The sequence below is a fragment of the Mesorhizobium sp. M8A.F.Ca.ET.218.01.1.1 genome, from assembly GCF_004791165.1.
Classification (GTDB): Bacteria; Pseudomonadota; Alphaproteobacteria; order Rhizobiales; family Rhizobiaceae; genus Mesorhizobium.
In genome coordinates this window covers 1,237,886-1,291,797 of the sequence record NZ_SRUZ01000001.1, presented here as the reverse complement: position 1 = coordinate 1,291,797, position 53,912 = coordinate 1,237,886, and the positions used below count along the sequence as shown (strand labels likewise).

Annotated in this window: 58 protein-coding genes, 1 tRNA gene and 2 pseudogenes (1 of these 61 cut by a window edge); 34 read left to right on the top strand and 27 right to left on the bottom strand. The window is 65.1% G+C overall.

From position 1 onward, the window contains the following. A protein-coding gene (locus EN861_RS06260) for a nuclear transport factor 2 family protein (protein WP_127278296.1) crosses the window boundary here: on the bottom strand, positions 1-21 show its 5' end (the start). It extends 360 nt beyond the left edge of the window; only the first 21 of its 381 coding nucleotides appear in the window; its start codon is at positions 19-21; the stop codon falls past the left edge of the window. Positions 22-156: 135 nt separating this feature from the next. Then, positions 157-546: pseudogene (locus EN861_RS36070) on the bottom strand (LysR substrate-binding domain-containing protein); the annotation flags it as partial. Between EN861_RS36070 and EN861_RS36065 the strand changes: the two are divergent. Next, a pseudogene (locus EN861_RS36065) lies at positions 544-870 on the top strand (zinc-binding dehydrogenase); the annotation flags it as partial. The pseudogenes EN861_RS36070 and EN861_RS36065 sit on opposite strands and share 3 nt — an antisense overlap. A 33-nt stretch (positions 871-903) precedes the next feature. On the opposite strand, the gene EN861_RS06245 reads toward EN861_RS36065, so the two are convergent. Beyond that, complete coding sequence (locus EN861_RS06245; RefSeq protein ID WP_135862927.1) at positions 904-1,764, bottom strand: ATP/GTP-binding protein; 861 nt, start codon at positions 1,762-1,764, stop codon at positions 904-906. A 113-nt stretch (positions 1,765-1,877) separates the two neighbouring features. On the opposite strand from EN861_RS06245, the gene EN861_RS06240 reads away from it, so the two are divergent. Together EN861_RS06240 and EN861_RS06235 are read left to right on the top strand one after the other, a co-directional pair. Continuing rightward, complete coding sequence (locus EN861_RS06240; protein WP_135862925.1) at positions 1,878-2,678, top strand: helix-turn-helix transcriptional regulator; 801 nt, start codon at positions 1,878-1,880, stop codon at positions 2,676-2,678. Positions 2,679-2,788: 110 nt separating this feature from the next. Beyond that, positions 2,789-4,165, top strand: coding sequence for an adenylate/guanylate cyclase domain-containing protein (locus tag EN861_RS06235; RefSeq protein WP_127871069.1), 1,377 nt, complete (start codon positions 2,789-2,791; stop codon positions 4,163-4,165). Between the two features lie 83 nt (positions 4,166-4,248). Here EN861_RS06235 and EN861_RS06230 read toward each other — a convergent pair whose 3' ends face one another. From EN861_RS06230 to EN861_RS06220, 3 genes are read right to left on the bottom strand one after another with little or no spacing between them, the layout of a single operon-like run. Beyond that, positions 4,249-5,076, bottom strand: coding sequence for a lipo-like protein (locus tag EN861_RS06230; RefSeq protein ID WP_135862922.1), 828 nt, complete (start codon positions 5,074-5,076; stop codon positions 4,249-4,251). Between the two features lie 56 nt (positions 5,077-5,132). Beyond that, positions 5,133-6,077: a CHAD domain-containing protein gene (locus EN861_RS06225; RefSeq protein WP_135862920.1), complete on the bottom strand. Its 945-nt coding sequence runs from the start codon at positions 6,075-6,077 to the stop codon at positions 5,133-5,135. Beyond that, on the bottom strand, positions 6,074-6,547 hold the full coding sequence (locus tag EN861_RS06220) for a CYTH domain-containing protein (protein ID WP_135862918.1): 474 nt from the start codon (positions 6,545-6,547) through the stop codon (positions 6,074-6,076). Before EN861_RS06220 ends, EN861_RS06225 begins: the two co-directional genes overlap by 4 nt. 91 nt (positions 6,548-6,638) lie before the next feature. Here EN861_RS06220 and EN861_RS06215 point away from each other — a divergent pair, with 91 nt between their 5' ends. From EN861_RS06215 to EN861_RS06200, 4 genes are read left to right on the top strand one after another with little or no spacing between them, the layout of a single operon-like run. Next, a complete protein-coding gene (locus EN861_RS06215) occupies positions 6,639-7,340 on the top strand; it encodes a CerR family C-terminal domain-containing protein (RefSeq protein ID WP_135862916.1) in 702 nt (233 codons plus the stop codon). Further along, positions 7,337-8,290, top strand: coding sequence for an HlyD family efflux transporter periplasmic adaptor subunit (locus EN861_RS06210; RefSeq protein ID WP_135862914.1), 954 nt, complete (start codon positions 7,337-7,339; stop codon positions 8,288-8,290). The genes EN861_RS06215 and EN861_RS06210 overlap by 4 nt, the downstream gene beginning before the upstream one ends. Further along, positions 8,287-9,207, top strand: a complete 921-nt coding sequence (locus EN861_RS06205; protein ID WP_135862912.1) for an ABC transporter ATP-binding protein — start codon at positions 8,287-8,289, stop codon at positions 9,205-9,207. Before EN861_RS06210 ends, EN861_RS06205 begins: the two co-directional genes overlap by 4 nt. 8 nt (positions 9,208-9,215) lie before the next feature. Next, positions 9,216-10,352: an ABC transporter permease gene (locus tag EN861_RS06200; RefSeq protein WP_135863014.1), complete on the top strand. Its 1,137-nt coding sequence runs from the start codon at positions 9,216-9,218 to the stop codon at positions 10,350-10,352. Between the two features lie 30 nt (positions 10,353-10,382). Here EN861_RS06200 and EN861_RS06195 read toward each other — a convergent pair whose 3' ends face one another. Continuing rightward, entirely contained in the window at positions 10,383-11,360 is a 978-nt protein-coding gene (locus EN861_RS06195) for a threonine/serine dehydratase (protein ID WP_135862910.1), read from the bottom strand. A 291-nt stretch (positions 11,361-11,651) separates the two neighbouring features. Further along, positions 11,652-11,975, bottom strand: a complete 324-nt coding sequence (locus EN861_RS06190; RefSeq protein WP_127280438.1) for a hypothetical protein — start codon at positions 11,973-11,975, stop codon at positions 11,652-11,654. Positions 11,976-12,149: 174 nt separating this feature from the next. Here EN861_RS06190 and mbfA point away from each other — a divergent pair, with 174 nt between their 5' ends. Beyond that, positions 12,150-13,133 carry an iron exporter MbfA gene (mbfA, locus tag EN861_RS06185; protein WP_127280439.1) on the top strand — a complete coding sequence of 328 codons (984 nt, stop codon included), beginning with the start codon at positions 12,150-12,152 and terminating at the stop codon, positions 13,131-13,133. 168 nt (positions 13,134-13,301) lie between these two features. Here mbfA and EN861_RS06180 read toward each other — a convergent pair whose 3' ends face one another. Further along, positions 13,302-13,646: an antibiotic biosynthesis monooxygenase gene (locus EN861_RS06180; protein WP_135862906.1), complete on the bottom strand. Its 345-nt coding sequence runs from the start codon at positions 13,644-13,646 to the stop codon at positions 13,302-13,304. Then, positions 13,643-13,975 carry an NIPSNAP family protein gene (locus tag EN861_RS06175; protein WP_127279421.1) on the bottom strand — a complete coding sequence of 111 codons (333 nt, stop codon included), beginning with the start codon at positions 13,973-13,975 and terminating at the stop codon, positions 13,643-13,645. The genes EN861_RS06180 and EN861_RS06175 overlap by 4 nt, the downstream gene beginning before the upstream one ends. A 161-nt stretch (positions 13,976-14,136) precedes the next feature. Here EN861_RS06175 and EN861_RS06170 point away from each other — a divergent pair, with 161 nt between their 5' ends. Continuing rightward, complete coding sequence (locus tag EN861_RS06170; RefSeq protein WP_135862904.1) at positions 14,137-14,811, top strand: winged helix-turn-helix domain-containing protein; 675 nt, start codon at positions 14,137-14,139, stop codon at positions 14,809-14,811. 66 nt (positions 14,812-14,877) lie between these two features. Here the strand turns inward: EN861_RS06170 and ligD are convergent, their stop codons facing one another. The 4 genes from ligD to EN861_RS06150 all read right to left on the bottom strand — a co-directional run bounded on the left by ligD (position 14,878) and on the right by EN861_RS06150 (position 19,142). Then, complete coding sequence (ligD, locus tag EN861_RS06165; RefSeq protein ID WP_135862902.1) at positions 14,878-17,400, bottom strand: DNA ligase D; 2,523 nt, start codon at positions 17,398-17,400, stop codon at positions 14,878-14,880. 9 nt (positions 17,401-17,409) lie between these two features. Further along, positions 17,410-18,282: a Ku protein gene (locus EN861_RS06160; protein WP_135862900.1), complete on the bottom strand. Its 873-nt coding sequence runs from the start codon at positions 18,280-18,282 to the stop codon at positions 17,410-17,412. A 109-nt stretch (positions 18,283-18,391) separates the two neighbouring features. Further along, a complete protein-coding gene (locus EN861_RS06155) occupies positions 18,392-18,898 on the bottom strand; it encodes a ferritin-like domain-containing protein (protein WP_135862898.1) in 507 nt (168 codons plus the stop codon). 4 nt (positions 18,899-18,902) lie between these two features. After that, positions 18,903-19,142 (bottom strand): hypothetical protein, encoded by a 240-nt coding sequence (locus EN861_RS06150; protein ID WP_135862896.1) that lies wholly within the window; start codon positions 19,140-19,142, stop codon positions 18,903-18,905. A gap of 151 nt (positions 19,143-19,293) precedes the next feature. Here EN861_RS06150 and EN861_RS06145 point away from each other — a divergent pair, with 151 nt between their 5' ends. The 3 genes from EN861_RS06145 (at position 19,294) to EN861_RS06135 (ending at position 21,555) form a co-directional block, all read left to right on the top strand. Further along, positions 19,294-19,434, top strand: a complete 141-nt coding sequence (locus EN861_RS06145) for a hypothetical protein (protein ID WP_013892047.1) — start codon at positions 19,294-19,296, stop codon at positions 19,432-19,434. Between the two features lie 500 nt (positions 19,435-19,934). Then, positions 19,935-20,303, top strand: a complete 369-nt coding sequence (locus EN861_RS06140; protein ID WP_127279426.1) for a YciI family protein — start codon at positions 19,935-19,937, stop codon at positions 20,301-20,303. A 7-nt stretch (positions 20,304-20,310) separates the two neighbouring features. After that, positions 20,311-21,555 carry an RNA polymerase sigma factor gene (locus EN861_RS06135; protein WP_135863011.1) on the top strand — a complete coding sequence of 415 codons (1,245 nt, stop codon included), beginning with the start codon at positions 20,311-20,313 and terminating at the stop codon, positions 21,553-21,555. Between the two features lie 31 nt (positions 21,556-21,586). Here the strand turns inward: EN861_RS06135 and EN861_RS06130 are convergent, their stop codons facing one another. The 6 genes from EN861_RS06130 to hrcA all read right to left on the bottom strand — a co-directional run bounded on the left by EN861_RS06130 (position 21,587) and on the right by hrcA (position 27,147). Continuing rightward, on the bottom strand, positions 21,587-22,213 hold the full coding sequence (locus EN861_RS06130) for a glutathione S-transferase family protein (RefSeq protein ID WP_135862894.1): 627 nt from the start codon (positions 22,211-22,213) through the stop codon (positions 21,587-21,589). A 289-nt stretch (positions 22,214-22,502) separates the two neighbouring features. Further along, positions 22,503-23,483 carry a cysteine synthase A gene (gene cysK, locus EN861_RS06125; protein WP_127871084.1) on the bottom strand — a complete coding sequence of 327 codons (981 nt, stop codon included), beginning with the start codon at positions 23,481-23,483 and terminating at the stop codon, positions 22,503-22,505. Between the two features lie 176 nt (positions 23,484-23,659). Continuing rightward, positions 23,660-24,277: a LysE family translocator gene (locus EN861_RS06120; protein ID WP_127277915.1), complete on the bottom strand. Its 618-nt coding sequence runs from the start codon at positions 24,275-24,277 to the stop codon at positions 23,660-23,662. Between the two features lie 115 nt (positions 24,278-24,392). Further along, positions 24,393-25,742: a sorbosone dehydrogenase family protein gene (locus tag EN861_RS06115; RefSeq protein WP_135862892.1), complete on the bottom strand. Its 1,350-nt coding sequence runs from the start codon at positions 25,740-25,742 to the stop codon at positions 24,393-24,395. Between the two features lie 86 nt (positions 25,743-25,828). Continuing rightward, positions 25,829-26,026 carry a hypothetical protein gene (locus EN861_RS06110; RefSeq protein ID WP_127277913.1) on the bottom strand — a complete coding sequence of 66 codons (198 nt, stop codon included), beginning with the start codon at positions 26,024-26,026 and terminating at the stop codon, positions 25,829-25,831. Positions 26,027-26,064: 38 nt separating this feature from the next. Then, the gene (gene hrcA, locus EN861_RS06105) at positions 26,065-27,147 is read right to left on the bottom strand and encodes a heat-inducible transcriptional repressor HrcA (protein WP_127277912.1); all 1,083 of its coding nucleotides are present in this window, start codon (positions 27,145-27,147) and stop codon (positions 26,065-26,067) included. Positions 27,148-27,341: 194 nt separating this feature from the next. Between hrcA and rph the strand changes: the two genes are divergently transcribed. From rph to EN861_RS06075, 5 genes are all read left to right on the top strand, one after another. Next, on the top strand, positions 27,342-28,058 hold the full coding sequence (gene rph, locus EN861_RS06100; protein ID WP_127277911.1) for a ribonuclease PH: 717 nt from the start codon (positions 27,342-27,344) through the stop codon (positions 28,056-28,058). Between the two features lie 183 nt (positions 28,059-28,241). After that, entirely contained in the window at positions 28,242-28,652 is a 411-nt protein-coding gene (locus EN861_RS06090; RefSeq protein WP_127871087.1) for a VOC family protein, read from the top strand. Continuing rightward, positions 28,652-29,299 carry an RdgB/HAM1 family non-canonical purine NTP pyrophosphatase gene (gene rdgB / locus EN861_RS06085; RefSeq protein WP_127277909.1) on the top strand — a complete coding sequence of 216 codons (648 nt, stop codon included), beginning with the start codon at positions 28,652-28,654 and terminating at the stop codon, positions 29,297-29,299. The genes EN861_RS06090 and rdgB overlap by 1 nt, the downstream gene beginning before the upstream one ends. Next, entirely contained in the window at positions 29,296-30,474 is a 1,179-nt protein-coding gene (gene hemW / locus EN861_RS06080) for a radical SAM family heme chaperone HemW (protein WP_127277908.1), read from the top strand. Before rdgB ends, hemW begins: the two co-directional genes overlap by 4 nt. Positions 30,475-30,541: 67 nt before the next feature. After that, the gene (locus EN861_RS06075) at positions 30,542-30,865 is read left to right on the top strand and encodes a low molecular weight protein tyrosine phosphatase family protein (protein WP_135862887.1); all 324 of its coding nucleotides are present in this window, start codon (positions 30,542-30,544) and stop codon (positions 30,863-30,865) included. 55 nt (positions 30,866-30,920) lie between these two features. On the opposite strand, the gene EN861_RS06070 is transcribed toward EN861_RS06075, so the two are convergent. Further along, complete coding sequence (locus tag EN861_RS06070) at positions 30,921-31,109, bottom strand: hypothetical protein (protein ID WP_127871090.1); 189 nt, start codon at positions 31,107-31,109, stop codon at positions 30,921-30,923. Positions 31,110-31,116: 7 nt separating this feature from the next. Beyond that, positions 31,117-31,302, bottom strand: coding sequence for a hypothetical protein (locus EN861_RS06065; RefSeq protein WP_127871091.1), 186 nt, complete (start codon positions 31,300-31,302; stop codon positions 31,117-31,119). Between the two features lie 208 nt (positions 31,303-31,510). Here EN861_RS06065 and rsmI point away from each other — a divergent pair, with 208 nt between their 5' ends. Continuing rightward, on the top strand, positions 31,511-32,413 hold the full coding sequence (gene rsmI, locus EN861_RS06060) for a 16S rRNA (cytidine(1402)-2'-O)-methyltransferase (protein WP_135862885.1): 903 nt from the start codon (positions 31,511-31,513) through the stop codon (positions 32,411-32,413). Next, positions 32,406-32,783 carry a YraN family protein gene (locus EN861_RS06055; protein WP_135862882.1) on the top strand — a complete coding sequence of 126 codons (378 nt, stop codon included), beginning with the start codon at positions 32,406-32,408 and terminating at the stop codon, positions 32,781-32,783. Before rsmI ends, EN861_RS06055 begins: the two co-directional genes overlap by 8 nt. Positions 32,784-33,036: 253 nt before the next feature. Here EN861_RS06055 and EN861_RS06045 read toward each other — a convergent pair whose 3' ends face one another. Continuing rightward, positions 33,037-33,843 carry an undecaprenyl-diphosphate phosphatase gene (locus EN861_RS06045; protein ID WP_135862880.1) on the bottom strand — a complete coding sequence of 269 codons (807 nt, stop codon included), beginning with the start codon at positions 33,841-33,843 and terminating at the stop codon, positions 33,037-33,039. Between the two features lie 171 nt (positions 33,844-34,014). Here EN861_RS06045 and EN861_RS06040 point away from each other — a divergent pair, with 171 nt between their 5' ends. The 9 genes from EN861_RS06040 (at position 34,015) to EN861_RS06000 (ending at position 42,907) form a co-directional block, all read left to right on the top strand. Next, positions 34,015-34,707: a glutathione S-transferase family protein gene (locus EN861_RS06040; RefSeq protein ID WP_015314714.1), complete on the top strand. Its 693-nt coding sequence runs from the start codon at positions 34,015-34,017 to the stop codon at positions 34,705-34,707. Then, positions 34,688-35,842 carry a tRNA epoxyqueuosine(34) reductase QueG gene (gene queG, locus EN861_RS06035; protein ID WP_135862876.1) on the top strand — a complete coding sequence of 385 codons (1,155 nt, stop codon included), beginning with the start codon at positions 34,688-34,690 and terminating at the stop codon, positions 35,840-35,842. The genes EN861_RS06040 and queG overlap by 20 nt, the downstream gene beginning before the upstream one ends. After that, positions 35,839-36,759, top strand: a complete 921-nt coding sequence (locus EN861_RS06030) for an SDR family NAD(P)-dependent oxidoreductase (RefSeq protein ID WP_135862874.1) — start codon at positions 35,839-35,841, stop codon at positions 36,757-36,759. Before queG ends, EN861_RS06030 begins: the two co-directional genes overlap by 4 nt. A gap of 101 nt (positions 36,760-36,860) precedes the next feature. Next, on the top strand, positions 36,861-37,952 hold the full coding sequence (mepA, locus tag EN861_RS06025; RefSeq protein WP_135862872.1) for a penicillin-insensitive murein endopeptidase: 1,092 nt from the start codon (positions 36,861-36,863) through the stop codon (positions 37,950-37,952). 211 nt (positions 37,953-38,163) lie between these two features. After that, a complete protein-coding gene (locus tag EN861_RS06020) occupies positions 38,164-39,210 on the top strand; it encodes a glucokinase (protein WP_135862870.1) in 1,047 nt (348 codons plus the stop codon). A gap of 78 nt (positions 39,211-39,288) precedes the next feature. Next, complete coding sequence (locus EN861_RS06015) at positions 39,289-41,148, top strand: ABC transporter ATP-binding protein (protein WP_135862868.1); 1,860 nt, start codon at positions 39,289-39,291, stop codon at positions 41,146-41,148. Beyond that, a complete protein-coding gene (gene dapB, locus EN861_RS06010; protein WP_127279289.1) occupies positions 41,145-41,990 on the top strand; it encodes a 4-hydroxy-tetrahydrodipicolinate reductase in 846 nt (281 codons plus the stop codon). The genes EN861_RS06015 and dapB overlap by 4 nt, the downstream gene beginning before the upstream one ends. Positions 41,991-42,082: 92 nt before the next feature. Beyond that, complete coding sequence (locus tag EN861_RS06005; protein ID WP_135862866.1) at positions 42,083-42,703, top strand: 2,3-bisphosphoglycerate-dependent phosphoglycerate mutase; 621 nt, start codon at positions 42,083-42,085, stop codon at positions 42,701-42,703. 119 nt (positions 42,704-42,822) lie between these two features. Further along, positions 42,823-42,907: transfer RNA gene (locus tag EN861_RS06000), tRNA-Leu, on the top strand. Positions 42,908-43,000: 93 nt separating this feature from the next. On the opposite strand, the gene EN861_RS05995 is transcribed toward EN861_RS06000, so the two are convergent. Beyond that, positions 43,001-43,939 carry a hypothetical protein gene (locus EN861_RS05995; protein WP_135862864.1) on the bottom strand — a complete coding sequence of 313 codons (939 nt, stop codon included), beginning with the start codon at positions 43,937-43,939 and terminating at the stop codon, positions 43,001-43,003. Positions 43,940-44,212: 273 nt separating this feature from the next. Here EN861_RS05995 and EN861_RS05990 point away from each other — a divergent pair, with 273 nt between their 5' ends. Continuing rightward, the gene (locus tag EN861_RS05990; RefSeq protein ID WP_135862862.1) at positions 44,213-45,904 is read left to right on the top strand and encodes a cyclic nucleotide-binding domain-containing thioredoxin-disulfide reductase; all 1,692 of its coding nucleotides are present in this window, start codon (positions 44,213-44,215) and stop codon (positions 45,902-45,904) included. Next, on the top strand, positions 45,904-46,212 hold the full coding sequence (locus EN861_RS05985; RefSeq protein WP_127871103.1) for a UBP-type zinc finger domain-containing protein: 309 nt from the start codon (positions 45,904-45,906) through the stop codon (positions 46,210-46,212). Before EN861_RS05990 ends, EN861_RS05985 begins: the two co-directional genes overlap by 1 nt. Before the next feature lie 38 nt (positions 46,213-46,250). Here EN861_RS05985 and EN861_RS05980 read toward each other — a convergent pair whose 3' ends face one another. Together EN861_RS05980 and EN861_RS05975 are read right to left on the bottom strand one after the other, a co-directional pair. Beyond that, on the bottom strand, positions 46,251-46,430 hold the full coding sequence (locus EN861_RS05980; protein ID WP_135862860.1) for a hypothetical protein: 180 nt from the start codon (positions 46,428-46,430) through the stop codon (positions 46,251-46,253). A gap of 91 nt (positions 46,431-46,521) precedes the next feature. Then, positions 46,522-48,507: a BTAD domain-containing putative transcriptional regulator gene (locus EN861_RS05975; protein ID WP_135863009.1), complete on the bottom strand. Its 1,986-nt coding sequence runs from the start codon at positions 48,505-48,507 to the stop codon at positions 46,522-46,524. A 248-nt stretch (positions 48,508-48,755) separates the two neighbouring features. On the opposite strand from EN861_RS05975, the gene EN861_RS05970 reads away from it, so the two are divergent. From EN861_RS05970 to EN861_RS05960, 3 genes are read left to right on the top strand one after another with little or no spacing between them, the layout of a single operon-like run. After that, positions 48,756-49,844, top strand: coding sequence for a pyridoxal-phosphate dependent enzyme (locus EN861_RS05970; protein WP_135862858.1), 1,089 nt, complete (start codon positions 48,756-48,758; stop codon positions 49,842-49,844). A 12-nt stretch (positions 49,845-49,856) separates the two neighbouring features. Continuing rightward, positions 49,857-51,344: an aspartate aminotransferase family protein gene (locus EN861_RS05965; RefSeq protein WP_135862856.1), complete on the top strand. Its 1,488-nt coding sequence runs from the start codon at positions 49,857-49,859 to the stop codon at positions 51,342-51,344. A gap of 50 nt (positions 51,345-51,394) precedes the next feature. Further along, on the top strand, positions 51,395-51,751 hold the full coding sequence (locus tag EN861_RS05960; RefSeq protein WP_135862854.1) for a hypothetical protein: 357 nt from the start codon (positions 51,395-51,397) through the stop codon (positions 51,749-51,751). Between the two features lie 34 nt (positions 51,752-51,785). Here EN861_RS05960 and EN861_RS05955 read toward each other — a convergent pair whose 3' ends face one another. Then, a complete protein-coding gene (locus EN861_RS05955; RefSeq protein ID WP_135862851.1) occupies positions 51,786-53,306 on the bottom strand; it encodes a winged helix-turn-helix domain-containing tetratricopeptide repeat protein in 1,521 nt (506 codons plus the stop codon). A gap of 211 nt (positions 53,307-53,517) precedes the next feature. Here EN861_RS05955 and EN861_RS05950 point away from each other — a divergent pair, with 211 nt between their 5' ends. Beyond that, positions 53,518-53,769 carry a DUF1127 domain-containing protein gene (locus EN861_RS05950; RefSeq protein ID WP_135862849.1) on the top strand — a complete coding sequence of 84 codons (252 nt, stop codon included), beginning with the start codon at positions 53,518-53,520 and terminating at the stop codon, positions 53,767-53,769. Positions 53,770-53,912: the final 143 nt, after the last annotated feature.

Genomic DNA, 53,912 nt, shown 5'->3' with positions numbered 1-53,912 from the left:
TCTGATCTCTCGGTCTTCCATCTCGAACTCCTTGGCCGCCGATGCCGGGCCGTCATACCATATATGCCTGCCTAGAGCGGACCTTCGAGATTGCGCGGAACGGCGTTCGCAAAGCCAGCCGAGGCGCCGCCGGCCGCGCCTATCGATCATTTTTCATTAGACATCCGCATGGCGCAGGGCATTGGCGATCACCGCGAAGGCGGGCGAGTTCTGCCGGCGGGTCGGATAGTAGAGGTAATAGCCCGGGAACAGCGGGCACCATTCGTCGAGCATCAGCACCAACCGGCCCGACCGAAGCTCGTCGGTCACCAAATTCTCCGGCACGTAGGCGATCCCAAGTCCGCTCACGGTGGCGTCGATCATGGGGATCGTCGAATTGAAAGTCAGCTGTCCGTCGACGCGCACCCTCAGCTCTCGCCCGTCCCTGGCGAATTCCCAGGCGTAGAGGCCGCCCGAGCGCGACTGCCGGTGGTTGATGCAATCGTACTGGACGAGGTCCTGAGGCGTGCCGGGCGCCGGATGCCGGGCGAGGTAGTCAGGGGAGGCGCCGACTCCGTGCTCGAATGCGTCGGCACGCAGGAATCGATGAAGCAGGCGATCGGGTCGACCCGCAAAGGCGGCTATGTCTCCTATGTCGGCGTTCCCCACCAGGTGCAACTGGATGGGCAGCAGCTGTTCTTCGCCCATGTGCACCTCCATGGCGGCCCGGCGCCGGTGCGCCGTTACCTGCCCGAACTGATCGCTCTCGTCACCGAGGGCAAGATCAATCCCGGCAAGGTCTTCGACCTGGTTCTTCCGCTCGAACAGGTCGCCGAAGGCTACAAGGCCATGGACGAGCGCCGCGCCATCAAGACGCTGCTGCAGGTGTGAGCGCCAACGCTCCTGGAGCGGCCGGTATGGCTCTCAATCGATCTTTAGCGCCGCCACCTCGCCCTCGTTCATCAGCGGCACATAGAGGATCGACTTGCCGTCGGTGCCGATGTCGGCGCTGCCCGGCTTGAAATGCACCACCGCTTCCGGCGCGCTGCCGGTCCTGTATCGGTACAGCGTGCCGGTCATGTAGGCGGTGGCATAGATGGTGTCGCCCAGCGCGATGACGCCGTCGAGGTCGGCGAATTTCTGCGCGCCCGCCAGCGGCGTCACCGTCTTGCTGGCGAGGTCGACCGCCAGCAGCCCGCCCGGCTCGACCGTGCTGAAGTCGGGCTTGATGCCCTTGCCCCAGGAGGCGACGATCAGCCTGTTGCCATCGGCGAAGACGCCGTTGGGTGCAGCGAGCATGGCGTCCCTGACAAACAGCTCCGGTCTGTCGCCGTCGATACGCCAGATCGTGTCGGCCAGCATGTCGGTGACATAGACCTTGCCTGACTGGTCCGACGTCATGTCGTTCAGGAAGACGGCATTCGGGATCACGATGCTGGCGATGAGCTTGCCGCTGGCGAGGTCGACGACGCGGACCTTGGTGATGTCGGCGACATAGAGCTTGCCGCCCGCTATCGCCATGCCCTTGGGCGCGTCCATGCCGTCGGTCCAGTGCTGGGTGACGATCTTGCCCTCCGTGGACAGCACGCTGAGATAACCAATGCCGTCGGCGTCGCCCGGATTGCCTGATATGTTGGAAACGATGATGCGGTTATTGGCGGCGTCGAACAGCGCCGATTCCGGCTGTTCGAGGCCCGTTGCCCGCCAGAGTTCTCCGGCCTGGGCCGGCGGTGCGGCCGCTATGCCGATGGTGGCGATAAAGGCTGAGGTGACGAAGATATTCATGACTGCTCTCCTTTGATGTCGGCGAAGAGCTAGGCTTTTCGATACTTTTCGGGAAGCCAGATTGCCACTAGTATCGAATACCGATACGAAACCGACGGCAAGAGGTGCATCCCATGAACGGTCTGGTCTTCGAGGCGCTTAAGCGGACGCTGAAGGCGAAGGGCGTCACCTATCGCGAGCTTGCCGAACGCATGGGCGTTTCCGAGCCGACGGTGAAGCGCATCTTCCATGAGAAGAACTGCAAGCTCGACCGGCTGGTGGAGATCTGCGCCGCCGCCGGCGTGGAACTGGAAAACGTGCTCGGCTCGATGAGCAGGGGGCCGGGGCCGGTCAACCACGTCGCGCCGGAGATCGAGCGCCGGCTCGCCGGCCGTCCGGCGCTGCTATTCGTCTTCGTCATGCTGTCGGAAAAGTTCACGCCTGAAGGCATCATGCGCTCGCAGGGCCTGAGCGAAGCCTCGATGTTCCTCTATCTGCGCGACCTCGAGCAGCTCGGCCTGATCGCGCTCGGCCGTGGTCTGTCGGCGAAATTGCTGGTCGAGACGCCGATCCAGTGGAATTTCGAGGGGCCGCTCAGGCCGTTGTTCGAGATGACCAACAAGAATTTCATAGGTTGGGCGATCACCCATATCGAGAAGGAGGCGACCTTCGTCAGCTTCTCCAGGCGGATGCGGCCGGAGACGGCGGAAATGGTGCGGCGCGAGGCCGAGGAACTGGCCGACCGCGCGAAACTGCTCGCCCATCACGACCAGCACACCACGCCCGAGGACGGGTTGGTCGGCTACAAATGGACGTTCGCCTTCGGCGCCACGCCGTTCGAGGCGATCATGCCGATCGGCCCGCATCCGCGCGACGCCGGGGCGTTCGATCGGCCCGCCGCTCCTGCAAAGGGACGCCGCCCGTTACCGGCCTGATACAGAAAACGAAATCACATTCATGATAGAGTTCGCGCACTGATTTGTCAGATTGTAGAAGGCGGGTTTGCCGAATGCGTGACACGTCCCCATGAAATCGAAGTGATCCTATGTCGACCGCGCCAACACTTGAACTTCGCCGCTATTCGCGCCTGAAAAATTTGCGGGCGCGCGCAGAACGCCAGGGTGCTGCATTACAGTTCTGGGCGCGTACGGCATCGCTCGCCGTGATCTCCTGCTTCTTTTCATTGACCAGCCGCTGGGATGCTTCGCTGCTCTTCGTGCTGGCGGGCCTCGTGCTGTTCCAGCTTGTCGGCCTGATCCAGTTTCTCTTTGCTCGCCGTCGTACGGCGCGATGGTGGATCGGTTACCTCACCGGTACGCTGGACATCATTCTGTTGACCGTTCTGCTGATAACGCCCAACCCGTTTTCCCTCGAGGTCGCGCCGGCCGCGATGCAACTGCGCGAGGGCAGCTTTAAATACCTGCTGATTTTCGTATGCCTTGGCGCTCTGACCCTTTCGACACGATTGGCACTCTATCTCGGCGCGCTCGCGGCCCTGACATGGGCGATCGGGGTGGGATGGGTGATTTCCCATCCGGGAACCGTAATTCCGGCGACGAACCTCTATTCGCTGCCAATGACAGAGCGACTGAACCTCTATCTCAACCCCAATTTCGTCGATACATTCGCGCAGGCGACCAACGTGTTGGTCGTGCTGATTATCGGCGCGATCATGGCGCTGGTCGTCTTTCGTTCCCGACATCTGTCGGAAGACTATGTCAAGGCAGAGCGCGCCCGCGCCAATCTCGCCCGGCATTTTTCGCCCAATGTCGTCGACCAGCTCGCCGCCGATGACGAGCCCTTCGGCCCGGTTCGCCGGCAGGATATCGCGGTGCTGTTCGCCGACATCGTCGGCTTCACACACTATTCCGAGGATCATCCGGCCGAAGCAGTGTTCGAACTCCTGCGTCAGTTCCACCGTCGCATGGAACAAGTCGTTTTCGACCACCGTGGCACCGTCGATAACTATATCGGCGATTGCATCATGGCGACATTCGGGGTTCCGCAAGCCAGCCATGACGACGCGACTCGGGCCATCCAGTGCGCTGAAGCGATGGTCGCCGCTCTCGAGGACTGGAATGTACAGCGTGTGTCCAGGGGATACCCGCCGCTGGACGTTCGGATCGGTGTACAATATGGCGCAGTGGTCATCGGCGCGGTCGGCAGCGAGCGCAATCTGTCCTTCGCGGTGGTGGGCGACACCGTCAACGTCGCCAGCCGTTTGCAGTCGCTCTGCCGTGAGCTTCAGGCGAATATTTGCTTTGGGTCACGACTGATTGAGGCAGCGAAGGCGGAATCGCCCACGACACCGTTGAATGCGCGCGATCATGGACCGATGAGCATCCGCGGCCGGGACGAACCGGTCCATGTCTGGGTCGAACGCAGAGCCGAAAACCAGGGTGTTGTTGCGGTTCCGGCGTGACATAGGCCGCCATGTGAAACGCTGCACCTCGGCAGGATAGCGGTAGGCCGCGCCAGGCATGTCCTGACCTAGGCGGAAAGCCATCACGTGTCCTTCGCGGTTGCGCCAGCCTTTGCGGCTGCGGCGTCCGTGCTTGCCTTGTCGTCCCAGGTCACGGCCCTGTAGTCGAAGCCGTATTCCAGCGTCGGCTTGACGATGCGGAAAAACGGCGACAGGTCGAAATCGCGCGGCGTGTAGAGCGAGTGATGGCGGATGTGCAAGATTTCCCTGCGCATATAGGTCGACTGCGCCGAGGCGCGGCCGGGCGCGCGGGATATCTCGGGCAGGATCGGATAGCGGATCTGGCCGTAAGCCTCGGCAATCAGCGTCGAGCAGATCGCCCGCGTCGGGTCGCCGGAGCCGAAGGCCAGCATGCGGCGGCGCCAGCGCACCGGCACCGGCGGCGTCGGCATGAAATAGCGCAGCATGTCGAAGATGTTCTTGAGGTCGTATCTCAGGCCGAGCTTGCTGATCATGAAGGCGACGACCTTGTCGCGGTCTTCGGGTGCCAGGCCGCTCGCCCGGCAGATGCGGGTATTGTAGGTCCGGTACCGCGACAAGGGTACGGCGACACAGCCTTCGCCGAGCGTGACCTCGATCAGCCGCCTGCGTTCCGAGCCGTCATCCGGTTCGGCCAAAGCATCGCCGACATAGAAGGCCGCATGCGACCATGTCGACTGGGTCAGATACTTGATCGCCGCCGAGATCTTCTGGTTGCCTTCGATCAGCAGGACGTCGCCCGGCTCCAGCGTGCGGCGCAGTGTTTCGGCGTCGGAAGGCGTGTAGGGCTCGTATCCCGAGGATTCTTCCTGCAGCCGACCGGCAAGCCAGCGGCCCAATCGATCCAGAAGCATGTCGCCAGGCTCGGTCATCGGCTATGGCGATTACCACAGGCCGGTGCCCGACGGCAAAGCATGTTCGGTCCGGATCAGCCGGTGGCCGCAAGTGCGCCGGCGTCTTCGGCCGAGCCGGCAAGATCGTCGCGGGCCTTGCGGGCAAGCTTTTTCGTCGAGCGCTTGGGGCTGTCGCCAAACAGTTCGGCCGCCTCGGCAAGGCACGTCTTCTTCAGGCTCTTTTCCGAACGCTTGAGCAGCTTGCCGAGAAGTTTCGTATCCTCGGGCGGTCCCAGCGGCTCGTCGTCCGCCTCGAGCAACGCACGCATGACGAACACATCATGCAGTTCGCCGAGACGTTCGCCCAGCGCATCGACGGCCTTGCGCCGCGCCTTGATCGGGGTCGGCCACAGCCTGCCGAGCAGCGACAGGTGCATGCCATGCGTCTTGGCCGCCTTGCGCAGGTCGTGGAAATCGCCGGCCTCGTCGTGCGAGCCGGCCTTGTCGAGCGCCTTCCTTGCACGGCGCAAGGTGGCGCGGGCGCCTTCGGCAAGCACGTCGGCGGCCTGCTCCGGCTGGTCGGGCAGGGTAAGGGTTTCGATGCGCTTCATGCCGTCTTCGCAGGCGGCGGCGGCCGCGCCGATCGCGGCCCGCAGCCCGGCGCCTTCGTGCAAATCATGCTGGCGTGCGATCAGCCGGTCGCGCACGGCATCGAGCCCGCCATCGGCGCTTTCCCTGGCAAAGGCCGCCGCCAGCCGATCGATGGTTTCGATCAGAGCTGTCGCTTCACGCGGGCCGGCAAGCAGCGCCGCCACATTGCGATAGCATTGGTTTTCCGTGGCACAGAACGTTTCGTCTCCGGAACGAACGAGGCGCAACAAGGCGCGCGCGCTCTTTAGCCGCTTGCGGCATTTGTGTAGCCCCTGTTCGGGCCGAGTGCGCGCCACGTCCAGATGTTGCAGGGCCTTGCCGATTTCCTCGGCAAGGATGCGTCTGACCTCGCCGGTCAGCGGCAGGCGCGGGTCTATGCGAAAGCTCATGCGGCGATCTCCGGTATCCCCCCGAGGGCGAGCGACGCGTTGTAGAACATCTGTTCACCGGTGACTTCACGGCCGAGCCAGTCCGGCAGCATTTCATCCGGAACGTCTTCCGGAGTCTCCAGTTCGGCCACCACAAGTCCCGCCAGTGCGCCGCCAAAGACATCGACTTCATAGAGGTAGCCGCGATGCCTAACATGGTGACGTGTCTTCTCGATGACACGTCCGATGGCGAAGTCCAGCATCTCCACCGCCTCCGCCAGCGGGATCGGATATTCGAATTCGTCGCGCTCGCGCGCGCTGCTGCCGAATTTGAGCGTCAGCTTGGCCGAGGCGCCATCACTGATGCGGATGCGGACGGTTCGTCCGGGTGCCGTGGCGAGATAGAACTGGAGAATGCGGATATCCGCTTCCACCAGGTCCCGCCACGCGGGGCTGGAGACCAGGAACTTACGCTCGACTTCCTTGCCCATGGCCGCGCACTAAAGCGTTTGCCGAAGGCGATGGCAAGACGGCACCGCACACAAGTTGACTTTAATCAATCGATTGATTAAAGTGCTTGTCATGATCAAGTTGTCGGACGCCAAGCCGCCCCGCCACGCGACATCCCCGGCTGAGCTAACGCGTGCCGCGCTCGTTCGGGCGGCGCTGAAACTGTTCGGGCGGCAGGGCTTCGACGGCACCTCGACGCGTGAAATCGCCGCCGAGGCGGGGGCCAATATCGGCTCGATCGCCTATCATTTCGGTGGCAAGGAAGGTCTTCGCGCCGCTGCCGCCGACTTCATCGTCGAGACCATTCAGGCCGTCGCCGGTCAGGCGCTCAATGAACAGGCCGCGACGGCTGGCGACCCGGAGGCGGCGCGCGCGCAGCTGTTCGCGGCCCTGGAACGGATGGTCGGCTTTGTCGTGGCCAGCCCGCAGGCCGGGGAGATCGTGCAGTTCGTGCTGCGCGAACTGTCGCATCCGACGGCGGCGCTCGACCGCATCTATGACGGCGTCTTCGAGCCGGCGCATCGCCGCCTGTGCCTGCTCTGGGAGCAAGCCACCGGCGAGCCGGCCGAGAGCGAACGGACCCGGCTCACCGTGTTCACGCTGATCGGCCAGGTCATCTATTTCCGCATCGGCCGCGAGGCGGTGATGCGCCGCATGGGCTGGCAAGACATCGGTGCCGCCGAGGCCGCCAAGGTGGTGGCGGCCACCACGGACAACCTCGGCGCCATGCTGGCCGCCCGAAAAGGGGTAGGGATGAAGGGACCAAGACAATGAGCTTCCTGTGTTCGCTGCCGCTCGCCGCCCAGCTGTTCGGTGCCTGCGCCCCGGCGGCACCGCTCGCCGTCGGTTATGTCGAGGGCGATTATGTGCTGCTGGCGCCGATCGAGGTGGCGCAGGTCGAGACGGTGACGGTGAAGCGCGGCGATCGCGTCACGCCGGGAGCCACCGTGGTGACACTCGAAAATGCCGATGCCAGGATCGCGGTGGCGCAGGCGCAGGCAAGCCTCGCCCAAGCACAGGCGCAGTTGGCCGACCTGCAGGTCGGCAAGCGGCCCGAAGAAATCGCCGCACTCAAGGCTCAAGTCGACATGGCCAAGGCGCAGGCAGACGACGCAAGACGCAAATACGCTCGCGCCGCCGATCTGTTCAAGCGCGGCACCGGCACCCAGGCCGACTATGACACCGCCTCGGCGACGCTGGAAACCGCCAACGCCCAGGTCGGCCAGGCCGAGGCCAATCTCGCCGTCGGCGGCCTGCCGGCGCGCGCCGAGACGATCAAGGCCGCCGACAACCAGGTCAAGCAGGCGCAGGCCGAACTGGAGCAGGCGGTGTGGCGCCTCTCCAAGCGCACGCTCGCGGCCCCTTCGCCCGGCCGCGTCAACGACGTCATCCGCAATCCCGGCGACACGGCGGGCCCGACCGCGCCTGTCATCTCGGTGCTCCCCGACGGCGCGGTGAAGCTCAGCGTCTATATTCCGGAAGCGGCCTTCTCCTCGGTCAAGGTCGGCAGCCTGCTCAGCGTCCATTGCGACGGCTGCGGCCCGGACGTGAGGGCGCGCGTCAGCTATATCTCGCCCGATCCCGAATTCACCCCGCCGGTGATCTACTCCCTGGAAAACCGGCAGAAGCTGGTCTACCTCGTCGAGGCGCGGCCGGAGGGCGATGCGGGGCCGCTGCAGCCCGGCCAGATCGTCGATGTCGATCTCGCGGATATGGGAAAATGAACGCCATCGACGTCCGCGGCCTGGTCAAGCGCTTCGGCGACAAGACCGTCGTCGACCATGTGACCATGTCGGTCGCCGAGGGCGAGATCGTCGGCTTCCTCGGCCCCAACGGCTCGGGCAAGACCACCACCATCCGCATCATGTGCGGCCTGCTGACGCCGGACGAGGGCGAAGGCACGGTGCTGGGTTTCAACATCCGCACGGACTCGCTCAGGATCAAGCGCGAAGTCGGCTACATGACGCAGAAATTCTCGTTCTACGAGGATCTGACGATCGGCGAGAATCTGGAATTCGTGGCGCGGCTTTACCGGCTGAGACCGGTCGAGGAGTATGTCGCCCGGACATTGGAGGAGCTCGGCCTGGCGACGCGCCGCAACCAGCTGGCCGGCACCTTGTCCGGCGGCTGGAAGCAGCGGCTGGCGCTGGCCGCCTGCATCATGCACAAGCCGAAGCTGCTTCTGCTCGACGAGCCGACGGCCGGCGTCGACCCGAAGGCGCGGCGCGAGTTCTGGGACGAGATCCATCGCCTGGCCAGCGGCGGGCTGACCGTGCTGGTCTCCACCCACTATATGGACGAGGCCGAGCGCTGCCACCGCATCAGCTACATCTCCTACGGCAAGATGCTGGCCACCGGCACCGTGGCCGAGGTGGTGAAGAACGCAGGGCTGACCACTTTCGTGGTGCAGGGTCCGCGGCTTGACAAGGTGGCCGAAGCGCTTGAGGGCCGCGCCGGCGTCGACCAGGTGGCGCCGTTCGGCGCCACGCTGCATGTCGTCGGCTCCGACCGCAAGAAGCTTGAAGCAGCGCTTGCCGATGTCGAGAGAGAGCACAAGGGCGTGACCGTGACGCCTGGCGAAACCAGCCTCGAGGACGTCTTCATCCAGTTCATGTCCGGTTCGAAGGACAACATGACATGAAACATGGCATGAACAGCGTCTTTTCCTTTGCCCGGCTCGGCGCGCTGCTGATCAAGGAGTTCATCCAGATGCGGCGCGACCGCATCACCTTCGCCATGATGCTGGGCGTGCCGCTGTTGCAACTGGTGCTGTTTGGCTTCGCCATCAACAACGATCCCAAGAGCCTGCCGACGGCGCTCGTTGCCATCAGCAACGACCAGTATACGCGCGCCATGGCCTCCGCCCTCCAGATGACGGGTTACTACCACTTCGACTTTGTCGCGCAGAGCGCCGCGGAGGCCGAGGAACTGATGGCCAAGGGCGCTGTCTCTTTCGTGGTGACGATCCCCGCCGATTTCGCCCGGCGGGTCGAGCGCGGCGACAACCCGCAGATCCTGATCGAGGCCGACGCAACCGACCCGTCGGCGGCGAGCGGCGCCGTTTCGACATTGAGCAAGGTGGCGAGCCAAGCGCTGCTGCGCGCGCAGGGCATGCAGGCGGCGGCCGCTGAAAGCGCCAGGGGGCAGCTGCAGGTGGTGGTGCACCAGCGCTACAATCCCGAAGGCATCTCGCAATACAACATCGTGCCTGGCCTGCTCGGCGTGATCCTGCAGATGACCATGGTGATGATGACCGCCATGGCGCTGACCCGTGAGACCGAACGCGGCACGATGGAAAACCTTTTGGCGATGCCTTCCAGCCCGGCCGAGATCATGCTCGGCAAGGTGCTGCCCTTCCTCGTCGTCGGCGCGGTGCAGGTGGCGGTGGTGTTGACCGCGGCGAAGCTCCTGTTCAGCATCCCGTTCGTCGGCTCGCTGACGCTGCTTTTGTCTGCGGTGCTTGTCTTTGTGCTGGCGCTGGTGCTGCTCGGCTACACGATCTCGACCATGGCAGGCTCACAGATGCAGGCGATGCAGCTCACCTTCTTCTTCTTCCTGCCGTCGCTGCTGCTGTCGGGCTTCATGTTCCCCTATCGCGGCATGCCCGGTTGGGCGCAGGTGCTGGGCGAGATCTTTCCGCTCACGCATTTCCTGCGCGTCACCCGGGCGGTGATGCTCAAGGGTGCCGACTTCCATGCGATAGGAGCCGAGGTCGGCTGGCTGGTGCTGTTCGTGGGGGTGTTTGCAGGCACGGCTCTGCTCCGGTTCCGCCGCACGCTGGATTAGAGGTTAGGGGCCACCGAATGACCGACGCCTCTAAGCCGCCGCCATGATCTCGGCATAGGTGCCGAAATCGACATTGCCGCCGGAGAGCACCACGGCGACGCATTTGCCGGCAAGGTCTATCTCGCCCGACGACAGCGCCGCCAGCCCGACGCAGCCGCCGGGCTCGACCACCAGTTTGAGATGGGCCATGGCGTCGCGCATCGCCTGCGCGGTCGCTCTATCGGAAACCGCAATGGCGCCGGCGAGGTTGCGGCGGTTGATCTCGAAGGTGATGGCGCCCGGCTCGGCGGTGAGGATGGCGTCGCAGATCGAACTGTAACCCGGCTCGTTCGAGACCCTGGCGCCCGCTGCCAGCGAGCGGCGCGTGTCGTCGAAATGCTCGGGCTCGACCGCCCAGATCGCGGTGCCGGGCGAGGCATCCTTGACCGCAACGGAAATGCCGCTGGTCAGGCCGCCACCGCCGCAGGGAATGACGACCGCGTCGAGCCTGACGCCGAGCGCCCGCGCCTGCTTCACCAGCTCCAGTCCGATCGTGCCCTGGCCGGCAATGATGGCCGGGTCGTCGAAGGGCGGCACCAACGCCATGCCCTTGTCCAGATAGGGACGGACCACCGTCATGCGGTCGTCCTTGAAACGGTCGAAGGGCACCACCTCCGCTCCCATCTTGCGGACATTGGCGATCTTCATGTCGGGCGCATCCGCCGGCATGGCGATGACCGCCTTGACGCCGAACATGGCGGCGGAAGCCGCCACCCCTTGCGCATGGTTGCCCGAGGAAAAGGCGACGACGCCACGGGACCGCTCTTCCTCGCTCAGTGACGACAGCTTGTTGTAGGCGCCGCGGAACTTGAACGACCCGGTGCGCTGCAGCGTCTCCGGCTTGAACAGGATGCGGCCGCCGAAGCGCCGGTTCAGCTCCTGCGATTCGAGCAACGGGGTCTCGACGATCAGGCCATAGAGGCGAGCGGCGGCGGCGTGGATGTCGGCGATGCCGGGAGGGATGGTCATGGCGGGTCCTGGTGATGCGATCCGGTCATGGTGCACGGAAAGGCTTGCGCGATGCCAACGAAAAAATGTGACAGGGACAAAGTTGGTGAGTCAGAACGGCGGGCGGTGCTGCCCCTCACCTGCCTGCCGGCATCCTCTCCCCGTATAGTGACAGGGAGAGGGGCGCTTGCCGCCGAGGTCAGCTGTTTTCTCCCCGTCACTATACGGGGAGAAATGCCCGGCAGGGCAATGAGGGGTGGCGCTAGCCTTGGCAATTGGCCGCGTCCTGCCCCAAGGGCCCTTAGCCCAATCCTAACCCAGCAACGTCCGCTGCCGTTTGCTCCCGCCCAGCTTGCGCCAGCCGTTGAACCGATGCGTGGCGGCGGCGAACGAGATCTTCATCTGCTGGGCCACCGTATAGCGTGACTTGCCTTCGTCGAACATGCGGTAGCAGCACTCGACGCCTTCCTCGGTCAGCTTGCCGTCCGGCGCCTTGTTGTGTGGATTGGCGGGGTCGAATTTCTCGACCTGCTGCTCGACCAGGCCCTTCAGGCGCTGCAGGTCGGCCTCGATGCTGGCGATGAGATCGAGGACCGGTTTCGGATCATAGGCGTGCGGAGGCGTCTTTGCCGTCATCAGCTCGTTCCTTTTTATGGCTTGGCTCCAGATATAGGCGAACATTCACTGATAATGAAGAGCGATACCCAGACCGGGGCTTCAACTATTCTTGAACCGCCGGCCAAGCGCGCGATTGACCACGGACGCCGTAAACCTTAGTTTAGAACCATTCTAAACTAGGATGATTTTCTCATGCTTTCCCGTGTTTTCGGCTTCGGCCGCCGCCCCTTCGAATCGCTCTCCGAACAGGAGATCCTGGCGCTGGCCATTTCATCGGAGGAAGATGACGGGCGCATTTACCGGGCCTATGCGGACGGGCTGGCCGAGACTTTCCCGCAGTCGGCCAAACTGTTCGAAGCCATGGCCGAGGAGGAAGACGGCCATCGCGACTCGCTGATCGAACTCTTCCGCAAGCGCTTCGGCGAGCGCATTCCGTTGATCCGCCGTGAACATGTGAAGGGCTATTATGAGCGCAAGCCCGACTGGCTGGTGCGGCCGCTCGGCGTCGAGGCCGTGCGCCGCCAGGCCGAGGCGATGGAGCGACAGGCCTATCTGTTTTATGTCGAGGCGGCCAAGCGCACCACCGACGCCTCGACCCGCAAACTGCTCGGCGACCTGGCCGCGGCCGAACAGGGCCATGAAAGCTCGGCTCATGCGCTGGAGCAGACGCACGTACCGGGCGATGTGAAGGACGAAGAGGCCGCCGCCGAACAGCGTCAGTTCATCCTGACCTACGTGCAGCCCGGGCTGGCTGGTCTGATGGATGGATCGGTCTCGACGCTGGCGCCGATCTTCGCCGCCGCCTTTGCGACCCATGATACCTGGCAGACCTTTCTGGTCGGGCTGGCCGCCTCGATCGGCGCCGGCATTTCAATGGGCTTCACCGAGGTCGCTTCCGACGACGGCAAATTGTCGGGCAGGGGCTCGCCGGTAAAACGCGGCATCACCACCGGCGTCATGACGTCCGCGGGCGGGCTCGGCCACGCGCTACCCTACCTCATCCCGCATTTCTGGACGGCCACCGCCGTTGCCGCCGTGGTGGTGTTCTTCGAATTGTGGGCCATCGCCTTCGTCCAGAACCGCTACATGCAGACCCCGTTCCTGCGCGCCGCCTTCCAGGTGGTGCTGGGCGGCGCCCTGGTGTTCGCGGCCGGCGTGCTGATCGGGAATGCGTGAGGCGCGCTTCTTCCTTCCCCCCTTGTGGGGGAAGGTGGCCTCGCGAAGCGAGGTCGGATGAGGGGTGTTCCAGGGAACACCAACGTGTCACTCCGCTGGAACACCCCTCATCCGTCTCGGCGCTGACGCGCCGATCCACTTTGTCCCACAAGGGGAGAAGGGAAGGCGCTACCCATTCACCGCCCGGCTGTCCGCCGGCGCCTCGTCCCTCTCGGCCAGCCCGTAGTCCCGCACCACATGGGCGATCCGCAATCTATAGCCGGCAAAGATACCGCCGCGCCCGGCCTGCTGCGCCTGCCGGTGTTCTTCCGTATTGCGCCAGGCCTTGACCGCCTCCTCGTCGCGCCAGAATGACAGCGACAGCATCCGGTTCTGGTCGGCCAGGCTCTGGAAGCGCTCGACGGAAATGAATCCATCGATGCCGTCGAGCAGCGGACGCAACTCGGCGGCGATGCCGAGATAAGCCTCGCGCCGGCCTTCCGCGGGCTGCACCTCGAAGATGACGGCGATCATACCTTCACCAGCGGCGCGTGCGGGCCGGACGCCAGTTTCAGGAACATGCGGTCCTCCTTGAGGATGAATCGTTCGCGGCGGGCGAACTCGTAGTTTGCCTTGCCGGCGGGGTCGGCGGCAAGCCGGGCGCGATAGGCTTCGTAGGCCGCCAGGTTTTCGATGTTGTAGGCGGCATAGGCCGTCGTGGCCGAGCCCTCGTGCGGCGCGAAATAGCCGATCAGATCGGCGCCGCAGCGCGGAATGGCCTGGCCCCAATTGCGGGCATATTCCTCGAAGGCGGCCTTGCCGAACGGGTCGATCTCATAGCGGATGAAGCAGGTGATGGTCATCTCGGTCTCCTCGGGGTTTGCAACGACGGTTCGAGGGCGGTCGAAACGTCACGCGCATCTCTGTGCTAGTCAGTCTGGTGTCAGGAGCCATCATGCCAGCTCCTTGAACTGGGCCGAGAATACTGGTTATCTGACAAGAATGTTTCGATGAGGATCAAACCATGCGCGAAGGACCCGATATTGCCCGCATCGCCAGCCTGGTCGGCGATCCGGCCCGCGCCAACATGCTGAACGCCCTGATGGGCGGCACGGCATTGACCGCGAGCGAACTGGCGCTGGAGGCCGGCGTGTCGTTGCCGACCGCGTCCTCGCATCTGTCGAAACTGATGGAGGGCGGACTGCTGACCGTGGCCAGCCAGGGCCGGCATCGCTATTACGGTCTGGCCGGCCCGCAAGTGGCCGGCATGATCGAAGCCATCACCGGCGTGGCCGAAGCCGTCGGCCCAAAGCGCGTGCGGCCGGGCCCCCGCGACGGCGCGATGCGCATCGCGCGCGTCTGCTACGATCATCTTGCCGGCGAACGGGCCGTTGCGATGCTGGATCGTCTTGTCGACAAGAACATATTGGTCCGCGACGGCCAGGAGATCAGGCTCGGCCCGTCCGCGGCCTCGCACTTCGCGGCGATCGGCATCGATGTCTACACCAAGCCTAGGCGGCCCGTGTGCCGCGCCTGCCTCGACTGGAGCGTGCGGCGCTCGCACCTCGCCGGCACGCTGGGCGCCGCCATCCTCGACAAGATCCTTGCCGAGAAATGGGCACGCCGCGAGAAGGACAGCCGCGCGGTGGTATTTTCGCCGCCGGGCAAGCAGGCGTTCGAAAGGGTGTTTTTGGGATAAGAGGTCGGCGGCGCTCATTTTCGCAAAGCCGGCGGGACAGCGCCCCCCGGCGTCGAAAGTGTCGAATTACCCCCGCTTCAAAGCCTTCCCCTGCCTGAAAAAGTCCTTCCAGGGATCGGCTTCCGCCAGCTTCGCCAACGTCGTCTTGTCGCCGATCGGGAAGGCGTTCGGCGCCAGGCCGGCCTCGATCTCGGCCCAGGTCACCGGCATGGACACCGTCGCGCCCTTCTTGGCCCGTGAGGAGTAAGGTGCGACGGTGGTCGCGCCGCTGCCATTGCGCAGATAGTCGACGAAGATTTTTCCCGTACGCGCCTTCTTCGACAGCGTCGCCGTGTAGCGGTCGCGGGCACCCTGCTCCAGCGCCCTGGCGAAATCATGGGCGAAGTCTTTGACTTCGGCCCAATCCGCCGACGGTTTCAGCGGCACGACGACATGAAAGCCCTTGCCGCCCGAAGTCTTGACGAAATTCGGCAACGACAGCTCGTCGAGCTTGCCCCTGATGTCGAGCGCCGCCTCGCGCACCGCCTTCACATCGACGCCCTCATCGGGGTCGAGGTCGAAAACGATCTGGTCCGGCTGTTCGAGCTTGTCGATCATGCAGCCCCAGATATGGATCTCGACCACACCATACTGGACGAGCGCCGCGACCCCGTCGAAATCCCGGATGAACAGGATTTCCTCGCCATCCCCGGGGTCCCTCATCCGGGCGATCTTGTCGCTCATTCCGGGGGAGGCGTGTTTCTGGAAGAAGCGCTGCCCGCCAACGCCGTCCGGTGCGCGCACCAGGCTTAGCGGCCGGTTGACGACGAACTGTTCCATGCGCGGCCAGACCAGCGCGTAATGGTCGAGCAGGTCCTGCTTCGATATCTTCTCGTCGGGCCACAAAAGCTTGTCGGGATGGGAGAGCTTTACGGAGGTCGTCATCCCGCCGGCAGGCCTACCGGCGCTGCTTGCCGCCGGCTTGGCCTTTGCCGGGCCCTTGCCTGTCGCTGGCTTGCCTGTCGCCGCCTTTGGCTTTTCCTGCACGACTTCCTCCGCCGGCTTGTCCTCGCGCAGCCCCTGGAACGAAGCATGGCGTATTATACGGTCCGAGGTCCAGCTGCGAAACTCCACTTCGCCGACCAGTTCCGGCCTGACCCAGACAAGGCCCTTGCCCTTCGGCACCGCCGCATCGAAGGGCGAGGCGTCCGCCGTCAGCGCATCGAGCCTCTTCTTCAGGTCGTTGGCGCCCTTGGTGGAGAAGCCGGTGCCGACCCGGCCGGCATAGTGCAGGCGGCCGTCTTCGTAATAGCCGACCAGCAGCGAACGCAGGCCGCGTCCGGTCTTGTCAGACGGCAGATAGCCGCCGATGACGAATTCCTGCCGCGCCGTGCACTTCGATTTGACCCATGCCGGACCGCGCCCGCCGCGGTAGGGCGCATCGGAGCGTTTTGAGACGACGCCTTCCAGCCCCATGCGGCAGGCATGTTCCAGCATGATCTTGCCGGGTTCGGCAAAATGGTCGGAGAAACGCACCGCCGCATTGTCGGCCTGCTCGCCGAGCAGGTCCTGCAAGGCCTGCTTGCGCTCGACCAGCGGTTCCCGCCGCAAATCCTTGCCGTCGAGCCGCATCAGGTCGAACACATAGTAGATGAACCGGTTCGTCCGCTTCGCCGACAGATCCTGCTGCAGCAGCGCGAAGGACGACACGCCGCTGTCGGCCAGCACGACGATCTCCCCGTCGATGATGGCATCGCTGCATTTCAGCCCGGCGAGTTCGGCCGCGATCTCGCCGCCGAATTTTTCCGTCCAGTCGAGGCCGGTTCGGGTCAAGAGCCGCACGTCGGTGCCGGCGATCTGCGCCTGCATGCGATAGCCGTCGAACTTCACCTCATGCAGCCAGTCCTGGCCCGACGGTGCGTCCCGCTCCAGCGTGGCGAGCTGCGGTTCGATGAAGTCGAGTTTCCTGGCCCCGGCCTTGGCCTTGCCGGTGGCCGGCTTGTTCGAGTGCCAGACTTTGGGTTTCTCGCCCTTGGCCGCCTTGCCTTCGCCGACCTCCTCGATCGTCAGGCCTGATTTCACCGACTTCGGCTCGTCGTTGAGAATATCCTCGCCGGGGCGCGCGGCGGCATCGTCGGACTTGATCAGCAGCCAGTTGTCTCGTTTTTCGCCCGGGCGCGGCCGCAGCCGCACCAGATGCCATTTGCCACGCAGCTTGTGGCCCTCGAGTTCGAAGTTGATGTGCCCCTTCTTCATCATCTTCGCGGGATCGTCCTCGGGCGTCCAGGTTCCTTCGTCCCAGACGAGCACCGAGCCGCCGCCATATTCGCCCTTGGGGATGGTGCCTTCAAAGCCGGCATAGTCGATGGGATGATCCTCGACATGCACGGCCAGCCGCTTTTCGTGCGGGTCGAGGCTAGGACCGCGCGTCACCGCCCAGCTCCACAGCACGCCGTCATGCTCGAGGCGAAAATCGTAATGCAGCCTTGTCGCGGCATGCTTCTGGATCACGAAGATGCCGCCGCCCTTCTGCCCGCGCGTAACCTTGCCGGCCGGCTCCGCGGTCTTCTTGAAGTCGCGCTTCGAATGATACTGTTCGAGGCTTGCCATCTCGTATCCTCAGGCCGATTTGCGCTTCGGCGCAACGCTTTTCGCCTTGGCGCTTTTGGTCGCCGGCTTGGCTTTCGCCTGGGATGATGGTTTCGACGGGCCGGAGTCCGACGAGAGGCTCTTCTTCAGCGCGTCGAACAGATTGACGACGTTGGAGGGCTTGGGAGCGGCCTTGGCCTTCGGCGCCTTGTGCCCCGCCTTCTTGGCGCGGATCAGTTCGAGCAGGGCGTCCTCATATTTGTCCTCGAATTTCGACGGATCGAACTTCGCCTTCTTCTTGTCGATGATGAGTTCGGCGAGATCGGTCATCTCCTGGTCGGTCTTCACCGCCTTGATGTCGCCGAAGACGCTTTCCGGCTGGCGCACCGTGTTGTCGTAGCGCAGCGTCGTCAGCACCATGCCCTTGCCGAGCGGCTCGATGACCACGGGCCGTTCGCGGCTGTACAGAACGATGCGGGCAAGCCCCGCCATCTTCTTGCCCGCCATGGCGTCGCGGATGACGGCGAAGGCCTCTTCCGAAACCGTGTCGGCCGGCGCGACATAGTAAGGCGTGTCGAGATAGATCTGCTCGATCGAGGCCTTGTCGACGAAGCCGTCGAGGCTCATCGTGTGCGAGGATTCGATCTGCACCGCCTCGATCTCGTCCTCCTCTATACGGACGAAATCGCCCTTGTCGATCTCGTAGCCCTTGATCTCGTCGCCGTCCTCGATCGGCTTGCCGGTCTCGGCATCGACGTAGATCCGCTTCACCGTATTGCCGGTCTTGCGGTTGAGGATGCGGAACGAGACCTTCTCGGCATGGGTGACGACATTGGTCAGTTCGATGGCACACGTGACCAGCGAGAGCTTCAGATAGCCTTTCCAGGCCGGGCGCGGCGCCATGATGATTTCCCCTTGAGAAAGATCAGCTGGAACGGACGACCACCCCGCTCGGTTCCAACGCGATCCGGCCGGGGCCGGCGCGATTGCCGCCGGCCCCGGCTGTCTGCCCCTATTCGGCGGCTTGCAGGTTGATCTTGCTTTCCGCCATTTCGGTCAGCTTGCGATCCGTCGCCTGCTCTTCCTTGAGGTTCTTGGCCAGCACGTTGGCGCAGTCGCTGCGGCCGAGCTGTTTGGCCCAGGCGATCAAGGTGCCGTAGCGGGTCATCTCATAGTGCTCGACGGCCTGGGCGGAAGCGATCAGCGCGGCGTCGAGAACATCCTTGTCATCGACATCGCTGCTGACGTCGTCGGCCTCCTCGAGAATGCCGTCAATGGCCGGGCAATTCACCGGCTTGGCCTTCACGCCGTGCAGCTCGAACACCTCCTCGACGCGTTCGATATGGCCCTTGGTCTGTTCGAGATGTTTTTCGAAGCCGGCCTTCAATTGCGGATCGGTTGCCTTGCCGATCATCTTCGGCAACGCCTTCTCGATCTGCTTCTCGGCATAATAGATATCGCGCAGCGTGTGCACGAAGAGATCGTCCAGTGTTTTGATGTCCTTCGAAAAGAAGCCCATGATTTCAGCCTTTCCATTGCTCTTGCTTGTGGCGGGAGTCCGGCCTGCCGGCAGGCAGCACCTGTGAGCCGGCAATGCCGTGATCCCAACGTCCGTTGCCCGGGCCGGTTCCGGTCCCACCGGCCATCGGCAAGGAAATTCCAAGGACGGTTCGAAAGTTGAAACAAAAGCGCGCCAAGGCGACATTCAAACGAAACATATGTGATGCAAAAGTCACACCAGCAGAAATGACGACAAGGAGCACCGAAACACCCCGAATCAGCCGCATTCCGGCCACGAAGCGACGGGTTTTCGACCAAAAATTAACATCGCGTTCACTGAGTATTCACGCCTTGATGCTATCGTTCTCGCAATTCGGAAGGGACATCCGAAAATCGGGACAGGGACCGGGTAAAATGAACTTCCTCACGCACCTCATCGGCTATGCCGCCGCCATCCGCGAATTCGTCGCGCCGACCTATCGGCCCGAGCGCTACTACATGCGCGGCCCCGGTCCGGCCTGCGCCCGTCGCGGCACCTCGCTGGGCGCGCACTGACCATGACTTTCGAGAGCCGCCACAACAGCCGCATCTGCAGGCCGGGTGCCTCGTCCCGCGCCACGACCTATCGCGCCGAACGTCCGGCCTTCGCCGGCAGACAGCGTGCGACATCGCCGCGTCTTTGAGACCGCCATCGGCTGGCTTAGTGTCACAGGACATAAGCAGCCGAGGCCAGCGTGACCGACCGTCCCAAGCCGCCTTCCCCATCCTTTGATGCAAGCCATCCGTGTACAGCTTCCAGCCATTGCCGGTGGCGCCGGAGGGCGAGCATGACGCGACGCCGCGCGCCCATTCTGGGCGCATAAATCCACCAGCCATCTCACCGCACCTTCCGGCGGCTCCATGCCGGCCCCCGAGCCCTTGAATCGCATGCCCGCTTGCACAAGGCGCGGCCGGAGACGAAAGTTTTTTCCGCAACCTGTCGAAATCGGCCACCGCCGCGCGACATACGTCTGGCCCCGCAAGGACGCGGCCCTCGAAACCACGGGAGAAGACCCATGCGATACATGCTTTTGATCAACAACGACGAAGCCGCGCTGGCGAACACGCCGATCGAGAAAGCCCAGCAGATGAGCGCGGCCTATGCCGCCTATACCGAGGCGTTGAAGAAGTCCGGGGCGTGGCTGGCCGGCGAAAGGCTGCGTCCGACCCAGGCGACCACCTCGGTGCGGATCGCCGACGGCAAGACCAACGTGATCGACGGCCCCTATGCCGACACCAAGGAGCAGCTTGCCGGTTTCTACATGATCGAGGCGGCCGACATCGATACCGCCATCGACTGGGCGGCACGCTGTCCGGCGGCCAGCACCGGCACGGTCGAGCTGCGGCCGATCTGGGAAATGGCCGACTATATGCCCAAGAAGTGACGGCGTGATGGACAGTCGCCCGGAGATCGCCCGGGCGGTCGCCGAGGCCGCCGCCCGGCAGAGCTATGGCAAGCTGGTCGCCTGGCTCGCCGCGCGCACGCGCGACGTGGCCGCCGCCGAGGATGCGCTGGCCGACGCCTTTGCCGCGGCGCTCGAACGCTGGCCGCGCTCCGGCGTGCCTGAAAAGCCGGAAGCCTGGTTGCTCGCCGTGGCCAGGCGGCGGCGTGTCGATGCGGTGCGGCGGCGGCTGACCAGCGAAGCCGGCCGTGACCATCTCAAGCTGATTGCCGAGGAGACGGAGGCGCGCATGACCGACGAGGACCTGCCCGACGAACGATTGCGGCTGATGTTCGCCTGCGCCCATCCGGCGATCGAACCCGGCGTGCGGGCGCCGCTGATCCTGCAGACCATCCTCGGCTTCGATGCCGCCACGATCGCTTCCGCCTTCCTGCTCTCGCCGGCCACGATGGGCCAGCGCCTGGTGCGCGCCAAGAGCCGCATCCGCGAGACCGGCATTCCGTTCCGCGTGCCGGAGCGGGCCGAACTCGGTGAAAGGCTGGATGCGGTGCTGGAGGCGATCTACGCCGCTTTCGCCGAGGGCTGGTCAGATCCGACCGGTACCGAGACGCGGCACCGCAACCTCGCCACCGAAGGCATCTGGCTCGGCCGGCTGGTGGCCTCGCTGCTGCCGGACGAGCCGGAGGCGCTGGGCCTGCTGTCGCTGATGCTGTTCGCCGAGGCGCGCCGCGCGGCGCGTCGCGACACGGCCGGAGACTATGTGCCGCTCGCCGAACAGGACCATGCATTGTGGGATCATGCCCTGGTCGACGAGGCCGAAGCATGTCTTCGCGGCGCCGCCACCAAGGGCGTCATCGGCCGCTACCAGCTGGAGGCGGCCGTGCAGTCCGTCCATGCGGCGCGGCGGCTCACCGGTCGCACCGACTGGATCGCGATTCGCGAACTCTACGACGCGCTGTTTTCGATCGCGGGATCGCCGGTGGTGGCGATCAACCGCGCGGTGGCGATCGCCGAGACCGAGGGCGCGGTGGCGGGGTTGGCCGCCCTTTACGTGCTGGGTGACGACAAGCGGCTCAACGGCTATCAGCCCTACTGGGCCGCGCGTGCCGGTCTCCTGGCCAGGCTCGGCCAGGGACCGCAGGCGGTCGAGGCCTATGATCGCGCGATCGGCCTCGAGCGCGATCCGGCGGTGCGCCGCTTCCTGCAGGCAAAACGCACCGCGCTCATACAGTGAGGTCGTGCGCGCGGGCGGCTTTTTCGGCCGATCAGACCGGCCACATCTCGTGCGAGGTGTTGAGCGTCTTCATAAGCGGGTGCTGGCGCAACCGCGCCCACAGGCGTTCGATATCAGGCCAGGCCGCCCGCGCCCTGTCGATGTCGGGATGCCAGGCCACCAGCATGACGAGATAGATGTCGGCCAGCGACATCTTATCGCCGACGAGCCAGTCGCGGCCGCGCAAGGCGGCATCGACGACTGCAAAACCACGGTCCATCTCGGCGACCGCCGCCTGTTTCACCGCCTTCGTACCCTCGGCATCCGCCGTGTAGCGATGGGCATAGTAGAGCCGCAGCACCGCCGGGTAGAGCACCGAGGACATGAACGCCATCCAGCGCAGGAACTCCGCGCGCGCCGGTTCCTCGGCCGCCGGCGCCAGGCCGGCCTGTGGGTGGCGTTCGGCGAGCAGGATGCAGATCGCCGCCGATTCGGTGACCGAGCGCCCGTCCGGCAAGGTCAGCACCGGCACCTGGTTCAACGGGCTGATGGCGAGAAAGGCCGGATCGGGCGCCTCGTTCTTCGGCACGTCGATCTGTTCGAAAGGCGCATCGATCAGCGCCAGTGCAGCCTCGACGACGAAACCGCCGCTGCCGGGGCGCGTGTAGAGCTTGTACATGAAATCCTCCCCCGGCCCGAACCAGGGCCGCTGGAGGTTTGCACCGGAGCAGCGGTCTGCTCAAGTCGGGTACGGCGCGCCACGGCAGGTTTTTCTGCGGGCCAGGCTCACGGGGCCTTTCCTTCTCCCCTTGTGGGAGAAGGTGGCCTCGCGAAGCGAGGTCGGATGAGGGGTGCTCCAGGGACCACCAACGTCTCACTCCGCTGGAACACCCCTAATCCGTCTCGGCGCTAACGCGCCGATCCACCTTCTCCCACAAGGGAAGAAGGAAAGACGGGAGTTCGAAACCCTAAGCCCCAAGCCCCTCGAACAGGATCGTCGACAAATAGCGCTCGGCGAAATCGGGGATGACCACGACCAGGGTCTTGCCCTTGTTCTCCGGCCGCGAACCGACGACGATCGCTGCCTGCAGCGCCGCGCCCGACGAGATGCCGACCGGCACGCCCTCGAGGCGGGCGATGAGGCGCGCATTGGCGACGGAATCCTCGTTCGAGACCTTGACGATCTCGTCATAGACCGTGGTGTCGAGGATCTTGGGCGCGAAGCCGGCGCCGATGCCCTGGATCTTGTGCGGGCCGGGCTGGCCGCCCGACAGCACCGGCGAGGCATCCGGTTCGACGGCGACTACATGCAGCGCGGGCTTGCGCTTCTTCAACACCTGGCCGACGCCGGTGATGGTGCCGCCTGTGCCGATGCCGGCGACGAAGATGTCGATCTCGCCCTGCGTGTCGTTCCAGATTTCCTCCGCTGTCGTCTTGCGATGGATTTCCGGATTGGCCGGGTTTTCGAACTGCTGCGGAATGATGGCGTTGGGGATCGTCGCGGCCAGTTCGTCGGCCTTGGCGATGGCGCCCTTCATGCCTTTCGGGCCTTCGGTCAGCACCAGTTCGGCGCCGAGCAGCGCCAGCATCTTGCGGCGCTCGACCGACATCGTCTCCGGCATGGTCAGGATCAGCTTGTAGCCCTTGGCGGCGGCGGCGAAGGCCAGCGCGATGCCGGTGTTGCCCGATGTCGGTTCGATCAGCGTGGTCTTGCCGGGCGTGATCTTGCCGGCTGCCTCCAGCGCCTCGATCATCGCCACGCCGATACGGTCCTTGACCGAGGCGATCGGATTGAAGAATTCGAGCTTGGCGACCAGATTGGCGACGATGCCCTTCTCCTTGGCGAACTTGTCGAGCCGTACCAGGGGCGTGTCGCCGATCGTGTCGGTGATGGAGTTGTAGATGCGGCCGCGGCCGGGCACGCGGGCGGAGGTAACGGGCTTGTTCATTGGTTTCGCTCCCTGGATTTCAGCAATTGGCAGTAGCCGACAGAATAGGGCTTTCAACCGCGCAAGATAGGCTGCGGCTCGAAAATATCCGAGGGGGGCGTGTGCTGAAAACGCCTGGCCCTCGGAAAAGCATTTCTCGAAACAGCCGGGCCACGGAATGGTTTGGCCGAAACGACCTACTGACGAGCAGCGATCGCCGCCGCCGCGCCAACCATGAAGGCGCCGGCGGTGCGGTTCAGCACCTTGAGCGCGCGCGGCGACTTCAGGAACCAGCGTGCCTTGGCGGCGAGCGCCAGGTAGGGCACCAGCACGACGAACAGGACGACGACCGTCAGCGCGACGAGAATGCCGTAATCGGCAAGCGTGATCGTCTTCAGGTCGACGATGGTCGGCGTGATGGCGAGGTAGAAGATCATGGTCTTTGGATTGCCGAGCGTCACGGTGAGGCCGGCGGCGAAGCTCGACGGCAATCCGCCCTTGCCCTTCCTGGCTTCGATGGTTTCGGGTGTGATACCGGCGGTCCAGAAGCGCCAGCCGAGGAAAGCGAGATAGGCGACGCCGGCCCATTTGATCGCCAGGAAAACCATGCCGAACTCCTGCGCCACGAAGGCGAGGCCGAGCACCACGGCGGTCAGATAGATGAGGTCGCCGAGCATCAGGCCGAAGGACATGGCGAGCGAAGAGCGAAAGCCCGAGCCGAGCGCACGCGCGACCAGGGCGGTGATGCCGGGGCCGGGAATGGCGGCGGCGATGCCGAGAGCGGCGCTGTAGGCAAGGAACCCGGTGAGGGTCATGGTGTCGGCGTCCAAGGGCGAGTATGCCCTTGTCGCACGAGGCGGGCTCCGGGAGAACGCCCTGCGCGCGGGATTCGCTTACACCAGACGGCAATGGTCCGGCCGCAAGGACGGGTCAGGATCGGCCGCCGCTATAAGTCACGCGCCAGATCGTGCCGTTGCCGTCTTCGCTCACGATCAACGATCCGTCGCCGGCCACCGCCACGCCCACGGGCCGGCCCCAGACCTCGCCATTGGAGGCGACGAAGCCGGTCATGAAATCCTCATATTCCCCGGTCGGCTTGCCGTCCTTGAACAGGAGGCGGACGATCTTGTAGCCGGTCCTGTTGCCGCGGTTCCAGGAGCCGTGCAGGGTCACGAAGGCATCGCCTCGATACTCCGGCGGAAAGCTTTTGCCATCATAGAACGCGATGTTGAGCGGCGCCGAATGCGCCTGCATCAGCACGTCGGGAATATCAGCCTTGCCGGCGAGGTCGGGGCGCTCGCCCTTGTGGCGCGGGTCCTCATTGTTGCCGATGTAATACCAGGGCCAGCCATAGAAGGCGCCTTCCCTGACCGATGTCGCGTATTCGGCCGGCACATTGTCGCCGAGTGCGTCGCGTTCGTTGACGACGCACCACGGCGCGCCGGTTGCCGGCTGCACGGTCATGCCCGAACAGTTACGCAGCCCGGTGGCGACGACGCGGCCGTTCTTGCCGTCGGGGTCGAAGGCTCGCACCTCGGCCCGGCCCGCTTCGGAACCCCAACTGGCGCCGAGCGGCTTCGACTTGACCCAGGCATCGAGCCCGCCTCTGGGTCTTTTGCCCATATCCTCGGCGACATTCGAGCCGGAGCCGACGGAGAGGTAAAGTGTCTTGCCGTCGGGCGAGAAGGCGATGTCGCGCGTCCAGTGGTGATTCGCCGGAATGTTGTCGACGATGGTTTGCGGGTCACCCGAGGCCTTCAGGTCGCCATTGCGATAGGCAAAGCGCACGATGCTGTCGCTGTTGGCGACATAGACCCATTGCGGGTCGTTGCCCAAGGGATAGAAGGCAATGCCATAGGGCTGGTTGAGGCCGCCGGCGAAGATGCCGTTTTCGGCGGGTTTCGCGCTGTCCTTCGTCAGGCGATAGACGCGGATCTGGTTGGCTTCGCTGTCGGCGACGAACAGGTCGCCGTTCGGCGCGACGCGCACGACGCGTGGATTGTCGATCCCCGAGGCGATCAGCTCGGCCGAAAACCCGGACGGCAGGCGTGGCTTCGCATTCGCCGGCATGTCGACAATGCCTGCGCCGTTCGAGGCGGATTTGGTGGCATAGGGTTTAGGCAGGTCTTCCGGCTTGATCAGCCGGCGTACACCGGGCCTGTCCGCCCGCCAGTCGCCGAAAGCCGCCGCGCCTTTGAGCGCAGGCTGATCGGCCTGCTGGGCGAGAGCCGCGGTCGTGAGAAACAGTGCGGACATCGCCAGTCCGGCCAATCGCATCATTTCCTCCACTCGATCGTGAAGGAAATTAACGATCGGTCTGTCCCTGGGTTCCGTCACGCACGATGGTTCGAAGCAAACGTCAGGAATCAGGTCCCGGCAGCGTAAAAATCGTCATCCAGGCGTTTTTCCAGGGCAACGAGATCGGCGGGCAACGGCAGGCCCATGGCGCGCATTTCGCGCAGTTTTTCGCGCAGCTGTTCCTGAATTTCGTGCTGGTCCTCCGGCTGGTTGACCATCTCTTCGAGCAGCAGACTGATCTGGGCCTTGAATGATTCCAGCGCCATTCTTTTTCTCCTTTGCGGCCTGTCTCGATTTTAGGACCTTAGCGCAGCATGCGGGAAATCAGCTGCGCCGTGTAATCCACCATCGGCACGATGCGGGCATAGTTGAGCCGGGTCGGGCCGATGACGCCGAGGGCGCCGACGACGCGCGCGTCCTTGTCGCGATAGGGCGCCACCACCAGCGATGAGCCCGACAGCGAAAACAGCTTGTTTTCCGAACCGATGAAGATGCGCACGCCCGATCCCTCCTCGGCGAGGTCGAGCAGCTGGATCAGCCCGTCCTGCGTCTCCATGTCCTCGAACAGGTGGCGCAGCAATTCGATGTCGGCCTGGGCGGTGACGTTTTCGAGCAGATTGGCGCGGCCGCGCACGATGAGCCGCGCCGGCAGGCCGCTTTCGGCGCCCGCCCACACCGCCAGTCCCTTCTCGACGAGGTCCTGCGACAGCGTGTCGAGCGCCGCCCTCGTCTCTTCCTTGATGCGGGCGATCTCGGTGCGCGCCTCGGCCAAAGTGCGGCCGCGAATATGCGCATTGAGGAAATTCGAGGCCTCGTGCAGTTGCGAGACCGTGATGCCGGCCGGCAGGTCGACGACGCGGTTTTCGACATCGCCGTTCTGCGACACCAGCACGGCCAGCGCCTTGGTCGGCTCCAGCTGGATGAATTCGATATGCTTCAGCGCCACCTCGTTCTTGGCGGCCAGCACCAGGCCGGCGCCGCGCGACATGCCCGACAGCATCTGGCTGGCCTCGGTCAGCATGTGCTCCAGCGTCGCGCCCGAGCCGGAGGCCCGCACCTGCGCCTCGATGGTGCGGCGCTCCTCGTCGGAGAGGTCGCCGAGCTCCATGAACGCGTCGACGAAGAAGCGCAGGCCGGCCTGCGTCGGCAGACGCCCGGCCGAAATGTGCGGCGCGTAGATCAGCCCGAGATGCTCGAGGTCGCTCATCACGTTGCGGATGGTGGCCGGCGACAGCGAGGACGGCAGGATGCGCGACAGGCTGCGCGAGCCCACGGGTTCGCCATCCCTGAGGTAGGAATCGACGATGCGCCGGAAGATGTCGCGCGAGCGCATGTCGAGCGATTGAAGCGCGGGCGACCGCGACGCGGGATCGACTGCCTTGGTCATTGCGGCCAAAAAACCTCCGGCTCAAGGATATAGACTTCCGTTACCCGCGCGCAACCCGGTGTCTGTGTCAGATCACCCGGTGTCTGTGCCAGATCACCCGGTGCCGGATCGCTCGGCCATTTTCCTTTGCGCCATGGGCTTGGTGGGGCTACAAGCCGGCCACGATTCCGAAAAATGACTGGAAAGAAGCCTGAATGCGCCCCTCCAAACGCCAATTCGACGAAATGCGCGCCATCTCCTTCGAGCGCGGCGTCTCCAAGCATGCCGAAGGCTCGTGCCTGGTGAAATTCGGCGACACGCATGTCCTGTGCACCGCGAGCCTCGAGGAAAAGGTGCCGGGCTGGATGCGCAATTCCGGCAAGGGCTGGGTCACGGCCGAATACGGAATGCTGCCGCGCTCGACCGGAGAGCGCATGCGCCGCGAGGCTTCCGCCGGCAAGCAGGGCGGCCGCACGCTGGAAATCCAGCGCCTGATCGGCCGTTCACTGCGCGCCGTGGTCGACCTGCAGGCGCTGGGTGAACAGCAGATCACCGTCGACTGCGACGTCATCCAGGCCGATGGCGGCACCCGCACCGCTTCGATCACCGGCGGCTGGGTGGCGCTCCATGACTGCCTGCGCTGGATGGAAGCGCGGCAGATGGCCAGCGTTTCGAAGGTGCTGAAGGATCATGTCGCCGCGATTTCCTGCGGCATCCATGACGGCCAGCCGGTCATCGATCTCGACTATATCGAGGATTCCTCGGCCGGCACCGACGCCAATTTCGTCATGACCGGCAAGGGCGGCATCGTCGAGATCCAGGGCACCGCCGAGGGCGAGCCCTTTTCAGAGGCGCAGTTCGCGGACTTGATGGGATTGGCCAAGAAGGGCATTTCCCGGTTGGTCAGCCTGCAGCAGATGGCGGTGGCGTAGGATTTTGATGCCGAGTCCAGGCGCCCCCCTCTGTCCTGCCGGACATCTCCCCCACGAGGGGGGAGATTGGCAGTTTGGCTGGGCGTGCCTGCCCTTCAACGTTGAAAAGTGGCGAAAGCGACTGATACAGCCAATCTCCCCCCTCGTGGGGGAGATGCCCGGCAGGGCAGAGGGGGGCGCCTCGTGACACCTTCCGCAATCCTGGAATCGGCCCTCTACGTCACCGACCTGCCTGCCGCCGAGCGCTTCTACACCGACATCCTCGGCCTCATCCTCCTCGGCAAGGTGGAAGGCCGCCACCTCTTCTTCCGCTGCGGCCCGTGCGTTCTGCTCATCTTCAACGCCGAGGCGACCAAAATTCCGCACGCACCGGACGCGAAGCTGAAAGTACCGCCGCACGGCGCGGTTGGCGAAGGCCATCTGTGCTTTGCCGCAACCGCCGCTGAAATCGACGGCTGGAAAGCCCATCTTCAAGCGAAGAAAATCGCCATCGAAAGCGAATTCGAATGGCCGCAAGGTGGCCGTTCGATCTATATACGCGACCCCTCGGGCAATTCGATCGAGTTCGCCGAGCCGAGAATCTGGGGCCTTTGATGCATTCACTCCATGGCAAGAAGATCGTCGTCGCCAGCCACAATGAAGGCAAGCTGCGCGAATTCGCCGACCTGATGGGTCCGTTCGGCTTCGAGGCGAAGTCGGCCAAGGAGTATGGCCTGCCCGAACCGGACGAGACCGGCACCACCTTCGAGGAAAACGCCTACATCAAGGCCTTCGCGGCCGCGAAGGCGACCGGCCTGCCGGCGCTGTCGGACGATTCCGGCCTCTGCGTCGACGCGCTCGATGGCGCGCCAGGCGTCTACACCGCCAACTGGGCCGAGACGCCGGAAGGATCGCGCGATTTCGCCATGGCCATGCAGCGCACCGAAGTGGCGCTGCAGGAAGTCGGCGCGGCCACGCCCGAACGGCGCACCGGCCGCTTCGTCGCCGTCATCTGCCTCGCTTTTCCCGACGGCGAGGCCGAATATTATCGCGGCGAGGCCGAGGGCGCTCTGGTCTGGCCGCCGCGCGGCGAACTCGGCTTCGGCTACGATCCGGTATTCCTGCCCAATGGCTTCGACAAAACCTTCGGCGAGATGAATGCGGAGGAAAAGCACGGCTGGAAGCCAGGCCAGGCGACGGCGCTGTCGCATCGCGCCCGCGCCTTCCAGAAATTCGCGCGCGCTCGGCTTGGTTCGGAATGATCGGGTCCAGCACCACCATGGCGCTCGACCGCAGTCCCGGCTTCGGCGTCTACGTGCATTGGCCGTTCTGCGCGGCCAAGTGCCCCTATTGCGACTTCAACAGCCATGTCCGCCACCAGCCGGTCGACCAGGAGCGCTTTGCCGCCGCATTCGAGGCCGAGCTTGCGACGATGCGCCAGCGCACCGGACCGCGCGAAGTGACCAGCATCTTCCTCGGCGGCGGCACGCCGTCGCTGATGAAGCCGGAAACGGTGGCCAGGGTTCTGGACGCGGTGGCCAAGAACTGGACGGTGCCTGACGGTATCGAGGTGACGCTCGAGGCCAACCCGTCCTCGGTCGAGGCGGAGCGGTTTCGTGGTTACCGGATCGCGGGGGTCAACCGCGTCTCGCTCGGCGTGCAGGCCCTGAACGACAAGGATCTGCGCTTCCTCGGCCGGCTGCACAATGTCGAGGAAGCCCTGCACGCCATCGGGCTCGCGCGCGAAATCTTTCCGCGCCTGTCCTTCGACCTGATCTATGCGCGCCCGGGACAGACGCCCGAGGATTGGCAGGCGGAACTCGAACAGGCGATCGGCCATGCCGCCGACCATCTGTCGCTTTACCAGCTGACCATCGAGGAAGGCACGCCTTTCCATGCGCTGCACGCGGCGAAGAAATTCACCATTCCCGACAACGACCACGCCGCCGACCTCTATGCGCTGACGCAGGAGATCACGTCGGCGCATGGTTTGCCGGCTTATGAGATTTCCAATCACGCGCGGCCAGGCGCCGAGAGCCGGCACAATCTGACTTACTGGCGCTACGGCGAATATGTCGGCGTCGGCCCCGGCGCGCATGGCCGCTTCGTCGAGAACGGCCATCGGGTGGTGACGATTGCTGAGAGAATGCCGGAAACCTGGGCCAACCTGGTCGAGGCCAAGGGCCATGGCATAACCGGCGGCGAGCTCCTGACTCGCTCCGAAGAGGCCGACGAATTCCTGCTGATGGGGCTCAGGCTCGCCGAAGGCATCGACCTCACCCGCTACGAAGCGTTTTCCGGGCGCGGCCTGTCGAGCGCGCGGCTGTCGGTGCTGCAAGGCGAGGGGCTGGTGGCGCCGATCGGCAACACGCGGCTGCGCGCCACGCCCGCCGGCATGATCGTGCTCGACGCCGTGGTGGCGGACCTGGCGCGCTGAGCATGATCCCGAAAAGTGGGACCCGGTTTTCCGACAAGATCATGCTCACACTGAAAAGCACCACTCATTGAAAAACATCCTCTTCGTCTGCAGTCAGAACCGCTTGCGCAGCCCGACCGCCGAGCAGGTGTATTCCACGCGGCGCGACATCGAAGTCGCCTCGGCCGGCACCAATCATGATGCCGATACGCCGCTGACGCACGAACTGGTCGCCTGGGCCGACATCATTTTTGTCATGGAGAAAACCCACCGCACGAAGCTGCAGAAGAAATTCAAGGCCAGTCTGAAGGCGGCCAAGGTGATCTGCCTCGATATTCCGGACGACTACGAATTCATGGACCCGGAGCTGATCGAGCTTCTGAAAGCGCGCGTTTCACGATATCTGGACTGAGCGCCTGGCCCAGCGTTCGCCACCTTGGGCGGCCGCCTCGCCGATCTGAATCAGATCAGGCGTCGTGTTTGTGGCGGTGCTTTCCGCGCTCTTTCTCGGCGTGCGCCTCGCCGTTCCGGACTGGCTTTGCGTTGTCCTTGTCGCGGCGGCCACGGTGCTGGTCGCCCAAAGAGGGCAGGGGTGCGCCGTTGCGGGCGTTTTTCGTTTCAAGACGGGTGATGAAGATATCGAAGCGATTGGGCATCGTCCGGTCAGTGCTCCGTCGTGCTGTCGGGTTTGTTGTCGGAAAGTCTGACATTGGTCGGCAAGGCACTCGCGGCCTGCTTGGTCAGGCTGGTGTCGTTCCGGGCTGGCAGCCGCTTGTCCTGGCGTGCGGCAATCCGGCTGCGACCGGCATAGTAGGGCGCGAAAGCGTCCTGAATCGTCAGGCTGTCCATTCCTGTCCTCCCCAAGGGAATCAGGGGCTAAATCTGCCAAAACCGGTTTCGTTCCCTACTGTGGCGAAGGAATGGCGGCCACCTTACATCGGCGTGAGTTTTGCAAGCCGGCGCCAGCCATGCCAAACAAGTTTTGGCAGGCCAAACAAGTTTTGGCAGGCCAAACAGGATTTGGCAGGCCAAACAGGCTTGAACGGAGACGGCATCGGTGACTGGCGAGACGGGCAAGCGCAGCTATGTGGTCGGGCAGACCGAAATCGCGGCCCGCCCGCTCGATCCGGCGCTTTATCTGGTGGCGACGCCGATCGGCAATCTGGCCGACATCACGCTGCGCGCGCTGGAGACGCTGGCCGCCGCCGACATCGTCGCCTGCGAGGACACGCGCGTGTCGCGGGTGCTGCTCGACCGCTACGGCATCCGCCGACGCACCACGGCCTATCACGAGCACAATGCCGGCGAGGCGGGGCCGAAGTTGATCGCGGCACTTGCGGCAGGACAGAGCGTGGCGCTGATTTCCGATGCCGGCACGCCGCTGGTTTCCGATCCCGGCTACCGGCTGGTCGGCGAGGCGCTCGACCAGGGCATTCGCGTCGTACCGATTCCCGGCCCGTCGGCGCCGCTTGCCGCGCTGACGGCGTCGGGCCTGCCGTCCGACGCCTTCCTGTTCGCCGGCTTTTTGCCGGTCAAGGTTGGTCAGAGGCTGTCGCGGCTGGAGGCGCTGAGGGCGGTACCGGCGACGCTGATATTCTTCGAATCACCGCGCCGGCTGGCCGAATCGCTCGGCGCCATGGTCGAGGCGCTGGGCGGCGAGCGCAAAGCCGCCATCGGCCGGGAACTGACCAAGACATTCGAGGAAATCCGCACCGGCACGCTGCGGGCGCTTGCCGATCATTACGCGGCGGCGGACACGCCGAAGGGCGAGATCGTCGTCTGCATCGGCCCCGCCGAGGCCAAGGCCGACGAACCGGAAGACATCGACCGCCTGCTTTTGTCGCTTGCCGCTGAAATGCCGGCCTCCAAGGCGGCGGCGGAAGCCGCGAAAATGACCGGCGGCCAGAAGCAGGCGCTCTACCGGCGGCTGCTCGAACTTAGAGAAGGCCGCGATGGTTGAGCGCCCGAGCGCCAGCCGTCAAAAGGCCTACCGGCGCGGCCATCGCGGCGAATGGCTGGCGGCTGTAGCGCTGATGCTGAAAGGCTACCGGATCCTGGCGCGCCGCCATCGCACCCGCTTCGGCGAGATCGACCTGATCGCCCGGCGCGGCGATCTGGTGCTGTTCGTCGAGGTCAAGGCACGCCGCACGCTGATCGAGGCCATGGAGGCAATCGGCCACGAATCGGAGCGCCGCATCGAGGGCGCGGCCGACATCTGGCTGTCGCGCCAGCCGGACTATGGCAGGCTGTCGATGCGCTTCGACATGGTCGCCGTGCTGCCCTGGCGTTGGCCCGTGCATGTCCCGAATGCGTTTTATGGGAGGAGCTAGGCTCGTTGCCGGAGGCAATCCATTCGTTGAAGTTAGTGCTGCCCCTCATCGCCCTGCCGGGCACTTCTCCCCGTATAGGGACGGGGAGAAGGGAGATGGCCGCAGCGACGGCGACCTTCCTGCAATCGTTGTAGTTGGCGAAATCGCCGATGACAGCGCCCCTCTCCCCGTCCCTGTGCGGGGAGAGGATGCCGGCAGGCAGGTGAGGGGCAGCGCTAACGTTCGGCGGCTCCAACCGAACCGGTCGCTGCAATCACCCCCAGATCATCAGCGCCACCAGCCCGACGACACCCACCACCAGCCGCCACCAGCCGAACAGCGAGTAGCCGTTGCGCGAGACGTAATCGAGCAGGAGGCGCACCACGAACAGCGCCGTGACGAAGGCGGCGACGAAGCCTATGGCGATGATCGGCAGGTCGGCCGAGGTCAGCACGTTGCGGTTCTTGAACAGGTCGAAGGCGAAGGCGCCGACCATGGTCGGGATGGCAAGGAAGAAGGAAAATTCCGCCGCCGCCCGCTTGTCGACGCCCAGAAGCAGCGCGCCGACGATGGTCGAGCCCGAGCGCGAGGTGCCGGGGATCAACGACAGGCACTGGAACAGGCCGATCTGCAGGTAAAGCCGGGTCGGAAACCGCTCGACGTCGCGATAGACGGGCTTGAGGTTCATGCGGTCGACCACCAGCAGCACCACGCCGCCGATGATCAGCATGATGCAGATCAGTCGTGGCGATTCGAACAGCACCGTCTTGATGAAGTCGTGCGCCAGCGCGCCGATGATCGCGGCCGGCAGGAAGGCGATGAGGATGCCGATGACGAAATGCCGCGTCAGCCGGTCATGCGGCAGGTCGAGCAGCATCTGCCACAGCCGCCGGAAATAGACGCTCAGGATCGCCAGGATGGCGCCGAGCTGGATCAGGATCTCGAAGGCCTTGCCGGTCGACTGGAAGCCGAGGAAATGGCCGGCGAGCAGGATATGGCCGGTCGAGGACACCGGTATGAATTCGGTCAACCCCTCCAGCAGGCCGAGCAGCAGGGCTTCGACGATGGTCTGGCTTTCCATTTCTACCTCGGCATTGGCGTGATGGCTAACGGAATGGCTTGCTTGTCATGGCGCCGAAGTGCCCCTATAGGTCGCAACACCCCTGACGGCCCGCAAACCGGGCGGCCAAGACTTACCGGTGCGCCCGGCGATTCGCCAGTCCACACTCGTGCGCTTTATCATCGCGGAACCATGCTGACGCTTTTCCACCATCCCATGTTCGCCACCTGCCGCTTCGTCCGCCTCGCCTTTGGCGAGTATGGCGAGGAGCTGGCGCTGATCGAGGAAAAGCCGTGGACGCGGCGCAAGGAGTTCCTGGCGCTGAACCCGGCCGGCACGCTGCCGATCCTGCTGGCCGAGGGCGACGTGCCGATCATCGGCGCGACGGTGATCTCGGAATATCTCGACGAGACGCGCGGTGTGCTGAAGCGCGACAAGCGGCTGTTCGCCGAGGATCCGATGCAGCGCGCCGAAATCCGCCGGCTGATCGACTGGTATCTCAACAAGGCCGAAAGCGAGGTCACCCGCCACCTGGTGCGCGAGCGCGTGCTGAAGCCGGTGATGCCGGAAACCGCGGGCGGCGGCTCGCCCGATTCGGGCGCCATCCGCGCCGCGCGCGCCAACATCCGCCAGCACATGAAATACACCAACTGGCTGGCCGGCACCCGTCACTGGCTGGCCGGTGGCAGGGTCACCTATGCCGATCTCGCGGCCGCCGCGACGCTGTCGGTGCTCGACTATCTCGGCGAGATCGACTGGCGCGAACATCCCGCTGCGCGCGAATGGTACACGCGGGTGAAGTCGCGGCCTTCGTTCCGGCCGCTCTTGACCGACCGCGTGCGCGGCCTGTCGCCGGTGTCGCACTATGCGGACCTCGACTTCTGACGCGGCAAAACTGCGTGCGCTGATCGACGCGGAGGCACGGCGCGCCGGCTTCGATGCCGTCGCCGTCACCGCTCCCGATGCGATCCCGCTGGCGCCGGCCCGGCTTGCCGAATTCGTCGCCGACGGGTTTCATGGCTCCATGGCGTGGATCGCCGAGACGATCGCGCGCCGCAGCGAGCCTTCGACGCTTTGGCCCGACGTGCGCGCGATCATCGTGCTGGCCATGAATTACGGGCCTGACCAGGATCCGCGCGACGTGCTGGCCAGGCGCGATCGCGGCGCGATCTCGGTCTACGCGAAAAACCGCGACTATCACGAGGTGATGAAGGGCCGGCTGAAGGAGATCGCCGGCAAGATCGTCGCGCGCGCCGGCGGCGACGTCAAAGTCTTCGTCGATACGGCGCCCGTCATGGAAAAGCCGTTGGCCGAAGCGGCGGGCCTCGGCTGGCAGGGCAAGCACACCAATCTGGTCAGCCGCCAGCACGGCTCCTGGCTGTTCCTCGGCACCATCTTCACCACGGCAGAACTCGTACCGGACCGGGCCGAGATCGACCATTGCGGCTCCTGCCGCGCCTGCCTCGACGCCTGCCCGACCGATGCGTTCCCCGCGCCTTATAGGCTCGATGCGCGGCGCTGCATCTCCTACCTCACCATCGAGAACAAGGGGCCGATCCCGCATGAATTCCGCGAGGCGATCGGCAACCGCATCTATGGCTGCGACGACTGCCTCGCCGCTTGCCCGTGGAACAAGTTCGCCAGCGCCGCGTCCGAGGCCAAGCTCGCCGCGCGCGACGATTTGCGCGAGCCTGCGCTCGCCGACCTTTTGGCCCTCCACGATGCTGCCTTCCGCGCCTTCTTTTCCGGTTCGCCGATCAAACGCATCGGCCGCGACCGCTTTGTCCGCAACGTGCTGATTGCCGCCGGCAATTCCGGCGAGGCCGTGCTTGCCGGCATCGTCCGGGATCTGCTCGGCGACGCCTCGCCGCTGGTGCGGGGCGCGGCAATTTGGGCGCTGGCGCGGCTGGTGCCGGAAACCGAATATGCCGAACGGGCCGCGAACGGCCTGGAAACCGAGGACGACGCTGTGGTGCGCGACGAATGGCGCCTGGCGCGGCCAACCAGGACGCATGCATGAGCGAAAAACTGGTCTTCATCTTTGGCGCCGGCTATTCGGGCAAGGCTTTTGCCCGCGCCAACCCGGATGGTGCCAAGATCATCGGCACGACGCGATCGGCGGAGAAATTGGAGGCGCTGCGCCAGGCCGGCATCGCCCCGCTGCTGTTCGACGGTAAGTTGACGAGCGACATCGGCGAAGTGCTGGAGAAAACCACGCATCTGGTGATCTCGGTCGCCCCGGAAGACGCCGGCGATCCTGTGCTGAATGCCGCCCGCGAGGCAATCGCAGGGATGCCTGATCTGGAGTGGATCGGCTATCTCTCTACAGTCGGCGTCTATGGCGACTATGGTGGTGCCTGGGTCGATGAAACGGCCGTGTGCCGGCCGGTATCAAAGCGTTCGGTCATGCGGGTCGAGGCCGAGCAAGCCTGGCAGAAGCTCGGCCGGGAAATCGACCGGCCGGTGGCGATCCTGCGGCTCTCCGGCATCTACGGTCCGGGCCGCAACGCGCTGGTCAATCTGGAGAACGGTACCGCGAGGCGGCTGGTCAAGCCGGACCAGGTGTTCAACCGCGTCCATTGTAACGACATATCAGGCGCGCTCTGGCATCTGATCGCCGGCAATAGGGGTGGCATCTTCAACGTCACCGACGATGAGCCGGGACCGCCGCAGGATGTCGTCGCCTATGCCGCATCGCTGATGGGTATCGAGGCGCCGCCCGAAATTCCCTTCGAGACCGCCCAACTTTCGCCCATGGCGCGGTCCTTCTATGGCGAGAACAAGCGGGTCGCCAATGCAGCGCTCAAGGCGGCGGGCTATCGGTTTCGCTTTCCCGACTACCGAGCCGCTTTCGACCATATGTGGGCAAGCGGCGACTGGCGCGACGGCGCGCCGCGCAGCCCGATGAAGGGACAAGCAATTCCAGGAAAAGTGTGAAACGGTTTTCCGTCCGGAATTGCGCCAAAAGGTTAGAGCGATCGAAGCGTCGCATGTTGCGTGCTATGATTCGGGCTTGGGGTTTGGTGGGATCCGATTTCATGAAGACAGCGACGCGGTCGTCTTTCGGCAAGAGATCACTGCTGGCGGCCGCCCTTGGCTTGCTTGCCCTGACCGGTCTCGCGCAGCCGGCAGCGGCCGAGGAGCGGGCGAAAGACCTGTTCGGTGCGGAGAAGCTGCCGACGGCCACCGCCCCGCAATCCTTCGGCTTCTATTCCAAGGGCTGTTTTGCCGGCGGCGTCGCCATTCCCATGGATGGCCCGACCTGGCAGGTGATGCGGCCTTCGCGCAACCGCCGCTGGGGTCATCCGGCGCTGATCGCGCTGATCGAGAAACTGTCGCGCGACGCCGTTGCCGATGGCTGGCCGGGCCTGCTGATCGGCGACATCGCGCAGCCGCGCGGCGGCCCGATGCTGACCGGCCACGCCTCGCACCAGATCGGGCTCGATGCCGACATCTGGCTGACGCCGATGCCGGACCGCACGATGACCAGGGCGCAGCGCGAGACCATGAGCGCCACGCTGATGGTCGACGACAAGACCCATCTGGTGAAGGACGCGCTGTGGACGCCGGCGCACACGGCTTTGCTGAAGCGGGCCGCGAGCTACCCGCAAGTCGAGCGCATCCTGGTCAATCCGGGCATCAAGAAAAAGCTCTGCGACACCGTCAAGGGCGACCGCTCCTGGCTGCGCAAGATCCGGCCGTTCTGGGGCCATGACTACCATTTCCACATGCGCATCGGCTGCCAGCCGGGCTCGCCCACCTGCAAGGAGCAGGAAGCGACGCCCGATGATGACGGTTGCGGCAAGCCGCTGGCCTGGTGGTTCACGCAGGAGCCGTGGCGGCCCAACAAGAACCCCGACGCGCCCAAGGCACGCGACCTGATGACGATGGCCAACCTGCCCAGGGAATGCCGCGCCGTGCTCGACGCGCCCGGGCCCGCCTCGGCGGAGGCGGCGACCTATAACGGTAGCGCCGTGCCGGTCGCGGTGGCGGCGCCCGAACCCGAAGCGCCGTCGCTGCCCGCCACCACGGCCAGCAGCACGGAAGGCCTGCCAAGCGCGTTGAACGCCTTCACCGCGACACCCGAGGTCGGCGTGCCGGTGCCGCGTCCACGGCCGCCGGGGAATTGAGACCGAGAAATCGCTTTAGCTTGCAATCCTTGATCAGGACGATTGATTGCCCAAGCTCGCGGCGCGGACATCGGCAAATCAGCCAAGGACGGGATTCAAATTTGCGGCGATTGTCCTGGAACTGAAAGCAAGCGCCTTTCCCTTTGCAGGGCCATGCGCTAGTCAACGGGCAAACAGCGGCACGTAGCCCGGACGGGGAACGGACGAGAGCATGCCAAGCACAGCAGATGACGAGACTTTGCTGCGGTTTCCGATCCTGATCGGCGATATCGGCGGCACCAATGCGCGCTTTTCGATCGTGCTGGACGCCAATTCCGAGGCCGGCGAGCCGACCATCGTCCAGACCGCCAATTACAACACCATCGACGAAGCGATCCAGGCGGCCGTGCTCGACCGTTCCTCGGTCCGGCCCAATTCGGCGGTGCTGGCGGTGGCCGGTCCGGTCGACGGCGACGAGATCGAGCTCACCAACTGTCCCTGGGTCGTCAAGCCGAGGCAGATGTTCGCCAATCTGGGCTTGAGCGACATCGTCGTGCTCAACGATTTCGAGGCGCAGGCGCTGGCCGTCGTCGCGCTCGGCGAAGAGCATATGGAAAAGATCGGCAGCGGCACGCCCGAGCCCAATGCCGGCCGCGTGGTGCTCGGTCCGGGAACCGGTCTTGGCGTCGCCGGGCTGGTCCACGCGCTGCATCACTGGATTCCCGTACCAGGCGAAGGCGGCCATATGGACATCGGGCCGCGCACGCCCCGCGATTTCGAGATCTTCCCGCACATAGAGAAGCTCGAGGGCCGCATTTCGGGCGAGCAGATCCTGTGCGGACGCGGCCTCGTCAACGTCTACCGCGCGGTGGCCAAGGCCGACGGCAAGCCATCGCCCTTCGCCACGCCGGCCGAGGTCACCGCCGCGGCGCTGGCCAAGACCGATCCGGTGGCGCAGGAAGCGCTGGAGACCTTCGTTACCTGTCTCGGCCGTACCGCTGGCGACCTTGCCTTGGTGTTCATGAGCCGTGGCGGCGTGTTCCTCACCGGCGGCATCGCGCAAAAGATCGTGCCGGCGCTGAAGGAGGGCAATTTCCGCGCCGCCTTCGAGGACAAGGCGCCGCACAGCGCGCTGATGCGCACCATGCCGGTCTATGTCATCACCCACCCGCTGGCAGCCCTTCTCGGCCTTGCCGCCTATGCCAGGAACCCCTCGCTGTTCGGCGTCCAAACCTCGGGCCGGCGCTGGCGCGACGAAGTTAGTCACCCCAAGGCATAGGCAAGCCGGCTGCTTGGCGTTAATAGGGGGGCCGAATACCCGGCCACGGGAAGCGGAAACCGACAAAAGCCCTCTGATTTGACACTTCAAACTCCAAACAAGCTGAAAGCCCGGCCCGGCGAGGTCACAGCGGTGCTGCGCCGCATTCTCGCTGAGAACAGCCACGACTACCGCTGGACCTATGTGATGGTCATCACCTGCTCGCTGATCGTTTCGGGCACGACCGCCTTCACGGCCTGGATCATGGCCCCGATGGTCAACCAGATCTTCTACGAACGGCGTGGCGATGCGATCGTGTGGATCTGCGCCGGCTTCATGGCGGCCTTCCTGCTGCGCGGCTTCGCCGGTTACGGCCAGGCGGTGGCGCTGGCCAAGATCGGCAACAATCTGGTGGCGCGCTACCAGAAGCGCATTTTCGATCACCTGATGAAACTTGGCGTCGGCTTCTTCAACGACACGCGCTCCGGCCGGCTGGCGGCGCAGGTCAACGAGAACGTCGGCGGTATCCGCGACCTGCTGTCGTTGACGCTGACCTCGATCACCCGCGACGCGGTGACGTTGATCGGCCTTCTCGGCGTCATGGTCTACCAGGATCCGGTTCTGTCGCTCAGTTCGCTGCTGATCGGGCCACCGCTGATCTGGGCCGTCGTCTATCTCACGCGCCGCGTGCGGCGCATCACGCGCGAATCCGTGCTGATCAATTCGCGGCTGATCGGTGCCGTGCAGGAAGCCACGCAAGGCATCGCCATCGTCAAGGCCTTCACCATGGAGGACGAGCTGGCGGGCCGCATCGGCAAGCTCGCCAGCGACGCCGAACAGCGCTCCAACAAGATTGCCCGCGTCTCCGAACGGCTGGCGCCGATTTCCGACATGCTGGCCGGCCTCGCCGTCACCTCCGTCATTGCCTATTCCGGGTACCGGGCGCTCGTTCTCGGGCAGCCGCCGGGCGCAGTGTTCTCGTTCATCACCGCGCTGATCCTGGCCTATGACCCGGCGCGGCGTCTGGCGCGAATGCAGGTCGGCATGGAGCGGGCGCTGGTCAACGCGCGCATGATCTACGAGCTGCTCGACCTCGAGCCGAAGCAGGGCGACGCCCCGGATGCCACGCAGGCAAACTTCACCACGGGCGAAGTGCGCTTCAACAACGTGTCCTTCCGCTATGTCGAGGAGGCGCCTGTCCTCCAGGGTCTGAGTTTCGTGGCCGCCGCCGGCAAGATGACCGCCGTCATCGGCGCATCGGGTGCCGGCAAGACGACGCTGGTGGCGCTGCTGCAGCGCTTCTACGACGTCGAGAGCGGCACGATCACGATCGACGGCCAGGATATCTCGCAGGTCACCAAACAGTCGCTGCGCGGCTCGATCGCCTATGTCTCGCAGGCGCCCTACCTGTTCGAAGGCACCATCCGCGACAACATCCGCTATGGCCGTCCATCGGCTACCGATGCCGAGATCGAACAGGCCGCGCGACTGGCCGCGGCCGACGAGTTCATCCGCCAGCAGCCGCAAGGCTATGACACGCCGGTCGGCGAGAATGGCGCCACGCTCTCCGGCGGCCAGCGCCAGCGCGTATCGATTGCCCGCGCCATCGTGCGCCAGGCGCCGATCCTGCTGCTCGACGAGGCGACATCGGCGCTCGACAACGAGGCCGAAGCCCGTGTCCAGCAGGCGCTCACCAAGGTCATGGAAGGGCGCACCACCATCGTTATCGCGCACCGCCTCTCGACCGTGGTCAATGCCGACCACATCATCGTGCTGGAACAGGGCCATCTGGTCGAGGAGGGTACGCACGCCTCGCTGATGGCCGACCCGCACAGCGTCTATGCCCGTTTCCACCGCATACAGGGCGTCAAGGGCCTGGGGCTTGTGGACGACAGCGCGCCGGCCGAGACTTCGGTTGAGGAATTAGAGACCCAGAGCATCGCCGGGAGCACGGCATGAGCGAAACATCGGCAACATCAGGCGCGCCGGCAAGCGATATGGGCCTTGTGGTGGTCGGCGCGGCCGGCCGCATGGGCCAGACCTTGATCCGCGCCATCCACGCCATTCCGGGCGCCCGCGTCATCGGCGCGGTCGAGCGCGCGGATTCGCCCCATCTGGGCAAGGATGCGGGCGAACTGGCCGGCGTCGGCCGCATCGACGTGCCGATCGGCAGTGATCCGCTGCCGGTCTTCGCCAAGGCCGATGGCGTGCTCGATTTCACCACACCGGCCTCGACGGTTGCGTTCGCCGGCTACGCGGCGCAGGCGCGCATCGTCCATGTCATCGGCACGACCGGCTGTTCAGCCGACGACAATGCGAAAATCGCTGCGGCCGCGCGCCACGCGACCATCGTCAAGTCGGGCAATATGAGCCTCGGCGTCAACCTGCTGGCGGTGCTGGTCGAACAGGCGGCGCGCGCGCTCGACGCCGATGATTTCGACATCGAGATCCTCGAAATGCACCACAGGCACAAGGTCGACGCGCCTTCGGGCACGGCGCTTCTGCTCGGCGAGGCCGCAGCCGCGGGGCGCGGCATCGCGCTTGCCGGCAATGATGTGCGTTCACGCGACGGCCATACGGGTGTGCGAAAAACCGGCTCGATCGGCTTTGCCACGCTGCGCGGCGGTTCGGTGGTCGGTGACCACAGCGTGATCCTGGCCGGCACCGGCGAGCGCATCACGCTGTCCCACCATGCCGAGGACCGCGCCATCTTCGCCCGCGGCGCGGTCAAGGCCGCACTGTGGGCGCGGGGGAAAAAACCGGGCCTTTACTCAATGCGGGACGTGCTTGGGCTTGCCTGAAACGACCCTGAACCATCTTCGTCTTACGCAAGTCCTGTGGGAAAGCCGCTACGCACCTTTCCTGGAATTGCCCAGACCCCAGAGGAGCAAAAATGTCGAGAACCCTCGTGCTCGTGCGCCACGGCCAGAGCGAATGGAACCTGAAGAACCTGTTCACCGGCTGGCGTGATGTCGACCTGACCGAGCAGGGCCATGCCGAGGCCAAAGCCGCCGGCCAAAAACTCAAGGCGCGCGGCCTGAAATTCGACATCGCCTTCACCTCCGCGCTGGTCCGGGCGCAGAAGACGTGCCAGCACATTCTCGACGCAGTCGGCCAGAGCGACCTGCAGACCATCCGCGACCGAGCGCTGAACGAACGCGACTATGGCGACCTCTCCGGCCTCAACAAGGACGACGCGCGCCAGAAATGGGGCGAGGAGCAGGTGCATGTCTGGCGCCGCTCCTACGATGTGCCGCCGCCCGGCGGCGAAAGCCTGAAGGACACCGGAGCCCGCGTCTGGCCCTATTACCTGCACGATCTGCAGCCGCATGTGCTGCGCGGCGGCACGGTGCTGGTCGCCGCCCACGGCAATTCGCTGCGCGCGCTGATCATGGCGCTGGACGGCAAGTCGGGCGAGGAGATCGTCAAGCTGGAGCTCGGCACAGGTGTGCCGGTCATCTACACGCTCAACGCCGATTCGACGGTGGCGTCCAAGGAAGTGCTGGAAGGCTGACGGGCAGCGGCGCCGGCGGGCTTCGCTTAGTCTGTGCTAAGGCGAGTTCCCGGCTTTTGGCGTCCTGTTCAAAAAGCGCGTTGACAGCAATCGCTTGCCCGCTTATTGAGCCCGCACCAGCCCAGATGGCGGAATTGGTAGACGCGCACGGTTCAGGTCCGTGTTCCGCAAGGAGTGGAGGTTCGAGTCCTCTTCTGGGCACCAAATTCCCGTTTCGAACCGTTCGTGGTTCAGAGACCTAATAAAAAAGCCCGGTTTCGTCCGGGCTTTTTTATTGATTTGTGCAAGGCGAAAGCCTCAGACCGCCAGCCTGCGTGTGGCCTCGATCGAAGCCTCCGCGATGATATCGAGCGCGCCGAACTGCGCGTAGAAATCGAGGCCGAACTGCTCCTGTATGTTACGCCCGGCGTGGCCGCACAGCATCCAGCTGTCGCCGACCGGGTTGATTTCGATGAGGAACAGTTCGCCTGTCGCGGCGTCGCGCAGGATGTCCACGCCGAGCGACGGAATGGTCGGGAAAACGGCATGGGTGCGAACGGCAAGGTCAAGCACGTCCTGGTCCGCAGCAAGACCAATCGAGCATCCCTTGGCCGAGGCCACGATCGACGCGCCAGGGGCCGATCGGAAACCACTGGGACCGCTCACCGGGCTGAGGTCACGCCGGCCCTCATACCGGATGGCGGCAAGGGGCCTGCCGAGATAGCTCAGCACGCGGTACGCCGTCGGCCATGGACCGGTATGGACATATTGCTGGGCAATCATCGGCGCGCGTCTGCCCGGATGATCTTGCGGATAGTCCGCCGGCGCGATGTAACGCACACGTCCGGTCTTGGTGATGCGCACGAACGCCCCCTGCTTGCCACGCGAGGGTTTCACGACCACGTAAGGCCCCCACGCTGCTGGATCGAGATTTGTCCCGGGTACGATCTCCGTCCACCTGGGAACGGGAAGTCCCGCCGTATCGAGGGCGGACAGTTCCCCGATCTTGCCCATGCGCTGATGGACGAGGCGCGTTCCGCGCAGCGGCTTAAGCCATTTCAGCCGATCCATCTCGATGGACAGGGTAGGCCTCCCGGCCAATGTCGTGGTCCGCAACATCGTCAGCGCGGATGCCGTCGAAAGCACGCGGACCTTGATGTCCGGCGCGCGCGCCTCGATCAGCCCGCCAGCCCTACGGAAATCCTCGATCGCTTCCTTTTTTGGGTAGCAGTAGAAAGCCAGATTGAACTGGGGCATGCCGGGTTTCGCTCGCAAATCGGCGCCAGAGATGGATCGTGTCTGTACCAAGGAACAGTCTTGCAGCGCCAACGCAAACTTCTGCCGACTGTTTTATAGCCGCCGTAGACGTGCACGGTTCAAGGAGTGGAGGTTCGAGTCCTCTTCTGGGCACCAAAATCCCGTTTCGAACCGTTCGATCGGTTCAGAAGCTCAAGACGATGACCTCGCCTCGTGGCCAGTCCCCGAACAAACCGCTTCAAACCGCGCGCCCGCTTCGCTACGTTCGCAACCATGTCTCAATCCAGCACCGCGATCTTCGGCGCCCGCCGCGACCAGGCCTTCCCAACGCTGGCCGAGGCGGACATTGAACGCATGCGCCGGTTCGGCGAGGCCAGCGCCTATGCCGCCGGCGAGCACATTTTCGAGGCCGGCAATGTGTCCCCGGGGCTGATCGTCATCCTGTCGGGCAAGGTTGACATCACCCAGGACGGCAAGCTCGGCAGACGCGAAACGATCGTCACCCATGGCCCTGGCAGCTTCGTCGGCGAGCTGGCGCAGCTTTCGGCCCGTCCCTCGCTGGTCAATGCCGAGGCCGCCGAGGCGGTCGAGGCGTTCGTCATTTCCTCGCAGAGGCTGCGCGACCTGATGGTGCAGGAGGCCAATCTCGGCGAGCGTATCATGCGGGCGCTGATCCTGCGCCGCGTCGGGCTGCTCGAGAGCGGCACGATAGGTCCCATCATCGTCGGGCCGGCCGACAATGGCGATGTCCTGCGCCTGCAGGGGTTTCTCGCGCGCAGCGGCCAGCCCCACCGCGTGCTCGATTCCAAAACCGATCCTTGCGCGAAGACCCTGTTCGAGCACTTCAATGTCGATCCGCACCACCTGCCGGTCGTGCTGTGCCCGAACGGCAGGCTGCTGCTCAATCCCGCGGAGAAAGACCTCGCCCGCTGCATCGGCCTGCTGCGGCCGGTCGACGCCAGCAAGGTCTATGACGTCGCCATCGTCGGCGCCGGCCCGGCCGGGCTGGCGGCGGCGGTCTACGCGGCCTCGGAAGGGCTGTCGACCATCGTGCTCGATTGCCGCGCCTTTGGCGGCCAGGCCGGCGCTTCCGCGCGCATCGAGAACTATCTCGGCTTCCCCACGGGCATCACCGGCATGGCGCTGATGGCGCGTGCCTACAACCAGGCGCAGAAATTCGGCGTCGAGATGGTCATCCCCGATGAGGTGAAGCTGCTCGGTGCCGCCACCGGCGGCGCGCGCTACCAGCTTGCGGTCGGCGACGGCGAGACGGTGCGCACGCGCTCGGTGGTGATCGCCAGCGGCGCGCGCTACCGCCGCCTCGATGTCGCCAACCTCGCCGAGTTCGAGGGCACATGCGTGCATTATTGGGCCTCGCCCATCGAAGCACGGCTTTGCGGCGGCCAGGAAGTGGCGCTGGTCGGCGCCGGCAATTCGGCCGGCCAGGCGGCTGTCTACCTGGCCAGCCATGTCAGGAAGGTGGCGCTCCTGGCGCGTGGCGGCAGTCTCGAGGCGTCGATGTCGCGTTACCTCGTCGAGCGCATCAGGGCGCAGCCGAACATCGAGGTGTTGACCGGCGCCGAGGTCGAGGCGCTGGACGGCGAGGAAGGCAATCTCGCCACCGTCCGCTGGCGCGACCGCTCGAGCGGCGCGGTGACGACGCGCCCGATCCGCCATCTCTTCCTGTTCATAGGCGCCGATCCGAACACCGATTGGCTCGCCCAATCCGAGGTGGCGCTAGATGCCAGGGGTTTCATCCGCACCGGATCGGACATAGCATCGGCGCATGGCGTTATGGAGACGAGCCGCAGCGGCGTGTTCGCCATCGGCGACGTGCGCTCCGGCTCTGTCAAACGTGTCGCAGCTGCCGTCGGCGAAGGCGCCCAGGTGGTGGCGGCATTGCATGCATTTCTTGCGCGGGAAGGCAGCCATGCCGACGCGCCTCAACCTGTGGGGAGAGTGTGATGGCTGACGAGTGCAGACACGCGGCTGATGTCAAGGACGTGACGCCGAGCGCGCTTGGCTGCGAGGAATGCCTGAAGAGCGGCTCGTGGTGGGTGCATCTGCGGCTCTGCCGCACCTGCGGCCATGTCGGTTGCTGCGACGACTCGCCCAACCGCCACGCCACCAAGCATTTTCATGCCACCAGCCATCCCGTCATAGAGGGCTATGACCCGCCGGAAGGCTGGGGCTGGTGCTATGTCGACGAGATCTTTCTCGACCTCGGCGACCGTACCACGCCCCAGAACGGTCCGATCCCAAGGTTTTATTGAGCGCCCGGAGAGCCGGGAAAAAGCCGGTTCGGCCTGATTTACCGCACCGACCCGGTAACCGTTCGGTCGACGTCGGGAACCGACTTGCGATCGTTGCCAGCAAGCGCGGCGATGAGCAGCAGGCTGGCCACAACGGGGACAAACAGCACGGCAATACGGGCCTGCACATGAAGAATGGCGCGCCATTCGTTGCGCTTGTCGGGGCTGTTGCTCATCATACTCACTTTGCCATGGACCCCCCGGAGGTCACATAGCGGTGAACGGTTAAGCAACTCCTTCCGGAAGCGTTAACGGGGGCCGCTCAAGCGATCAGCCGAGCCCGATCCGCCTGGCGCCTTGCCGGAACAGCGCCTCGGCGTCGGGCTCGAAGCGGAACGTGCCGATGAAATCGTCGGCGCGGTAGTCCGGCAGCGTCTTGCGGATGGCGGCGGCGAAGCCGCGTGCCTCGTCGAGCCGGCCGGCAAGCGCCAGGCAGTGCGCGGCGATCGCCAGGATGATGGTATGGGCATTGGGCCGCGCCGCCGCCTTCAGCGCCCATTCGGCCGCCTCCTCGAACTGGCCGAGCCGGACATGCGACATGGCGCGTGACCCCAGCATGCCGAACAGCAACGGGTCGAAGGGGCTGAGATGCCGCGAATGGTCCGACGAGCTTATCGCCGCCCGCGGGTCGCCCGATTGCGAGTGGACGAAGGACAGCGCGTAATGGCCGAGCGCGAAATTCGGGCTGAGGTCCACGGCCCGCCCCAATTCGGAGAGCGACCCGTCCTGTTCGCCGCGCAGCCACAGCGCCCGCCCCATCGCCCAGTGCGCGGCCGGATTGTGGTCGTCGACCAGCAGGCTCTGGCCGGCGCTCTCGAACGCCAGCGCGCTTTCGCGGTCGCGGTCGCCCCAGCGCTGGAAGGCGTTCTGCCAGTGGGTGAAAGACAGGCCGGCATAGGCGCGGGCGAAGGTCGGATCGAGCTGCAAGGCCGTGGCAAAGAAATGCCGCGCCGTTTCGTTCTCGGCCTGGGTGAAGCGGTACATGTGCCAGAGGCCGCGGTGATAGGCCTCCCACGCATTGAGCGAGTTGGGCGCCTTCAGCAGGGCGCGGTTGCGCTCGACCGTTTCGATCTCGGCCGAGATCGACGACACGATGCTGTCGCCGATATCGTCAAGCACGGCGAAGATGTCGTCCGGCCGGCGCTCGAAGGTCTCGGCCCAGACGATCCTTGCCGTGCGCACCTCGATGAGTTCGACGCTGACGATAAGACGGCCAGCGGCGCTGCGCACCGTGCCGGCGGCGACATAGTCGACCTTCAGCCGGCGGCCTGCCTCCTCGGGCGCGATACGCCTGTCGGCCAGCGCGAACACCGATCCGCGCGCGATGACGAAGAAATCCCGCAGCTTGGCGAGACGGGTGATGATGTCGTGGGTGAGGCCGTCGGCCAGCCCACCGCGCAGGCCGGATTCCTCGACGAACGGCATCACCGCCAGCGATGCATGGCTCGGCTCGACCGGACCAGGGTCGCACGGGGGCGCCAATTGCGCCGCCGTGGACCGGCAGGCCGGCTGGACCCGCGGCCAGGCAGCCGGCTGCTCGTCACGGATCATCCGCCAGGCTGACCGGAGCGGCGCGAAATCCAGGTCTTCCGATTCGAACAACCGTGCCGCCGCCGCCAGGTGCTTTTCGGCCGCGGCGATCTCGCCGCGCCTGGCGAGGCTCGCCAGCAGCCTCGCATGCGCGCGCGCGTCGAAAGGCGCGAGTTCCACCCATCTGTCGAGATGCGCGATCGCCTCGTCGCAGTCCGCTGGCAGGCTCGCGACGAGCTGTTCCAGCACCGCCGCGTGGACGGACCGGAAGCGGCGGCGCTGGCCCATCAGCCAGCTGTTGAAGTGCGGGCTGCGTTCGAGCTCCAGCCCGTCGAGGAAATCGCCCGCGAAGAGTTTTGCCAGCGCCCGCAACCGCTCCGCATCCAGCGCGTCGATCCCGTGCGTGGCGGCATGGCCGATCTCCAGTACATCGACGAGGCAGCCGCTGAGATCGAGCGCGACAGTATCGTCTTGCGAGCGGACACGGCGCCGGTCCGGCGTGTCGAGAGCGCCGCGCAACTTGCTGAGGCACCAGCGCAACTCGCCGCGCGGATCGTTGGGCACATCCCACAGAAGCTCGCACAGGCGGCCGCGCCCTACCGGATGTGGCGCCAGCACCAGATAGGCAAGCAGCGCCCGCAGCTTGCGCGACGCCGGCAGTGCCATCGGCACGCCGTTATGCGTGATCGTCAGCGGTCCGAGCAGCCGCACCAACAGGCACGGCATGCCGCCGTCCTGTCTCGATGGTGCGGATTCCACGTCCGTTTCCACGCCTGCTCCCACGCTGGCCTGTCGGCCCTTGCTCTATCACCAAACACGACATGGCGCATCCGGCGGCGAATTTCGCGCCAGCCGCGCTCATTGCCGCATCGCCGGCACGTCAGTCCTAGCGCGGCAAGGTCTCGAAACCTCGCCGCCCAACGCGCCGGTTTGTAACCGGCCCGTGAAGATGAACACGATCGAGGAGATCAACGATGTTGAACAAACAGAAAATCAGGACCACTGCCGGGCGCGGTCGCCTGTTCGACAGCATTCTCGACACGGTCGGCGACACGCCGGCGGTGCGCATCAACAATCTCGCGCCGGCCCATGCGGCCATCTATGTCAAGGCCGAGTTCTTCAACCCCGCGGCCTCGGTGAAAGACCGGCTGGCGCTCAACATCATCGAGGAGGGCGAACGCAGCGGCGCGCTGAAGCCGCGCCAGACCGTGGTCGAGGCGACCAGCGGCAACACCGGGATTGGCCTTGCCATGGTCTGTGCGCAAAAAAACTATCCGCTGGTCGTCACCATGGCCGACAGCTTTTCCGTCGAGCGCCGCAAGCTGATGCGCATGCTCGGCGCCAAGGTGGTGCTGACGCCCCGCGCCGAAAAGGGTTTTGGCATGTACAAGAAGGCGGTCGAGCTGGCCGAGGCCAATGGCTGGTTCCTTGCCCGCCAGTTCGAGACGGTCGCCAACGCCGCCATCCACGAGGCGACGACCGCGCGCGAAATCGTCAACGATTTCGCCGGCTCGCGGCTCGACTGCTTCGTCACCGGCTATGGCACCGGCGGCACCGTCGTCGGCGTGGCGCGCGTCTTGCGCCGCGAACGGCCCGATACACGCATCGTGCTCTCCGAGCCGGCCAATGCGCAACTGATCGGCAGCGGCAAGGCGCAGCCGCGCGGTGCCGATGGCGCTCCCGCCGCCAGCCATCCGGCCTTCGAGCCGCATCCCGTCCAAGGCTGGACGCCGGACTTCATCCCCAATGTCCTGCAGGAAGCGATCGACGCCAGCCTCTATGACGAGGTCATGCCGATCGCCGGGCCGGAGGGCATCAAATGGGCGCGGGCGCTGGCCCAGAAGGAAGGTATTTTTACCGGCATTTCCGGCGGCGCCACCTTCGCCGTTGCGCGGCAAGTCGCGGAGAAGGCTCCGGCCGGGTCGGTGATCCTGTGCATGCTGCCCGACACTGGCGAGCGCTACATGTCGACACCATTGTTCGACGGCATCGAGGCCGAAATGGACGCCGACGAGATCGCCCTGTCGCGCTCGACGCCCGGCTGCCAATTCCCGGCGGCTTGACGGGAGGTTGTCATGGACGTCGCGCACGACCATCTCGACATGGTGGCCGAGGAAACGCTCGACCCCGCCGACTGGGCCGATGTCCAGGCCCTGTCGCATCGGGTCGTCGATGATGCCGTCGACTATCTGCGCGAGCTGCGCGACCGCCCCGTATGGCGGGAGATGCCCGGCCAGCTGCGGGACTTCTTCACCGCCCCGTTGCCGCGCTCGCCGGCACCGCTTGCCGCTGTCTACGAGGACGTCTCCCGCACCGTGATGTCCTACCCGATGGGCAACATCCACCCGCGCTTCTGGTCCTGGTACATGGGATCGAGCAACTTCACCGGCGCGCTCGGCGATTTCCTGGCGGCGATCCAGGGCTCCAATCTCGGCGGCGGCAACCATGCCGCCGGGCTGATGGACAGCCAGGTGGTGAACTGGTGCAAGGAGATGCTCGGCTTTCCGGCATCGGCCTCCGGCACGCTGGTCAGTGGCGGCTCGATGGCCAACATCATCGGCCTGACGGTGGCGCGCAACACCAAGGCGGGCATCGACGTGCGTGAGCACGGCGTAGCCGCGATCGAAAAACCGCTGCGCTTCTACGGCTCGGACCAGATCCATTCCTGCCACCGCAAGGCCATGGAAGCGCTCGGCTTGGGCAACCGGGCGCTGCGCCGGATTGCGACCGATGCCGGGCTGCGCATCGACATATCGGCCCTGCGCAGCGCGATATCGGAGGACCGGGCAGCCGGGTTCACGCCGGCCTGCCTCATCGGCAATGCCGGCACGGTCAACACCGGGGCGATCGACGACCTCAAGGCGCTGGCCAAACTCGCGCATGAGGAAGGCCTGTGGTTCCATGTCGACGGTTGCATCGGCGCGCTGATCGCCATCGCGCCTGACAACAAGCATCGCGTCGCTGGCGTCGAATGGGCCGATTCGATCGCGCTCGATCCGCACAAATGGCTGCATGCGCCCTTCGAGGTCGGCTGTGCGCTGGTCAGGGATGCCGCCGCGCACCGCCGGACCTTCGCGGTGACGCCCGAATATCTGGAATCGACGCCGCGCGGCCTGGCCTCAGGCGAATGGCTGCACGACTATGGCCTGCAGACCTCGCGCGGCTTTCGCGCCCTGAAAGTGTGGATGGCGTTGAAGGAACATGGCGTCGAAAAATTCGGCCGCCTGATCGACCAGAACATCGCGCAGGTCTCCTATCTGGCCGGGTTGATCGAAGCCGAGCCGTCGCTGGAGCTGGCGGCGGCGCCGACCATCAACATCGTCTGCTTCCGCTACCAGCCCGGTTTGGCGGGCGAAGCGCTCAAGGCGCTCAACATCGAGATCATGCTGCGGCTGCAGGAGCAAGGCATCGCGGCCCTCTCCGACACCACCGTGCATGGCGGGCACTGGCTGCGCGTGGCGATCACCAACCATCGCACCCGACGTGACGATCTCGATCTGCTGGTGCGTGAAGTGGTGAGGCTGGGGCGTGAGATCACCGCGGACGGCCGCGTGTCTTCCTAGTTCCCGGCAGGCGTGCGAACCTGCCCGCGATGATTCGGGGGAGGTCGGCGGTGACGCTGTTTCGCATGGTTGCGCTGGCGGCACTGGTCCTGGCCAATTCGGCCGAGGCCGCCGACATGGCCTTCTTCATCAAGAACCTGCGCAAGGAGGGGGTCGCGGTCGAGCTGTTCAGCCGCGACCGCGAGACCGTCTGGCCGGGCAGCGACAAGGTGTTTCTCGTCGATCCGGGCTCGCAGAAATCAGTGCCGATCTCCTGCAACCAGGGCGAACGCATCTGCTATGGCGCCTGGGTCGAGGGCAATGACAAGATTTCCGCCGGCGTCGGGCCGGACAACGACCAGCCTTGCGATACCTGCTGCTTCATTTGCGTGGAACACACGACAGAGACGATCGACCTGGTGCCGTGATCAGGGATCTCGTGCAGGCGGTTATTCCGACGCGTCAGTCTGGAAGGCCGGCCTTGCGGAAGCCCTCGATGAAATGCGCGCGCGTCGCGTCGTCGCGGAAGGGCTCGGTCCAGACCCAATGGCTGGTGGTGAAATGCGGGTTGCCGACGAGGAACAGCTCGACCTCGGCGCGCGCCTCGTCGAGCCGGCCAAGTTGCGCAAGGCTCGCCGCCAGGAAGCGGCGTGAACTGGTGCGGTAGGTCTCGTCCCGGCGCAGCGTCTCGATGGCTGCTTCATAGTCACGCGCCGCATATTGCGCCTGGCCGAGCGTCAGATAGTACCAGCTCGCCGGAAACGGGTTCAACCGGAACGCCTTGCGAATGTGCTCAAGGCCTTGCTCGACCCGCCCGGCGAGCGTCGTTATATCGGACAATGTCGCCCAGGCGTCGGCCTCGTTGGGGTCGAGTTCGAAGGTCCTGGCGAATTCGGCATCCGCCTCGGTGAAATCATGCTCATAGGCAAGCAGATTGCCGAGCACCCAGTGGCAGCCGGCATCGTTGGGATCGATCGCGACCGCCTTGAGCGCCAGATCCAGGGCAATGCGGCGGTTGGGGTCGACCGGAGCGCCCCAATGCACCCATCCCATCCAGTGGTTCATGGCGAGCCAGCGATAGGCCTCGGCGTAGCTGGGATCGAGCGCGACCGCGCGCGTCAGCATCAGATGCGCTTCGCGCGCCGTCTGCGGCGAATCGTCGATCAGCTTGCGCGCCCGCACGCACAGATCGTAGGCGTCGAGATTGGTGGGCCGGTTGCGTGGCGGCGGCGCGCGCAGCCGGCCGAGCAGCGCCTCCACGATCTTGGCGGTCACCTCGTCCTGGACGGCAAAGATATCGTCCAGGCCGCGGTCGAAGCGCTCCGCCCACAGATGATCGCCGCTCGCCGCGTCGACCAGCTGCGCGTTGATGCGCACGCGCCCCGCATCGCGCCGCGCGCTGCCCTCCAGCAGATAGCGGACGCCGAGTTCCCTGGCGATCTCGCGCACGTCCATCGCCTTTCCCTTGTAGGCAAAGGTCGAATTGCGCGCGATGACGAACAGGCCGGAGATCCTCGACAGGTCGGTGATCAGGTCTTCGGTCAAGCCGTCGCAGAAGGCGTCCTGCCCGGCATCGTTGCTGAAATTGACGAAGGGCAGCACCGCTATCGATGGCTTGTCAGGCAGCGGCAACGGTTTTCGCTTGGCGCCATTGAGGTGTTCGACGGCCGCCGTGAAACGGTAGCCGACGCGCGGAACGGTGGCGATCCATTCACCGCTCCCTTCACCCGCAATGCCGGGCGGGCCAAGCAGCTTGCGCAGCTGCGCGATCTGGACGGTGAGGTTGCCTTCCTCGACGGCTGTGCCCGGCCATGCCGCGTCCATCAGTTCGGTCTTCTCGAGGATTTCGCCGGATCTTGCGACCAGCGCCGCGAGCAGCTTCAGCCCGCGGTAGCCGATGGCCACGGGGGCATCGTTCCGGAGCAGCGTTCCCGCACCGGCATCGAGCACGAACGGGCCAAAGGCAAAGCGCTCTCCCTGCATCGGCGCATCTATAGAGCAATTCGAGGCAAAACGCGAAGCGGAGAAGCGTGTAGCGCATTGCCAGGGAATTGCGTGAAAACAAAGCGTTAGACGCCGGTTTGGAACTTTTGAGAACTATTTGGGAGGGTTTAATTACGGCAGCGTTCGTATCCGGCAGAATTCAACCTCTTTCAGCTCGAGGGCCATCAAGTCCGGCCCCACGGAGGTTGTCATGAACCATATCCTTGCTTCGGTCCCGCAGGCACTGCGGCCGGGAATGCCCGCAAGTTCCACGCACGCGCCGCGTCGGCGCTACAGCCTGGCGAGCTTGCGAAACGCCATCGCTGCCTGGCGCGAGCAGGCACATTTTCGCTGGCAGCTGAAGCAGATGGCGCAAGCCAATCCGCATCTGATCGACGACATCGGCTTGACGACACGGCAGGTCGAGGAAGAGATCGCCAAGCTGCCCTTTTGGCAGCGATAAGGCGACCAAGCTGCCCTTTTGGCAGCGATAAGGCGAAATGCCGCGATGATTTGGCAGGGATTGCCAGCATCATCCCTTTAGCGCCGGCCCGCGTCATGCCATGATCCCCCCATCGGCCGTGGGGGCCGATTCTACATCGGGGG

What these genes read in the sequence shown, in the direction of transcription:
- EN861_RS06070 (WP_127871090.1), bottom strand. Translation starts at nt 31,109, where the DNA reads ATGCCCAATCGCTTCGATATCTTCATCACCCGTCTTGAAACGAAAAAC.
- EN861_RS05990 (WP_135862862.1), top strand. Translation starts at nt 44,213, where the DNA reads ATGTCTCAATCCAGCACCGCGATCTTCGGCGCCCGCCGCGACCAGGCC.
- EN861_RS06245 (WP_135862927.1), bottom strand. Translation starts at nt 1,764, where the DNA reads ATGAATATCTTCGTCACCTCAGCCTTTATCGCCACCATCGGCATAGCG.
- EN861_RS05980 (WP_135862860.1), bottom strand. Translation starts at nt 46,430, where the DNA reads ATGATGAGCAACAGCCCCGACAAGCGCAACGAATGGCGCGCCATTCTT.
- EN861_RS06180 (WP_135862906.1), bottom strand. Translation starts at nt 13,646, where the DNA reads ATGATCGCCGTCATCTTCGAGGTGCAGCCCGCGGAAGGCCGGCGCGAG.
- hemW (WP_127277908.1), top strand. Translation starts at nt 29,296, where the DNA reads ATGATCGGGTCCAGCACCACCATGGCGCTCGACCGCAGTCCCGGCTTC.
- EN861_RS06065 (WP_127871091.1), bottom strand. Translation starts at nt 31,302, where the DNA reads ATGGACAGCCTGACGATTCAGGACGCTTTCGCGCCCTACTATGCCGGT.
- mbfA (WP_127280439.1), top strand. Translation starts at nt 12,150, where the DNA reads ATGCTTTCCCGTGTTTTCGGCTTCGGCCGCCGCCCCTTCGAATCGCTC.
- EN861_RS06200 (WP_135863014.1), top strand. Translation starts at nt 9,216, where the DNA reads ATGAACAGCGTCTTTTCCTTTGCCCGGCTCGGCGCGCTGCTGATCAAG.
- rdgB (WP_127277909.1), top strand. Translation starts at nt 28,652, where the DNA reads ATGCATTCACTCCATGGCAAGAAGATCGTCGTCGCCAGCCACAATGAA.
- EN861_RS06175 (WP_127279421.1), bottom strand. Translation starts at nt 13,975, where the DNA reads ATGACCATCACCTGCTTCATCCGCTATGAGATCGACCCGTTCGGCAAG.
- EN861_RS06110 (WP_127277913.1), bottom strand. Translation starts at nt 26,026, where the DNA reads ATGGCGCTGGAATCATTCAAGGCCCAGATCAGTCTGCTGCTCGAAGAG.
- EN861_RS06005 (WP_135862866.1), top strand. Translation starts at nt 42,083, where the DNA reads ATGTCGAGAACCCTCGTGCTCGTGCGCCACGGCCAGAGCGAATGGAAC.
- EN861_RS05970 (WP_135862858.1), top strand. Translation starts at nt 48,756, where the DNA reads ATGTTGAACAAACAGAAAATCAGGACCACTGCCGGGCGCGGTCGCCTG.
- EN861_RS06170 (WP_135862904.1), top strand. Translation starts at nt 14,137, where the DNA reads ATGCGCGAAGGACCCGATATTGCCCGCATCGCCAGCCTGGTCGGCGAT.
- rph (WP_127277911.1), top strand. Translation starts at nt 27,342, where the DNA reads ATGCGCCCCTCCAAACGCCAATTCGACGAAATGCGCGCCATCTCCTTC.
- EN861_RS05955 (WP_135862851.1), bottom strand. Translation starts at nt 53,306, where the DNA reads ATGCAGGGAGAGCGCTTTGCCTTTGGCCCGTTCGTGCTCGATGCCGGT.
- dapB (WP_127279289.1), top strand. Translation starts at nt 41,145, where the DNA reads ATGAGCGAAACATCGGCAACATCAGGCGCGCCGGCAAGCGATATGGGC.
- ligD (WP_135862902.1), bottom strand. Translation starts at nt 17,400, where the DNA reads ATGGCAAGCCTCGAACAGTATCATTCGAAGCGCGACTTCAAGAAGACC.
- EN861_RS06215 (WP_135862916.1), top strand. Translation starts at nt 6,639, where the DNA reads ATGATCAAGTTGTCGGACGCCAAGCCGCCCCGCCACGCGACATCCCCG.
- EN861_RS05975 (WP_135863009.1), bottom strand. Translation starts at nt 48,507, where the DNA reads ATGCCGTGCCTGTTGGTGCGGCTGCTCGGACCGCTGACGATCACGCAT.
- EN861_RS06045 (WP_135862880.1), bottom strand. Translation starts at nt 33,843, where the DNA reads ATGGAAAGCCAGACCATCGTCGAAGCCCTGCTGCTCGGCCTGCTGGAG.
- EN861_RS06205 (WP_135862912.1), top strand. Translation starts at nt 8,287, where the DNA reads ATGAACGCCATCGACGTCCGCGGCCTGGTCAAGCGCTTCGGCGACAAG.
- EN861_RS06220 (WP_135862918.1), bottom strand. Translation starts at nt 6,547, where the DNA reads ATGGGCAAGGAAGTCGAGCGTAAGTTCCTGGTCTCCAGCCCCGCGTGG.
- EN861_RS06040 (WP_015314714.1), top strand. Translation starts at nt 34,015, where the DNA reads ATGCTGACGCTTTTCCACCATCCCATGTTCGCCACCTGCCGCTTCGTC.
- EN861_RS05950 (WP_135862849.1), top strand. Translation starts at nt 53,518, where the DNA reads ATGAACCATATCCTTGCTTCGGTCCCGCAGGCACTGCGGCCGGGAATG.
- EN861_RS06030 (WP_135862874.1), top strand. Translation starts at nt 35,839, where the DNA reads ATGAGCGAAAAACTGGTCTTCATCTTTGGCGCCGGCTATTCGGGCAAG.
- EN861_RS06225 (WP_135862920.1), bottom strand. Translation starts at nt 6,077, where the DNA reads ATGAGCTTTCGCATAGACCCGCGCCTGCCGCTGACCGGCGAGGTCAGA.
- EN861_RS06155 (WP_135862898.1), bottom strand. Translation starts at nt 18,898, where the DNA reads ATGGGCTTCTTTTCGAAGGACATCAAAACACTGGACGATCTCTTCGTG.
- EN861_RS06160 (WP_135862900.1), bottom strand. Translation starts at nt 18,282, where the DNA reads ATGGCGCCGCGCCCGGCCTGGAAAGGCTATCTGAAGCTCTCGCTGGTC.
- EN861_RS05995 (WP_135862864.1), bottom strand. Translation starts at nt 43,939, where the DNA reads ATGCCCCAGTTCAATCTGGCTTTCTACTGCTACCCAAAAAAGGAAGCG.
- mepA (WP_135862872.1), top strand. Translation starts at nt 36,861, where the DNA reads ATGAAGACAGCGACGCGGTCGTCTTTCGGCAAGAGATCACTGCTGGCG.
- EN861_RS05985 (WP_127871103.1), top strand. Translation starts at nt 45,904, where the DNA reads ATGGCTGACGAGTGCAGACACGCGGCTGATGTCAAGGACGTGACGCCG.
- EN861_RS06145 (WP_013892047.1), top strand. Translation starts at nt 19,294, where the DNA reads ATGAACTTCCTCACGCACCTCATCGGCTATGCCGCCGCCATCCGCGAA.
- EN861_RS06140 (WP_127279426.1), top strand. Translation starts at nt 19,935, where the DNA reads ATGCGATACATGCTTTTGATCAACAACGACGAAGCCGCGCTGGCGAAC.
- queG (WP_135862876.1), top strand. Translation starts at nt 34,688, where the DNA reads ATGCGGACCTCGACTTCTGACGCGGCAAAACTGCGTGCGCTGATCGAC.
- EN861_RS06020 (WP_135862870.1), top strand. Translation starts at nt 38,164, where the DNA reads ATGCCAAGCACAGCAGATGACGAGACTTTGCTGCGGTTTCCGATCCTG.
- EN861_RS06210 (WP_135862914.1), top strand. Translation starts at nt 7,337, where the DNA reads ATGAGCTTCCTGTGTTCGCTGCCGCTCGCCGCCCAGCTGTTCGGTGCC.
- EN861_RS05965 (WP_135862856.1), top strand. Translation starts at nt 49,857, where the DNA reads ATGGACGTCGCGCACGACCATCTCGACATGGTGGCCGAGGAAACGCTC.
- EN861_RS06135 (WP_135863011.1), top strand. Translation starts at nt 20,311, where the DNA reads ATGGACAGTCGCCCGGAGATCGCCCGGGCGGTCGCCGAGGCCGCCGCC.
- EN861_RS06130 (WP_135862894.1), bottom strand. Translation starts at nt 22,213, where the DNA reads ATGTACAAGCTCTACACGCGCCCCGGCAGCGGCGGTTTCGTCGTCGAG.
- hrcA (WP_127277912.1), bottom strand. Translation starts at nt 27,147, where the DNA reads ATGACCAAGGCAGTCGATCCCGCGTCGCGGTCGCCCGCGCTTCAATCG.
- EN861_RS06235 (WP_127871069.1), top strand. Translation starts at nt 2,789, where the DNA reads ATGTCGACCGCGCCAACACTTGAACTTCGCCGCTATTCGCGCCTGAAA.
- EN861_RS06120 (WP_127277915.1), bottom strand. Translation starts at nt 24,277, where the DNA reads ATGACCCTCACCGGGTTCCTTGCCTACAGCGCCGCTCTCGGCATCGCC.
- EN861_RS06190 (WP_127280438.1), bottom strand. Translation starts at nt 11,975, where the DNA reads ATGACGGCAAAGACGCCTCCGCACGCCTATGATCCGAAACCGGTCCTC.
- EN861_RS06115 (WP_135862892.1), bottom strand. Translation starts at nt 25,742, where the DNA reads ATGATGCGATTGGCCGGACTGGCGATGTCCGCACTGTTTCTCACGACC.
- EN861_RS06195 (WP_135862910.1), bottom strand. Translation starts at nt 11,360, where the DNA reads ATGACCATCCCTCCCGGCATCGCCGACATCCACGCCGCCGCCGCTCGC.
- EN861_RS06055 (WP_135862882.1), top strand. Translation starts at nt 32,406, where the DNA reads ATGGTTGAGCGCCCGAGCGCCAGCCGTCAAAAGGCCTACCGGCGCGGC.
- EN861_RS06230 (WP_135862922.1), bottom strand. Translation starts at nt 5,076, where the DNA reads ATGACCGAGCCTGGCGACATGCTTCTGGATCGATTGGGCCGCTGGCTT.
- EN861_RS06240 (WP_135862925.1), top strand. Translation starts at nt 1,878, where the DNA reads ATGAACGGTCTGGTCTTCGAGGCGCTTAAGCGGACGCTGAAGGCGAAG.
- cysK (WP_127871084.1), bottom strand. Translation starts at nt 23,483, where the DNA reads ATGAACAAGCCCGTTACCTCCGCCCGCGTGCCCGGCCGCGGCCGCATC.